This is a genomic window from Clostridium sp. (genome assembly GCF_036781005.1).
In the GTDB taxonomy this organism is placed as follows: Bacteria; Bacillota; Clostridia; order Clostridiales; family Clostridiaceae; genus Clostridium_B.
On record NZ_DAIQBT010000001.1, the window covers coordinates 115,343 to 173,013 of the forward strand.

The 57,671-nt window shown below is 30.1% G+C and carries 48 protein-coding genes, 1 pseudogene, 2 CRISPR repeat arrays, 2 riboswitches and 2 other annotated features (2 of these 55 running past the window's edge); of the genes and pseudogenes, 38 read left to right on the plus strand and 11 right to left on the minus strand.

Annotated elements, in window-relative coordinates; translation table 11 throughout:
- The 15 genes from V7Q02_RS00500 to V7Q02_RS00570 all read left to right on the plus strand — a co-directional run.
- Positions 1-1,060, plus strand: the 3' portion of a protein-coding gene (locus tag V7Q02_RS00500; protein WP_333858993.1) for a sensor histidine kinase. It extends 191 nt beyond the left edge of the window; 1,060 of the gene's 1,251 nt are visible here — the last part of the coding sequence; its start codon lies off the left edge, out of view; its stop codon occupies positions 1,058-1,060.
- Between the two features lie 193 nt (positions 1,061-1,253).
- Positions 1,254-1,598: a TcaA second domain-containing protein gene (locus V7Q02_RS00505; protein WP_333858994.1), complete on the plus strand. Its 345-nt coding sequence runs from the start codon at positions 1,254-1,256 to the stop codon at positions 1,596-1,598.
- Positions 1,599-1,648: 50 nt separating this feature from the next.
- Positions 1,649-2,140 carry a CRISPR-associated protein Cas4 gene (cas4, locus tag V7Q02_RS00510; protein ID WP_333858995.1) on the plus strand — a complete coding sequence of 164 codons (492 nt, stop codon included), beginning with the start codon at positions 1,649-1,651 and terminating at the stop codon, positions 2,138-2,140.
- Between the two features lie 20 nt (positions 2,141-2,160).
- Positions 2,161-3,153, plus strand: a complete 993-nt coding sequence (gene cas1b / locus V7Q02_RS00515; RefSeq protein ID WP_333858996.1) for a type I-B CRISPR-associated endonuclease Cas1b — start codon at positions 2,161-2,163, stop codon at positions 3,151-3,153.
- 2 nt (positions 3,154-3,155) lie between these two features.
- Positions 3,156-3,419, plus strand: coding sequence for a CRISPR-associated endonuclease Cas2 (cas2, locus tag V7Q02_RS00520; protein ID WP_333858997.1), 264 nt, complete (start codon positions 3,156-3,158; stop codon positions 3,417-3,419).
- A gap of 23 nt (positions 3,420-3,442) precedes the next feature.
- Positions 3,443-4,183, plus strand: a complete 741-nt coding sequence (gene cas6 / locus V7Q02_RS00525) for a CRISPR-associated endoribonuclease Cas6 (protein ID WP_333858998.1) — start codon at positions 3,443-3,445, stop codon at positions 4,181-4,183.
- Positions 4,184-4,261: 78 nt separating this feature from the next.
- Entirely contained in the window at positions 4,262-5,020 is a 759-nt protein-coding gene (locus V7Q02_RS00530) for a Fic family protein (protein ID WP_333858999.1), read from the plus strand.
- 167 nt (positions 5,021-5,187) lie between these two features.
- Positions 5,188-7,637: direct repeats of the CRISPR family, unit length 30 nt; unit sequence GATTTTAGATTACCTATAAGGAATTGAAAC.
- A 143-nt stretch (positions 7,638-7,780) separates the two neighbouring features.
- Positions 7,781-8,632, plus strand: coding sequence for an Rpn family recombination-promoting nuclease/putative transposase (locus V7Q02_RS00535; protein WP_333859000.1), 852 nt, complete (start codon positions 7,781-7,783; stop codon positions 8,630-8,632).
- 252 nt (positions 8,633-8,884) lie between these two features.
- On the plus strand, positions 8,885-10,879 hold the full coding sequence (locus tag V7Q02_RS00540; protein WP_333859001.1) for a TIGR02556 family CRISPR-associated protein: 1,995 nt from the start codon (positions 8,885-8,887) through the stop codon (positions 10,877-10,879).
- Positions 10,866-11,741: a type I-B CRISPR-associated protein Cas7/Csh2 gene (gene cas7b, locus V7Q02_RS00545; protein WP_333859002.1), complete on the plus strand. Its 876-nt coding sequence runs from the start codon at positions 10,866-10,868 to the stop codon at positions 11,739-11,741. The genes V7Q02_RS00540 and cas7b overlap by 14 nt, the downstream gene beginning before the upstream one ends.
- A 9-nt stretch (positions 11,742-11,750) precedes the next feature.
- On the plus strand, positions 11,751-12,482 hold the full coding sequence (cas5b, locus tag V7Q02_RS00550; protein ID WP_333859003.1) for a type I-B CRISPR-associated protein Cas5b: 732 nt from the start codon (positions 11,751-11,753) through the stop codon (positions 12,480-12,482).
- Positions 12,483-12,494: 12 nt separating this feature from the next.
- Positions 12,495-14,822 carry a CRISPR-associated helicase Cas3' gene (gene cas3 / locus V7Q02_RS00555; protein WP_333859004.1) on the plus strand — a complete coding sequence of 776 codons (2,328 nt, stop codon included), beginning with the start codon at positions 12,495-12,497 and terminating at the stop codon, positions 14,820-14,822.
- Positions 14,823-14,974: 152 nt separating this feature from the next.
- Positions 14,975-16,002: direct repeats of the CRISPR family, unit length 30 nt; unit sequence GATTTTAGATTACCTATGAGGAATTGAAAC.
- Between the two features lie 173 nt (positions 16,003-16,175).
- On the plus strand, positions 16,176-16,313 hold the full coding sequence (locus tag V7Q02_RS00560) for a hypothetical protein (protein WP_333859005.1): 138 nt from the start codon (positions 16,176-16,178) through the stop codon (positions 16,311-16,313).
- 264 nt (positions 16,314-16,577) lie between these two features.
- The gene (locus tag V7Q02_RS00565; protein WP_333859006.1) at positions 16,578-17,705 is read left to right on the plus strand and encodes a hypothetical protein; all 1,128 of its coding nucleotides are present in this window, start codon (positions 16,578-16,580) and stop codon (positions 17,703-17,705) included.
- A gap of 416 nt (positions 17,706-18,121) precedes the next feature.
- Complete coding sequence (locus V7Q02_RS00570; RefSeq protein ID WP_333859007.1) at positions 18,122-18,568, plus strand: peptidoglycan-binding domain-containing protein; 447 nt, start codon at positions 18,122-18,124, stop codon at positions 18,566-18,568.
- 160 nt (positions 18,569-18,728) lie between these two features.
- Here the strand turns inward: V7Q02_RS00570 and V7Q02_RS00575 are convergent, their stop codons facing one another.
- The 4 genes from V7Q02_RS00575 to V7Q02_RS00590 all read right to left on the minus strand — a co-directional run bounded on the left by V7Q02_RS00575 (position 18,729) and on the right by V7Q02_RS00590 (position 26,205).
- Entirely contained in the window at positions 18,729-19,487 is a 759-nt protein-coding gene (locus V7Q02_RS00575; RefSeq protein WP_333859008.1) for a CAP domain-containing protein, read from the minus strand.
- Positions 19,488-20,139: 652 nt separating this feature from the next.
- A riboswitch (SAM riboswitch) is annotated at positions 20,140-20,253 on the plus strand.
- Positions 20,254-20,619: 366 nt separating this feature from the next.
- A complete protein-coding gene (gene metA, locus V7Q02_RS00580; RefSeq protein ID WP_333859009.1) occupies positions 20,620-21,534 on the minus strand; it encodes a homoserine O-acetyltransferase MetA in 915 nt (304 codons plus the stop codon).
- A 129-nt stretch (positions 21,535-21,663) separates the two neighbouring features.
- Positions 21,664-21,769: riboswitch (SAM riboswitch) on the minus strand.
- Positions 21,770-21,847: 78 nt separating this feature from the next.
- Positions 21,848-24,013: a YhgE/Pip domain-containing protein gene (locus V7Q02_RS00585; RefSeq protein WP_333859010.1), complete on the minus strand. Its 2,166-nt coding sequence runs from the start codon at positions 24,011-24,013 to the stop codon at positions 21,848-21,850.
- Between the two features lie 23 nt (positions 24,014-24,036).
- Entirely contained in the window at positions 24,037-26,205 is a 2,169-nt protein-coding gene (locus tag V7Q02_RS00590; protein WP_333859011.1) for a YhgE/Pip domain-containing protein, read from the minus strand.
- Positions 26,206-26,604: 399 nt separating this feature from the next.
- On the opposite strand from V7Q02_RS00590, the gene V7Q02_RS00595 reads away from it, so the two are divergent.
- From V7Q02_RS00595 to ndk, 5 genes are all read left to right on the plus strand, one after another.
- A complete protein-coding gene (locus V7Q02_RS00595; protein ID WP_333859012.1) occupies positions 26,605-26,730 on the plus strand; it encodes a hypothetical protein in 126 nt (41 codons plus the stop codon).
- Between the two features lie 161 nt (positions 26,731-26,891).
- A complete protein-coding gene (locus tag V7Q02_RS00600; RefSeq protein WP_333859013.1) occupies positions 26,892-27,398 on the plus strand; it encodes a hypothetical protein in 507 nt (168 codons plus the stop codon).
- Between the two features lie 150 nt (positions 27,399-27,548).
- Positions 27,549-27,941 carry a hypothetical protein gene (locus V7Q02_RS00605; RefSeq protein WP_333859014.1) on the plus strand — a complete coding sequence of 131 codons (393 nt, stop codon included), beginning with the start codon at positions 27,549-27,551 and terminating at the stop codon, positions 27,939-27,941.
- A 134-nt stretch (positions 27,942-28,075) separates the two neighbouring features.
- Positions 28,076-28,321: a hypothetical protein gene (locus tag V7Q02_RS00610; RefSeq protein WP_333859015.1), complete on the plus strand. Its 246-nt coding sequence runs from the start codon at positions 28,076-28,078 to the stop codon at positions 28,319-28,321.
- Positions 28,322-28,452: 131 nt separating this feature from the next.
- Positions 28,453-28,860: a nucleoside-diphosphate kinase gene (gene ndk / locus V7Q02_RS00615; RefSeq protein ID WP_333859016.1), complete on the plus strand. Its 408-nt coding sequence runs from the start codon at positions 28,453-28,455 to the stop codon at positions 28,858-28,860.
- Between the two features lie 24 nt (positions 28,861-28,884).
- On the opposite strand, the gene V7Q02_RS00620 is transcribed toward ndk, so the two are convergent.
- Complete coding sequence (locus V7Q02_RS00620; RefSeq protein WP_333859017.1) at positions 28,885-29,676, minus strand: GDSL-type esterase/lipase family protein; 792 nt, start codon at positions 29,674-29,676, stop codon at positions 28,885-28,887.
- Positions 29,677-29,939: 263 nt separating this feature from the next.
- Between V7Q02_RS00620 and panD the strand changes: the two genes are divergently transcribed.
- Positions 29,940-30,323: an aspartate 1-decarboxylase gene (gene panD / locus V7Q02_RS00625; protein WP_333859018.1), complete on the plus strand. Its 384-nt coding sequence runs from the start codon at positions 29,940-29,942 to the stop codon at positions 30,321-30,323.
- 68 nt (positions 30,324-30,391) lie between these two features.
- Here the strand turns inward: panD and V7Q02_RS00630 are convergent, their stop codons facing one another.
- Both V7Q02_RS00630 and V7Q02_RS00635 read right to left on the minus strand, forming a co-directional pair.
- Positions 30,392-30,970, minus strand: coding sequence for a TIGR00730 family Rossman fold protein (locus V7Q02_RS00630; RefSeq protein WP_333859019.1), 579 nt, complete (start codon positions 30,968-30,970; stop codon positions 30,392-30,394).
- 106 nt (positions 30,971-31,076) lie between these two features.
- Entirely contained in the window at positions 31,077-31,574 is a 498-nt protein-coding gene (locus tag V7Q02_RS00635; protein ID WP_333859020.1) for a hypothetical protein, read from the minus strand.
- Positions 31,575-32,207: 633 nt separating this feature from the next.
- On the opposite strand from V7Q02_RS00635, the gene gltB reads away from it, so the two are divergent.
- The 4 genes from gltB to ilvN all read left to right on the plus strand — a co-directional run bounded on the left by gltB (position 32,208) and on the right by ilvN (position 41,135).
- On the plus strand, positions 32,208-36,737 hold the full coding sequence (gene gltB, locus V7Q02_RS00640; RefSeq protein WP_333859021.1) for a glutamate synthase large subunit: 4,530 nt from the start codon (positions 32,208-32,210) through the stop codon (positions 36,735-36,737).
- Between the two features lie 10 nt (positions 36,738-36,747).
- The gene (locus tag V7Q02_RS00645; RefSeq protein ID WP_333859022.1) at positions 36,748-38,181 is read left to right on the plus strand and encodes a glutamate synthase subunit beta; all 1,434 of its coding nucleotides are present in this window, start codon (positions 36,748-36,750) and stop codon (positions 38,179-38,181) included.
- Positions 38,182-38,440: 259 nt separating this feature from the next.
- Positions 38,441-38,638, plus strand: a binding site (T-box leader).
- A 79-nt stretch (positions 38,639-38,717) separates the two neighbouring features.
- Positions 38,718-38,913, plus strand: a binding site (T-box leader).
- Positions 38,914-39,023: 110 nt separating this feature from the next.
- Positions 39,024-40,634 (plus strand): biosynthetic-type acetolactate synthase large subunit, encoded by a 1,611-nt coding sequence (ilvB, locus tag V7Q02_RS00650; protein WP_333859023.1) that lies wholly within the window; start codon positions 39,024-39,026, stop codon positions 40,632-40,634.
- Positions 40,635-40,649: 15 nt separating this feature from the next.
- Positions 40,650-41,135, plus strand: a complete 486-nt coding sequence (ilvN, locus tag V7Q02_RS00655; RefSeq protein ID WP_333859048.1) for an acetolactate synthase small subunit — start codon at positions 40,650-40,652, stop codon at positions 41,133-41,135.
- 57 nt (positions 41,136-41,192) lie between these two features.
- Here the strand turns inward: ilvN and V7Q02_RS00660 are convergent, their stop codons facing one another.
- Both V7Q02_RS00660 and V7Q02_RS00665 read right to left on the minus strand, forming a co-directional pair.
- Entirely contained in the window at positions 41,193-42,974 is a 1,782-nt protein-coding gene (locus V7Q02_RS00660; RefSeq protein WP_333859024.1) for a M56 and phosphodiester glycosidase domain-containing protein, read from the minus strand.
- A gap of 13 nt (positions 42,975-42,987) precedes the next feature.
- Positions 42,988-43,371, minus strand: a complete 384-nt coding sequence (locus tag V7Q02_RS00665) for a BlaI/MecI/CopY family transcriptional regulator (protein WP_333859025.1) — start codon at positions 43,369-43,371, stop codon at positions 42,988-42,990.
- Between the two features lie 1,066 nt (positions 43,372-44,437).
- Here V7Q02_RS00665 and metA (V7Q02_RS00670) point away from each other — a divergent pair.
- Both metA (V7Q02_RS00670) and V7Q02_RS00675 read left to right on the plus strand, forming a co-directional pair.
- Complete coding sequence (gene metA / locus V7Q02_RS00670) at positions 44,438-45,364, plus strand: homoserine O-acetyltransferase MetA (protein ID WP_333859026.1); 927 nt, start codon at positions 44,438-44,440, stop codon at positions 45,362-45,364.
- A 34-nt stretch (positions 45,365-45,398) separates the two neighbouring features.
- Positions 45,399-46,217, plus strand: a complete 819-nt coding sequence (locus tag V7Q02_RS00675) for a purine-nucleoside phosphorylase (protein WP_333859027.1) — start codon at positions 45,399-45,401, stop codon at positions 46,215-46,217.
- A gap of 61 nt (positions 46,218-46,278) precedes the next feature.
- Here the strand turns inward: V7Q02_RS00675 and V7Q02_RS00680 are convergent, their stop codons facing one another.
- Positions 46,279-46,956, minus strand: a complete 678-nt coding sequence (locus V7Q02_RS00680; protein ID WP_333859028.1) for a helix-turn-helix domain-containing protein — start codon at positions 46,954-46,956, stop codon at positions 46,279-46,281.
- Positions 46,957-47,182: 226 nt separating this feature from the next.
- Here V7Q02_RS00680 and V7Q02_RS00685 point away from each other — a divergent pair, with 226 nt between their 5' ends.
- From V7Q02_RS00685 to V7Q02_RS00725, 9 genes and pseudogenes are all read left to right on the plus strand, one after another.
- Complete coding sequence (locus V7Q02_RS00685; RefSeq protein WP_333859029.1) at positions 47,183-48,496, plus strand: NRAMP family divalent metal transporter; 1,314 nt, start codon at positions 47,183-47,185, stop codon at positions 48,494-48,496.
- A 554-nt stretch (positions 48,497-49,050) separates the two neighbouring features.
- Positions 49,051-49,563: a translation initiation factor IF-3 gene (infC, locus tag V7Q02_RS00690; RefSeq protein WP_333859030.1), complete on the plus strand. Its 513-nt coding sequence runs from the start codon at positions 49,051-49,053 to the stop codon at positions 49,561-49,563.
- 284 nt (positions 49,564-49,847) lie between these two features.
- Positions 49,848-50,063, plus strand: coding sequence for a FeoA family protein (locus tag V7Q02_RS00695; RefSeq protein WP_333859031.1), 216 nt, complete (start codon positions 49,848-49,850; stop codon positions 50,061-50,063).
- A gap of 27 nt (positions 50,064-50,090) precedes the next feature.
- Entirely contained in the window at positions 50,091-50,312 is a 222-nt protein-coding gene (locus tag V7Q02_RS00700) for a FeoA family protein (RefSeq protein ID WP_333859032.1), read from the plus strand.
- 61 nt (positions 50,313-50,373) lie between these two features.
- Entirely contained in the window at positions 50,374-52,521 is a 2,148-nt protein-coding gene (feoB, locus tag V7Q02_RS00705; protein ID WP_333859033.1) for a ferrous iron transport protein B, read from the plus strand.
- Between the two features lies 1 nt (position 52,522).
- A complete protein-coding gene (locus V7Q02_RS00710) occupies positions 52,523-52,660 on the plus strand; it encodes a FeoB-associated Cys-rich membrane protein (protein WP_333859034.1) in 138 nt (45 codons plus the stop codon).
- Between the two features lie 185 nt (positions 52,661-52,845).
- Positions 52,846-53,067, plus strand: coding sequence for a FeoA family protein (locus V7Q02_RS00715; protein WP_333859035.1), 222 nt, complete (start codon positions 52,846-52,848; stop codon positions 53,065-53,067).
- A 158-nt stretch (positions 53,068-53,225) separates the two neighbouring features.
- Positions 53,226-54,927, plus strand: a pseudogene (locus V7Q02_RS00720) (alpha-glucosidase).
- Positions 54,909-55,868: an ROK family protein gene (locus V7Q02_RS00725; protein ID WP_333859036.1), complete on the plus strand. Its 960-nt coding sequence runs from the start codon at positions 54,909-54,911 to the stop codon at positions 55,866-55,868. Before V7Q02_RS00720 ends, V7Q02_RS00725 begins: the two are co-directional and overlap by 19 nt.
- A gap of 3 nt (positions 55,869-55,871) precedes the next feature.
- Here the strand turns inward: V7Q02_RS00725 and V7Q02_RS00730 are convergent, their stop codons facing one another.
- Positions 55,872-56,267 carry a hypothetical protein gene (locus V7Q02_RS00730; RefSeq protein ID WP_333859037.1) on the minus strand — a complete coding sequence of 132 codons (396 nt, stop codon included), beginning with the start codon at positions 56,265-56,267 and terminating at the stop codon, positions 55,872-55,874.
- Between the two features lie 119 nt (positions 56,268-56,386).
- Here V7Q02_RS00730 and V7Q02_RS00735 point away from each other — a divergent pair, with 119 nt between their 5' ends.
- Positions 56,387-57,307, plus strand: a complete 921-nt coding sequence (locus V7Q02_RS00735; protein ID WP_333859038.1) for a patatin-like phospholipase family protein — start codon at positions 56,387-56,389, stop codon at positions 57,305-57,307.
- A gap of 137 nt (positions 57,308-57,444) precedes the next feature.
- On the plus strand, positions 57,445-57,671 hold the 5' portion of the coding sequence (locus tag V7Q02_RS00740; protein WP_333859039.1) for a metal-iron-binding protein. 337 nt of this gene lie beyond the right edge of the window; 227 of the gene's 564 nt are visible here — the first part of the coding sequence; it begins with the start codon at positions 57,445-57,447; its stop codon lies off the right edge, out of view.

Here is a 57,671-nt window from a genome sequence, read left to right on the forward strand (position 1 = left end):
AGTGGTGCCTGTAATAACAAAGGAAAGCAGTTCAGAAGATGTTGGGTTTGGAAAAAAAGTACTAAGTAAGTATGGGTACGAAGAAAATTTAAATATAAACTTATTGCCTAAGTTAAGAGAAGATTATAGCAATTTGAGCAAGTCTATGATTTTTTCTATGATATGCTTTTTTATAATTGTATTTTTAATAAATAGAGCAGAATATGTAAACATATATAGAAAACTGGAGAATCTTATGGCTGCAGCAAAAAATGTAATTGATTACAATTTTAATATAGGTATTTATGAAAATACCGAAGGTATATTTGCAAAGCTCGCCTATACTTTTAACAATATGAGAGTTATATTGAAAAACAATTTAGTTCAAATTCAAAAAGAAAAAACTTTTCTAGTAAATACCCTGTCGGATATATCCCATCAGATAAAAACTCCTATTTCTTCTCTCATAATATATAATGATATACTTTTAAATAGAAAAGTAAATGAAGAAAAGAAAATTGAGTTTTTAAGGATTAGTCAGAATCAGTTAAATAGAATTCAATGGCTTATAAAAAGTTTGCTCCAGCTTGCAAGACTTGATGTAGGGGCAGTAAAATTTGAAATGAAAAGTAATGATATAAATAAAACTGCAGAAGCATCTATAGAATCTTTGAAAATTAAGTCACAAAATGCAAGAGTGAGAGTTGAATTTTATCCTGGAGAAAATGAAATTATGGTGAACCATGATTCTAACTGGGTAAGTGAAGCTATTATAAATATAATTAAAAATGCCATTGAACATAGTGAGCCTGGTGGAAAGGTTAAGGTGTTTACAGAAAAATCTCAAGTGTGTGTGAGAGTAATAATTAAGGACAATGGCAGTGGAATAGATAAAGATGAAATTAGGCATATATTCGAAAGATTTTATAAGGGAAAGACAAATAAAAATACAGAATCTGTTGGAATTGGACTGGCACTTTCAAAATCTATAATTGAAGGAAATCAGGGAATGATTAATGTAAAAAGTAACATGGGAATAGGAACTGATTTTGAAATTACTTTTTTGAATGGAATATACTAAATTAATAGACATATCTTAAGCTATTTATAATACATAGTGTATTATATTTTATCCAAAGGCCAACAATGATATAATTCATAATTTTAATGAATTGTAAAATATAAGAAGGAATTCGTAACTTTTTGTAGAATATTTATAAAAAATGAACTTTATGATAATAAATTCATGGAATGTTTAATAAAATTTTAGAAATATGATGAACAATAGTTCTTATTTATTCACATATTTTAAGGACAATCCATCATATCTTAACAAAACAATAGATAATATGAATAAACAGATTAAAAATATTAACTTAATTAAAGATATAAATGCTGGTTCACAGAATAATTTTAGTATTGTTGCTATTGGAAGAACATTATTATTTTTTCCAAAATACAAGATAAATATAATACCCACTTTTATAAATGTTCAAACAAGTATAAAGGATGTAGAATTATCTTTAGATAGTAATAAGATTGGAAAAAGCGACACCAATGATTTTACTAAAGAATTTGGGCCCTTTATTCCAGGAAAGTATAAATTATATGCTATGTAAATAAAGTATTGCAGTTCATAAAAATATAATTTGTGGAAAGGAGAATCTTATTGGATATAAATGGTGTGTTTCTATGGTATTATAATATTTGCAAAAGAGAACTGTGGCTTATGTCAAGAAAAATTATACCAGATCAACGGGATGAAAATGTAGATGTAGGAAGATTTATACATAAAAATACATACAAAAGAAATAAAAAGGAAATAAGTTTTGGTAACGTAAAATTTGATATAGTATTTAGTTCAAAAAACAAATTGGTAATAGGGGAAACCAAAAAATCATCTAAATATAAAGAGGCATCTAAGTGGCAGTTGATGTTTTATCTAAAGACTTTAAAAGATGCAGGAATACATGCTAGTGGGCAGCTTTTTTATCCTGAAGAGAGAAAAAGGGAAGAAGTTATATTAGATGATATCTCAAGCAGAAAATTGGGTGAAATGATCTCTGATATAGAATATATATGTAGTTTGGACAAGCCTCCTAGTGTAAAAAAGATTCCCTATTGCAAAAATTGTGCTTATAGAGAATATTGTTTTGCATGATTAAATTGGAGGTGTGTAAAATGAAAAAGGATATTTATATATTTAATAACGGGGAATTAAAGAGAAAAGAGAATACAATATGTTTTGAAAGTGAAGATAACAAAAAACACATACCTGTAGAAGAAATAGATACTATATGGATATTTGGAGAAGTGACGTTGAATAAAAGGTTCTTGGATTTTGCATCTCAAAAAGAAATATGTCTGCATTTCTTTAATTATTATGGTTATTATACAGGAAGCTTCTATCCAAGAGAACATTATAATTCAGGATATGTCATATTAAAGCAGTGTGAATTTTATTTGGATTTTGATAAAAGAATGAATATTGCAAGGAAAATCATACAAACTGCCGTGGAAAATATAATGGTAGTGCTTAAATACTATAAAAGCAGGGGAATTCAACTGGAAAACGAAATAGCAGATATTTTTAATAAATCAAAAACTATGGAAGGTACAGAAAGTATTGAACAGCTTATGGCAGTGGAAGGAAACATAAGGGAAAAATATTATACTTGTTTTAATAAAATAATTAAAGCTGAAGAATTTAAATTTAGGGGAAGAAGCAAAAGACCACCTAAAGATAATATAAATGCACTTATAAGCTTTGGAAATTCGGTTATGTATTCTACAGTACTTGGAGAAATATATCAGACACATCTGGATCCAAGAATAGGATATTTACATTCTACAAATATGAGAAGATTTACTTTGAATTTGGATATAGCTGAAATATTTAAGCCTATACTTGTGGATAGATGTATATTTTCACTTTTAAATAAAAATATAATTACAGTAAAGGATTTTCAAGAACAATTTAATGGTATATTGTTATCTGAAAATGGGAAAAAGAAATTTTTGCAGGAATATAATAACAAACTCTACACTACCATAAAACATCCTAATCTCAATAAACCAGTTAGTTACAAGAGATTAATCCGAATGGAACTTTATAAAATACAAAAGCATATTACTCAAGATGAAGAATATGTTGGATTTATAGCGAGGTGGTAATAATGTTTGTCATTCTAGTTTATGATTTTGGAGAAAAGAGAGTGGGAAAAGCCTTGAAATTATGTAGAAAATATTTGACCTGGGTTCAAAATTCCGTATTTGAGGGAGAACTTGGCATGGCTAATCTTAAAAAATTAAAAATAGAATTAGAGAATATTATGGATAAGAAAGAGGATTCCGTTATAATCTATAAGTTTAACAGCACAAAATACTCAAAAAGAGAACAAATGGGATTGGTAAAAAATTCTCAGGAACTTTTTATATAATTTAATAATTGGAGCTGATTGGTATGAGATTGAATATAAATTTAAAGTTTAAAGATTGTTTGAATTTACCCATACAGTATAATAATATACTGCAGGCAGTAATATTAAACTGGCTTGACAATGAAAACTATCAAAAATTCATACATGATTGTGGATTTAAATTTGAAAATAGAAAATATAAACTTTTTACATTTTCAAAAATATATGGCAAGTTTAAAATATACAGGGATAAGAAAATTATAAGTTTTTTTGATAAGGCCAATTTCACTGTTTCCTCCCTTGAAGACAGGTTTTTAAATTATCTTGTATTAAATGTGATATCAAAGGATAATTTTAAGTTTGGAAACAACATAGTAGGTATTGAGGGCATTGAAAGTGCATATAGTAAACTTTCTGAAAAAGAAATAGTGTATACAAAATCTCCTATAGTTGTTTATAGCACATTTGAAAATTACCAGGGCAACAAGACTTACTATTATAATCCTTTAGAGAGTGAGTTCAGTGAACTTATAAGGAGAAATCTGATACATAAATATGAAGCATATTATGGGGCTGAACCTTCAGATAAATATTTTTCAATAACTCCTTTGTATAGGGAAAAGTTAAAGCAGAGAATTGTAATGTATAAGGGATATGTTATAAAGGGATGGGATGGAGAATTTTTGATTCAGGGTTCAAAGGAACTTATGGATATAGCCTACAATGCCGGAATTGGCTCAAAAAATTCTCAAGGATTTGGATGCATTGAAATAAAAAGAAAGTAGAAACCTAGAAATAATGTTATAATACTTGTGGCTTATATTTTAGGTATAAATCAGAAGATATTTAGGAGGAACAACTTAATGTCTTATAAAGATTGTATTAAAATTTGGAGAGAAGGTATAAGTGAAGAATTGTTAGATAGATTTTTTTTAAAATTTACGTATTCTTCGAATAAAATAGAAAATAACGAGACAAGATTGAGAGATGTTGAAACCATCTTTAAGGGTAAAAAAGTTAAAGATTTTAAAGGAAATAAGAAAACGCTGGTGGAGATAGAGAACCACAGGGAGTTATGCAAAAATATTTTTAAATTATGTAAAGAATACAATTCTAAAGTATCTACTGACCTGGTAAGGAAGATGCATTATTCATTAATGAAGAACTGTTTTTCGGAGCAATTATTATTAAAAGGTGAAAGTCCAGGGGAATTTAAAAAAGGCGATTATATAGTTGGCTTACATGATGTTGGAGTAAGTCCTGATGAAGTAGAAGAAAATTTAAATTCTTTGTTTGAAGAAATTAATGAAGTAAAAATAAATGATAATAATGTTTTGACAGTAATTTCATATTTACACTGCTGGTTTGAGAGTATACACCCTTTTGCTGATGGAAATGGAAGAACAGGCAGGGTATTGATGAATTATCTTCTTATAGGCAATAATTTTCCGCCAATAGTTTTGTTTGGGAATGACAGGGAACAGTATTACCTTGCACTAGAATATTTCAATGAAACGCAGGAAATATCTAAAATGGTTAATTTTCTGGAAGATCAGGCTTATAAGACATGGATTAAAGACTATAATGTCAAACTTAAAAATTTAAAGGACTTTTTGGATTAGATGATAAAAGTATACCAATAATTTTTTCGTCGACCCTAAGTAGCGTAAAAAACTCCGGAGTTCGATAAATTGAGAAAATAAGATATTATAAGGGTTTGGGAATTTTGTTAACATTTCATTAACATATTGATATTTTCACAAACCCTGTTATAATAATATATAAATGGGATTTTAGATTACCTATAAGGAATTGAAACAAACGATAACCAATATAATTACACTATAAATATAAAACGATTTTAGATTACCTATAAGGAATTGAAACTTGTTTCCATATATAGTTACCTCCTTTAATAAATTACTGGATTTTAGATTACCTATAAGGAATTGAAACCACGTTGTTTAGGAATTGCTAAATTTCCATAATGCCAGATTTTAGATTACCTATAAGGAATTGAAACAAATTTCAGTTCTAATTGTTTCGGCCCATCTAACTTGGATTTTAGATTACCTATAAGGAATTGAAACCTCTTTAATAATCCATACAAAAATAATCTTCCTGCTTGGATTTTAGATTACCTATAAGGAATTGAAACAATATATTCCAACAGGAGCCAAGAATATAAGCATCAACGATTTTAGATTACCTATAAGGAATTGAAACTTTCCTCTTCCTTGTAAAACTCTTTGTCGAATAATTCAGATTTTAGATTACCTATAAGGAATTGAAACTTTGTATAGCCACAAGACACCTTGTCCTGGCTCTGTGATTTTAGATTACCTATAAGGAATTGAAACCAAATATAGATATAAGTAGCGAAAACGGCAACAAACAAGATTTTAGATTACCTATAAGGAATTGAAACAGAATATAGGCCATGTTTCTTTACCTATAACGCCATCGATTTTAGATTACCTATAAGGAATTGAAACCAGAAGTGTAGAGTTGAACTCCAGAATGGGAAATTAAAGATTTTAGATTACCTATAAGGAATTGAAACCTGTAAACCAGAATATAAGTTCTGTCATGGTTTATTCTGATTTTAGATTACCTATAAGGAATTGAAACGTAAGAATCCCAGGGCTATAATTGCTACCCATAATTCGATTTTAGATTACCTATAAGGAATTGAAACCTTAGTAGGTATGACAAAAATATAAAGTGTTCACCTAGATTTTAGATTACCTATAAGGAATTGAAACTAGTGTACAGTATATAAAACACTATACACTATTATGATTTTAGATTACCTATAAGGAATTGAAACCTGACTATATCCAAACAGAAATTAATAACAGGGGATGGATTTTAGATTACCTATAAGGAATTGAAACCAAATAATAAAGGATGATTCAGTATTTTACAAAGCTAAGATTTTAGATTACCTATAAGGAATTGAAACTGTGAAATATCCGAAGCAGAAGAAATATCAGAAGAACGATTTTAGATTACCTATAAGGAATTGAAACAAATATACAGTATACCAGATATAGCTGGAATACTGCCCGATTTTAGATTACCTATAAGGAATTGAAACATCGTATTGATGTAGATGTATCAAGTAGTAGTGAATTCGATTTTAGATTACCTATAAGGAATTGAAACCCATAAACTTATAGTATAATTAAATAAAGATTAAATGATTTTAGATTACCTATAAGGAATTGAAACCTTAAACATAATTGATCAGCTAACCAATTTTGTTTAAGATTTTAGATTACCTATAAGGAATTGAAACATTTTTGTTTCGACTCTGTAAAAGCTACTCATTCACCGATTTTAGATTACCTATAAGGAATTGAAACTTATTATTAAACTTATAAGGTGGTGTAAATTCTACCTTGATTTTAGATTACCTATAAGGAATTGAAACATTATATCTTGTATATTAGCTAAATCACTTTGTACAGGATTTTAGATTACCTATAAGGAATTGAAACCAATATAATTTAAATCAATTATACGACAGTGGCCTTGATTTTAGATTACCTATAAGGAATTGAAACATGGCAAACTCCAAAGTAAACACTGTTATCTTCTTTGATTTTAGATTACCTATAAGGAATTGAAACTTAATTAACTTTTCGTTATTTTCCCACATAGTAAAACAGATTTTAGATTACCTATAAGGAATTGAAACTAGACTGACCTGTACATGTTCTTCCCCACCATGTTTCAGATTTTAGATTACCTATAAGGAATTGAAACTAGTGTACCTGCCTTTCATGCGGGAGGTACAACAATGATTTTAGATTACCTATAAGGAATTGAAACCATATATTTGCAATGGTTACATTTCCAATTTCGAATAGATTTTAGATTACCTATAAGGAATTGAAACATATTTTTTTGGAAAGTGACTTGTTTTCTGTTATGGCGATTTTAGATTACCTATAAGGAATTGAAACGCCTTTTCTACTGCTTCATCTGTAGTTGCCGCTTCGTGATTTTAGATTACCTATAAGGAATTGAAACAAAGTATCATACTCTATCTCGTTAGTATCATATAAAAGATTTTAGATTACCTATAAGGAATTGAAACCCAACAAGTTGAGCATTATCATAACCCTCAGCTAACTGATTTTAGATTACCTATAAGGAATTGAAACATTTGAAAAAGTTCACGCAAAAATACTTTGGTATAAAGATTTTAGATTACCTATAAGGAATACTTTTTTACATCTGAACCTTGCTTATCCCCAACTTTCAATAAGATGGGGGATGTTAGTAACGGTGATTTTAAGTGGTGGTATACTATGCAGTGTGTTAAAATATAAAAAAGAATGGGCGAAAACCATATAAAAGGAGGTGGATCTGTAATGTGCAGGTTGAATCCTAAAGTAGATTTTGCATTTAAGAAATTATTTGGAAGTCCTGAGAATAAGGACATATTAATTTCATTTATAAATTCCGTACTTCCGGAAATTGAACAGGTAAAAGATATAGAATTAAAGAATCCCTATAACATAGCAAATTATAGGAAAGGTAAAATGACCATACTGGATATAAAAGCTGTGGATGAAAGAGGAACCTGGTATGATATCGAAATGCAGCTGGCAGAGCAGGGATATTATGATAAGAGGGCATTTTATTATTGGGCAAAGGTGTATTCAGACCAGATAGAAAGTGGAGATGATTTTGACCTTTTAAGAAAAACTATAGCAATAAACATACTTGATTTTGATTATTTGGATGAAAAGGATTTTCACAATGTATATAAGGTATACAATGAAAAGAGCAAGAGGGAATTCTCTAATTTATTTCAAATGCATTTTATAGAGTTAAATAAATTTCAAAAGGAATTTGTGGATTTAAAGACATCCTTAGATAGGTGGGCAGCTTTTTTAAATAGAGCCTATGAAATAGATAAGGACAAAATACCAGAAAAACTGGCAGAAGACAGTGCAGTGAAAAAGGCAATAGAAAAGCTTGATATTATGTACCTGGATAAAGAAGAAAGAGAAATATATGAAAATGATTTAAAAAGACTCCGTATTCAAAAAGCAGAAATTAAGGCTGCAGGAGCTAGAGGCAGAGAAGAAGGTAGAAGAGAAGGAGAAAATAAAAAAGCTATTGAAATAGCTAAAAGTCTCTTAGACGTATTAGATATTGAAATTATAGCATCTAAAACAAAATTATCTGTAGATATAATAAAAAAATTAAAAGATTAAAAGGCTTAATTGGGTTAAGTCTTTTAATCTTTTAATTTTCCGAAAGGATTTATATTATGGAGAGAATAAAATTTTTGTTATTTAGATTCTCTTGAAGTCCAGGTTCTTGACGTGTCCAAAACTCAGCCAGGAGATGTCATTATGACTGAATAGTTACATTATAAATCAGTATATGTTAAATAAAGAAATAATGTATAAATTTATAGTACAAAAAGAAGGAAATTGGAACTATTTATAGAATTATAATACAATATGAAAGAAGGTGAGAAAGTGCAGGAAGGTATATTGCAGATAGGAAATGCAGTATTGTCTGAAGGAGACATGCTCCGCAGTTTGGTTCAGGAACTCAAAACTACCAGAAAAAATAAACAGCTTTATGTGATGAAATTAAATTTTAATACTAAGATAAATACTTTAAATATTGATGTAACTGAAGAAATGGGTGAAAAAACTGCATTAAAATATCTATTTTTAGGAAAATCAGGAGGACCTGCTTCCCCTCAATGGTTTTCTTCCAGTACCACTATAAGTTATTTTTTAACGGAAACTTTTTTTAACTTAAAAAATAAAGACTTTGGTGAAGAGTTAAATAGTAAAATAAACCAGGTATTTAATGATTGTTATGTAGATTTAGGAGAAAATGTAAAAAATAAATACAGATATATTCTGGATCTTAAAAAGTTTGGTATGAGTGAGGAAAGTGTGCAGGATATATACTTAAAATTAAAAAATGAAAATCAGGAAGATAAAAAAATTACAGACAGGCTGGGAAAAGTATTAGAACAATATATCAAAGATAAATATGAATTGAAGTTTACTGAAATAGGCCTTTTCACCATACTTATAGATGACATTCCACTGTGTGATTTTAAAGATTATAGAGAGAAGGTGGAATGTGAAAAGTTAAAAGTTAAAGATAAAAAAATCAATAAAAAGAATAATCAATATTGTTCTATGTGTGGCAGTGACAGGGATCTTACGGAAGATTTAACAGCCATGCAAATAAAGTTTTATACCACAAATCAAGTAATATTCAGCAGCAATCTAAATAGAAAAAATTATTCTAAGAATATGATATTGTGCCAGAACTGTTTAAATAAATTATTGGCAGGAGAATCCTATATAAAAAATAATCTCAGCACAAGCTTTGCAGGGTTCAGTGTATATCTTGTACCTCATTTTGTATATGGAGAGCCTCTTTCAAAGGAAGGACTGGATTATATATCCCAAAGTATACAGAATTCTTTTAACACTGTAAAAAGTTTCGATGGTATAAGGGAAATGAGAATGAATACTCAAAATGCTATTCTTCTTGGGGAAGAAGATAGCTTTTACCTACTTAATCTTATATTTTACAAAAGTGCCCAAGCATCTACAAAAGTACAGAAGTTAATAAAAGACGTTAACCCTTCTATATTTGACGAGATTAATTACAATTCCACAAGAATCTATGAACTTGCAAAATCTATATTAGGCGATAAATGGAAAATATCAGTAAATCTTGGAAGCATATATTATCTCATTCCTATAAGAATGACAAGAGGAGAACCCAGGCAGTATAAAAACCTACTTTCTTTGTATGATGCACTTTTTACCAGAAGGAATATACAGAAAAATTTTATAATAGAAAATATTATAAAGGCAGTTAATATCATATATTTTGAAAAGGAAGGATTTAATATAAATTCAAAATACAATTCTATATACAGCACAATTTTAAACGGAAATTTCTGTATTGAATTTATGAGGCTTATGGGATGCATGAAGGAGGAAATAGCTATGGATACAGCGGAATTAAAATTAAAGGATAGTGTGAAAGATTATATAGAAAAAATGAAATATAATGAACAGGAAACAGCTATGTTTTTACTGGGATATCTTATAGGTGAGGTTGGAAATGCACAGTATAAAAGGCTTCATAAAAATTTAGGGGAAGGTAATACCACAAGTTCAACGGATTCAAAAAAACCCATATTGAATAAATTGAACTACAGCGGCATAGATAAAAATAAAATTATAAGACTTACCACAGAAGTTTTTGGGAAGATGAATCAGGAGAGTATAAGACACTATAACGAAGTGACCTTTAATGAACTTAAAAGACTTTTAGATGTAAATATTAAAAATTGGAAAATGAACAAGCAGGAGAATTTATTTTATATATTATCAGGTTATGGTTATAATACGGCAAGGGCGATGTTAAGTAGTAAAAAGAAAGAGGGGGTAGTTTCAAATGAACAACAGTGAAATATTATATCTTTATGATGCAAAGCTTTCAAATCCAAATGGAGATCCAGATGAAGAAAATAGACCGAGAATGGACTATGAAAGGGATATAAATCTGGTATCAGATTTAAGGCTTAAAAGATACATAAGAAACTATTTAATGGACATGGGTTATGATATATTTGTAAGGAAACTTGAGGATAAAACGGTGACCCCAGAGAAAATAATAGCAAGTTTAAAAAACAATGATGTCGATACTATACTTGATGAGCTCATAGATATAAGATTATTTGGTGCCACTATACCTATAAAAAACGATAATAAAGCTTTTATAGGTCCTGTCCAATTTAATTGGGGGTATTCCCTAAATAAAGTAGAACTTATGGAATCCAGTATAACTTCCCATTTTTCCTCTGATAGTTCAAATTCTCAGGGAGCTATAGGAAAGGATTATAGAGTAAAATACTCATTTTTAGCTTTTTCAGGAGTTATATCGGGTAAAAGGGCAGAAAAAACCAAACTGAAAGAGGAAGATATTGTATTACTTGATCAGGCTATGAAATATGCTATACCCCAGCTTGCTACCAGAAGTAAAATAGGACAGTATCCAAGACTTTATGTGAGAGTGGAATATAAAGACAGTAAGACTGTGCTTGGAGATTTTAGAGATTATATAAAGTTAGAGGATAAGACTGAAAATTTAAGAGCAATAAATGAATGTTGTATTCATGTAGAAGAACTTTTTGAATTTTTAAACAATTATAATGATAGGATATTTAAAATTCACTATTTTCAGGATAAAAATCTTCAAATAATGAATGGAGAAAGTGAATGTGAATTTAAGGAGGTATTTAAAGGTTTTCATTTAGAAGAAGTTAAATAGGAGGCAGAAATGGATATATTGATTTTTGATTTAAAAGGTAAATTTGCTCACTTTAGAAAATTTTATACGAATTCTTCCTCTTTATCTTACTCAATTCCCACAAGAACTGTAATTGAAGGTATAATAGGGGCCGCTTTGGGCATGGAAAGAGACAGCTATTATGAAATATTATCTAAAAATATGTGTAATATTGCACTTAGAAAACTCTGCAGTACCTATAAAATAATGCAGACTGTAAACTATATTAAAGCCACCAGTGAAAAATATTTGATAGAGCCAAAAGAACATACACAAATACCTTTTGAAATAGTTACATCTGAATATAATCTTGTGTACAGGATTTATATAAATTTACATGATATAAATATTATGGATAAGCTTCGACAGAGTATAAAAAATAAAAATTTTGAATATATACCTTATTTTGGTTCAGCTCCTTTTAATTGCAGTCTTCATTTTGTGGCCAGTATACATGGGAAAGAAACAGATTGTAATAGCTGGCAAGAGATAAGCTCTGTTGTGAATTCACAATATATATGCAGAGAAGGTATTGATATAAGTAAAAAGAATTTGTTTTTAGTAAAGGAAAAAATGCCTTCGGATTTTACAACTGAAAGGATAATAGGTGAAGTTAATTCCTATATATATGATGAAAATGGACAGAGTATAAAAGTTAAATTAAACTGTAAAGCTGTAAATGTAAAGTATGATAGTGTAGATGAAAATATAGTTTTTATGTAATGGAGGGTTCTTATGGAATTTTATTCCCACGATAATCCTGAGAAAAAAATGATAGAACATCTAAGAGAAGTTAAATCTCTAAGTGAAGATTTTCTGCCAGGGGATTTAAAACAAATAAATGAAATAATAAGTTTTACTCACGATTTTGGAAAATACACTACTTATTTTCAAAATTATCTTATGAAAAAGGATAAAAGCTCTGGGGAATTGAAGAATCATGGATTTATATCTGCCATTCTTGCAGCATATATTTGTTTTCAAGTATTTGAATCAAAGAACAAATATCCCCTTATTGCATATAGCTGTGTACTGCATCACCATGGAAATCTTCAAAATGTAGATTTGAATCTTCCAAAACAACTAAGTGGTGTAGATAGACATAAGGATGACAAGTTTTTTGTGGAAAAACTAGATAATTGCTTAGAACAACTGAAAGATTTAAATAACAATAAAAAATGGATAATAAAAGAGTATGATAACTTAGGATATGGAAAGTATATAGAGAAGTTTTTGAGTTTGAATTCTTTTCAGGATATACTTTTAGCTCTTAAAAAGATAAGTTTAAAAATAGATATGACAGGTAAAAGTGAAGATATATATTTTCTCCATCAAATGTTATATTCTGCTCTTATATCAGGAGATAAATTAAGTGCTTCAAATACCTCTTTACCCCAAGTTAAATTTGGAAGTTATGAAATGTTGGATAAGGTGAGAAAAGAGAAGTGTAGTGATAATACAGAGGACATAAATATAATAAGAAGTAACATATTTAATGAAGTCATGTTAAACATAGAAAAAAATTATTTAAGTAATGATATATTTTCCATAACTGCACCTACTGGAACAGGTAAGACCTATACAGGTTTTTTTACTGGATTAAAGCTTAATAAATTGTTAGGTGGCAACAGGAGGATAATTTATTCTCTGCCTTTTACATCTATAATTGATCAAAATTATGATGTAATTTATAAATTGTTTAAGTATATAAAAGACTTTGAAAGAGAGGACAACAGTTATATAATTAAACATCATAATCTGTCTTATGTAAGTTATAATTCCAAAGATGAGGATTACACCATAGATCAGGCGGAACTTTTAATCGAGAACTGGAATAGCGGAGTAGTTGTTACTACTTTTGTACAATTGTTACAAACTTTAATTGGCACCAGGAATAGAATGCTCAAAAAATTTGATGCAATAAGAAATTCAATTATTCTCCTGGATGAAATTCAGGCACTTGATATTAAATATTATAATCTAATAGATACTGTATTAAAATGGTGCTGCACATATTTAAACTGCAAAGTTATATTCATGACTGCCACAAAACCTATAATTTTAAAGAATGCGTCAGAACTTTTGGAAAACAGCAGAAGGTATTTTGATCATTTTAATAGAACCAAATTGGTACTTAAATTAAACCCTGTAACAGTGGAAGAATTTTTAGAAGGATTCAATGACAACATTAAAGATGAATCTTATTTGATAGTGTGTAATACGATTTCACAATCTTTAAATATATATAATAATTTAAATTTTCCACGTAAGAAGGTGTATTATTTGTCTACTAATCTGCTTCCTGTACATAGAAGGACTATAATTAAAGAAGTGGAGGAAAGACTTAAAAACGGGGAAAAAATAATACTTGTATCCACTCAGGTAGTGGAGGCAGGAGTGGATTTTGATTTTGACAATGTTATAAGAGACATTGGCCCTCTTGATTCCATAATTCAATGTGCTGGCAGGGGAAATAGAAATGGACAAAAAGGTATGTGTAATGTCTATGTTTACTTTATGGTAAATGAAAGTGGCAGTTCTTTTGGCTCTATGGTATATGGCAAGGGCATTATTAATATAACCAAAGAAATTTTGGAGGGTTCAGATATTATTCAGGAAAAAGATTATTTTGATTTAATAGAAAAATACTTTAAAAAAGTAGAGGATAATGTGAATATGGATGATGTATCTCAGGGGTTTTTGAAGTCTATGAAAAAATTATATTTTAAAAAGGAAGACTATGACTATAGTTTGGATAATTTTTCGCTGATTAAAGATAACCCTGATTATTTTGATGTGTTCTTTAGAATTAATGATGAAGCAGAGGAAATCTACAGAAAATTCTTAAAGATGATTGAAGAAAAACATATAAAAAAGAGAAAAATTATGTACCTTGAAATAAAAAACAAACTTAAAGATTATACTTTGTCTCTCCCCAGCAAAGAGGTATCAAATTTTCAGGGCAAATTTATGTTGAATGTTCCCAAGGAATCTTGTGATTATTATTACCATAAAAATACTGGATACAGACGGGAGAATAATGATAGTTTTATGATATTTTAGGTGTAATTTTTTCGTCGACCCTAAGTAGCGTAAAAAACCCCGGAGTTCGATAAATTGAGAAAATAAGATATTATAAGGGTTTGGAAATTTTGTTAACATTTCATTAACATATTGATATTTTCACAAACCCTGTTATAATAATATATGAATGGGATTTTAGATTACCTATGAGGAATTGAAACTTAAATCTGGTAATGTTATACCTTTCTTGTCTGCCATGATTTTAGATTACCTATGAGGAATTGAAACATTTCTTTGCTATTGCTGCGCTAATAATGCCATCCAAGATTTTAGATTACCTATGAGGAATTGAAACTTTCTTCTTTTGGCGGTTTTGGCATTTCTGCCAACTTGATTTTAGATTACCTATGAGGAATTGAAACATACCATAGGTGCATTATCTTCAGATGCTAGTGCTGGATTTTAGATTACCTATGAGGAATTGAAACTATTTTAATCTATTCATATAAGATATGTTTTTACTCGATTTTAGATTACCTATGAGGAATTGAAACTCTTTTCCTCCGCTAATAGAAACATTTATATTCTCAAGATTTTAGATTACCTATGAGGAATTGAAACATTAAATACTTAGCACATACGATACCCTTAATTTCGGATTTTAGATTACCTATGAGGAATTGAAACTCATAACAAGTGCGAAGCATCGGGTATTCACTACAAAGATTTTAGATTACCTATGAGGAATTGAAACTTTATATAACCACAGGACACCTTGACCTTGTCCTGGATTTTAGATTACCTATGAGGAATTGAAACTATCTATCTTCATTCCAATAATCGCATTTGCCCTCGTGATTTTAGATTACCTATGAGGAATTGAAACACACATTGCAAACGGATGTAACGAACTTGCAACAAGATTTTAGATTACCTATGAGGAATTGAAACCTGGGGAGAATTACAATGGAGTGCAGGTAAAGCCATAGGATTTTAGATTACCTATGAGGAATTGAAACTTAATTATAAAGCTTTTATTTACGATATCCTCACAGGATTTTAGATTACCTATGAGGAATTGAAACCTTTTGTAATCCAACGCTTCATCAAAAGTATCAAATCGATTTTAGATTACCTATGAGGAATTGAAACTTTTTGACGCTCTTTCTAGCATATCAGATGTTACATGGATTTTAGATTACCTATGAGGAATTGAAACCCGTAAAATTTAATGCTGATAGTGTTCCAGATGAAATTTTAGATTCTGACCGTGGAAGAGTGCTAATTATAATTTGGAATACCTTTAAATTAGAAAATACATGATAAATTGAAACCTCCTTTCCAAAATTCCATTGAATAGAACAGATATAAATATAAGAAGGAGGAGTGACTGTGAAATGCCTCATTTGTGATAATTGCGGTTGGCAAAATAATGTACCTAATGAAAAAGGATCTGATTTATGTGTTTCTAATAGAATGTCATTAAAACAAGCTAAATTAGTTTATAAAAACGGTGAAAAGACAAATTAAAAGTATTTGTTAGGATTTCAGATTAACTTATAAGGAACCTAAATAGATTTAGTAAATATTTAGAATAAATATTCTCAATTACAGCTTTTAAATACAATATGATTACCCCTTTAAAATTAAGGAAATTTTAAGAAATGGCTGATAAACTTTAATTGCATGATAAATGTTTTATAATAGGTATAAGTATAATGAAAATTAGATACCTGAAAAGCGAAAAATATCAGCTATATTTTTGCCATTTTTAAAATTAAAGGGGTGATATTCATGAATACTGTAAGTAATGATCAAAGTACAATCAATTGGTATAATCAAAGTATTCAAAAAATTTTAAGTTCACAAGTTCAAACTTCTACAAATGAGGACAAAAATAAAACAGAAGGTTCTGTTGGAAGTATAGGACAAGCATACCAAAGTTCTATTTTTGCTGGTGGCACATCAAACATAATTAATCCTCTGGATAATTTAGTATCTAATGGGACTATTACTGAGGATCAAGAAACTATCATACAAAATGCTTTTAAAGCTGCTTTTAAATCAAACCAAACAAATTCAGGAACATATAATAAAGTGTCTAACCCGCTAGATAATCTGGTATCTAGTGGAATTATTACTCAAGAACAAAAAACTGCAGTAGAAAGTAATTTTAAACCTGCTTTTAAACCAGGTGAAACAAAAGAAAACAATAATGTAAATCCATTGGATACTCTTGTATCTAACGGTACTATTACCCAAGAACAAGAAGACGCTGTACAATCGGCTCTTAAAAGTGTTTTTTCAGAAAATGAAACACAGCAAAAAAGTGATAATGGCTTAACTTCAATTTTAGATAACCTGGTATCTGATGGTACTATTACTCAGGATCAGGAAGATGCTATAAAATCTACCTTTGAAAGTGTCTTTGCCCAGAATCACATGCAGGGAAGAAGAGATAATGGAGTGGAGTCTGTTTTAGATAACTTGGTATCTGAAGGAACTATTACACAAGAACAAAAAACTGCAATACAAGAAAGTTTTAAATCTGCTTTTAAGTCAGGTGAATCAGAAGAAAATAATAATATAAATCCATTAGATAGTCTAGTATCTAGCGGAATTATTACTCAAGAGCAAGAAAATGCTATACAATTTGCATTTGAAAATGCTCGTACGAAAAATGAATCACAAGAAAAAGGTAATGATATGTTAACTTCCGTTTTAGATAATTTAGTATCTGATGATACTATTAGTCAGGAACAGGAGGATGCTATACAATCTGCTTTTGAAAGTATCTTTGATGAAAGAAAAAAGCAAGGAAATAGCAGGATAGATTCTATTTTAGACAATATGGTATCTGCTGGAACCATTACTCAGGAACAGGAAGAAGCCATACAAAGTATATTTCAATCTAATATTTAATCTTAAATTTACTAAAAGTAAGTATATATTAAATATACATAATTTTGAATAGAATTATATGAGCATTTTAAATTGATAGGGGCTGCCATCATAAAATATATTTAAGTGATGGCAGTTTTTTAAGGTTGCCCAATTTTCTAAACAAATTATGGAATGAATCTGCAGGTCAGCTGCTGTAAAATCTCAATCTATCTGCTATATAGTATACAAAGAAAATGGATTCTTTTTTACATAATTACTATATATGGTTATTTTACTACTTCAAAGTATATTTTTATTCAATTTTTTATACAAAAAACAATTTTCTTCAATAAATTTAAAAATATGGCGCTGAAATATATTGTAATATGGCGGTATTTATTGTAATATAATAGTAAGATTTATAACTTGAAGAATTTAAATTAAGAGGTGATAAAATGAAACTTAATAAAATTAAATTTAATAAGTTAATGTGTCTTGTAATTACTACATCAATAATTGGTACAAGCATTTTGACCCTTGGTTTTAATGCTGAGGCTGCAGATCCAGTTACAAGCACTATTTCTACAGGAACTACAACAGGAACTACAACAGGAACTACTACTGATACTGGTAATAGTAATGTACAAAATATTACTAATTTGCCTACATTAAAATATAGTTCTACAGGACAGTACGTTTATTTACTTCAGAGTTATTTTAATATTATAAAGGTATGTAATCCTCAATTGCCGTCTACTTTTTCTCAATTGGAAGTAGATGGAGTATTTGGAGCTAAAACTCTAAATAATGTAAAAGTTTATCAAGAATATAAAAACTTAACTGTAGATGGTGTAGTAGGTCAGCAAACATGGAATGCACTGCATAAAGATATAGGTTATTAAGTTTGACTGGAATAATATTAAGTAGTATTTAAATGTATAAAGATAAAAATAAAATTTTTAAAAATTAAAATCGTTATAAATTATAGTAAGATCGCTAAATCTCAATTTAGCGATCTTATGTGGTATATATTAAAAAATAATTTGGGCGTGTTTTTTAAGTCTATTTTCCAGGATTTATAAACATCTGAACCCAATACGGAGTGCCGTTTTTATCTTTGGCAACTCCAACTCCAATTTCAGTGAAATTAGAATTCAATATGTTTGCTCTATGTCCTGAAGAATTCATCCAGGAATCCATTACTTCTGCTGCATCTTTTTGTCCATAAGCTATGTTTTCTCCTGCTGCCGTGTAAGTAATACCGAATTTTGTCATCATATCAAAAGGCGAGCCGTAAGTAGGTGAAGTATGGCTGAAGTAACCTTTATCAATCATGTCTTGAGCTTTTGCTGTAGCTACTTTGGATAATTCAGCATTGGCTTTAAGAGGAGACAATCCATTTTTACTTCTTTCTACATTAACTAATCTAATTACTTCATTTGCTTCTGCACTTATAGTAGAAGTTTGTCCACTATTTTCTGTTGGCTTAGTAGCTTGTCCGGCATTTCCGGTATTTGCTGTACTACCAGTGTTTTCTGTTGGTTTAGTAGTATTGGTTCCTGTGTTGTCAGCTGATGGTTTAGTAGTAGAAGTATTATTTTTGTAGATATTTTTATAAGCATTTTTTGAAGTAATAACTGTGCAGTTTTTAAGACAATTCTTAATATTAGAATAGTTATTTAGATCACATTTTAATGAAATTTGATGTACTGATGGACTGCTGCAGGTATTTGCTGCGGCTTTTGCCATAGTAGGCATAATAGTTGGTATGCCTGATGCAATAATTAATGATGCAATTAACAGTTTGATTTTTTTATTCATAAAGTAAACCCCCTAAATTTTCGTGAAATCATATAAATTTCACCTTAAGTTTTTGCATATTTATTAAAAACTTATTTTAGAGTATAAATAATAAATATGAATAAATTAATGCTATTTCGTGAATGAATTACAAATATTTTTAAAAATCATCAGAATATTATGGTATAAAAATTATATTTTTCATTCATATGTAAAATTATGAATAAAATAAGTAATTTTTTTGTTTATATGGATATTATAATAAAATAATAAAATTATACAGAATATATTTATTGTATAATACATTTTTTCTTTTTTTAAGTATAATATTTTAATTTTTTCTATTATATATGACGAATTAGTTTTATAAAATGAAGTGAAATTAATAATGAATATATCTTTTTAAATATTTCAATATTCTTAATAATTATATTATAGATTTTTTTTATGTATTAATAAAAATAAATAACTTATTAAGATTAATTATGATTGTTATATTTTTTATAAAAGATTATATATCAGAATATTTTTTATATGTATTTTGTGGCAAGTATATGAATATTTAATGTATAATTGTATAGTGTACTTTAAAGAAATTTAAATTTCATATTGACAAAAAAATTAAACACATTATAGTATATTTAAATCAAAAATGAGTTAATTAAATATAGATTTTTTATCAAGAGAGACGGAGGGACTGGCCCTATGATGTCCGGCAACCAGAAATTTTGTATTTCATGGTGCTAATTCCAGCAGGTATTAATATGAAAAGCCTGATAGATAAGAGACGGTTAGGATATGAGCTTTCTGAAGTTTCTTCAAGGAAGTTTTTTATTTTAGCAGTAAATCTAAAATCTCATAAGATAATGAAAAATATATAGAATTGACTGGCTATTTTATATTGAGTAATGAATTGGAGGGAAAAATATAAAATGAGTGATAACAATAACTTCGATTTTATAACAAAATGCGTTCATATAGGAAACGGAATTGAGAAGGAAACAGGAGCTATAAGACGGCCCGTAACTATGGCATAGAAGCAGCTCTTGTAGATACTTCCAATTTGGAAGAAATAAAGAAGGCAATAAGGCCAACCAGGAGCAGATTTAATTTTTATATAAATCTTGCTCCTGGTTATTATAATGACATATTATTAGAGTTTATCCAGATCATAAGGTGTTTCTTGATATACATAATAATTAAGCCAGTTTAAAAATAGCAGATTAGAATGGCTTTTCCAATTTGATAAAGGTGTTTTATCTGGATTATTATCTGGAAAATAATTTTTGGGTATATCTATAGGTAAATTTAGTGCAGTGTCTCTTTCATATTCTGATTTTAATGTTAAAGTATCATATTCAGGATGTCCTGTAACAAAGATCTGACGTCCTCCTTTTGTGGTCACTATATAAACACCTGCTTCCTTTGACTGGGATAGTATTTCTACTTCGGGAACTTTTTCTATATCTTCTTTTTTTACAAAAGTATGCCTAGAATGTGGCACATAAAATACATCATCGAATCCTCTGAAAAGTTCAATATTAGGCTTGTTTATAGTGTGGGAGAAAATACCGGATATTTTTTTGTCTAAGGTATACTTTGGAATTTTAAAGTGGTGATAAAGTCCTGCCTGAGCTCCCCAGCATATATGTAATGTTGAGTAAACATTTTTAGTACTCCAGTCCATAATTTCAGTTAATTCTTCCCAGTAGTCTACATCTTCAAATTCAAGTTTTTCTACAGGTGCACCTGTTATTATCATGCCATCAAATTTTCTGTTTTTTATTTGTTTAAAGGTTTCATAATATTTAATTAAATACTCTGCAGGAGTATTTTTTGAAGTATGAGATTTTAAATACATTAAAGATATATCAACTTGTATAGGTGAATTACTTAGCAATCTTAAAAATTGTATTTCTGTAACAGTCTTAAGTGGCATTAAATTTAATATAACTATATTAAGGGGTCTTATATCTTGGATTACTGCATGATTTTCATTCATAACAAATATATTCTCAGCTTTTAATACTTTAGAAGCTGGAAGATTGTTAGGTATGTTTATTGGCATAAAATTCCTCCTTGTTAATGGTTTTGCTATAATCAAATAAAATCTTATTAAACATTCCAATTTAAAATAAAAAAAGTTATTTTCCTGTAAGAAAAATAACTTTTATAATAGATTGTTTTAAAACTATTTTCCTTATCTCTCAGAAATAATCTGCTGGAATTAACACCATACATTCTAACAAAATGTTGGTTGTCGGGTTTCATAGGGCCAGTCCCTCCACCGCTCTTGATAAGATTTAATTTGATTTTATATTACATATTATACTAAAAGTTTATTTTTGTCAATAATTTGTTTTAAATGAAAAGCAATTCATTTAAAGTCCTGATTCCCTGAACTTGTGTTCCGAAATTTCTGTTAAGTTATGTAAAGGCCTTTTTAAAAGAGATAAGAGTAAAAACACACAGGAAAAACCACCCATTGCTATAAAATCTTTATATACATTTTCCCATAAAGGGCCCCCAATGGCTTCTCTAAATCCCATTATAGCATAGGTGAAGGGCCAAAAGGGTGCAAGTGTACTAAATATTTTAGGGAGAGTTTCTATAGGGTAAATCCCTCCAGCTCCTGCAATTTGAAAAACCATAATTATTACTGCAACTGCTTTTCCTATATTCCCCAATATTGATGCCAGCGTATATATGATAATAGTAAATGTAACACTGCAAGCCAATGATACCAATAACATAAGTCCTATACTTTGAGGATGAACTTTTAATAGATAGACATCTCCCAGTATAATAATAATAGTTTGTATAAAAGATAATATTAAAAACAGGATTAATTTTCCAAAATAGTTATGTGATAGGGTTATTTTTCGACCATCTTCAAAATTTTTGCAGTGAAAAGATAATATAGAAGATAATAATAGTACTCCTACCCATATTGCCAGTGTAGTATAAAAGGGAGTCACTGCATAGCCGAATAATCCTGAATTATAAACTTCAATATTTTTTATATTTATAGGAGATGAAAGCAAGGTTGAGAGTTCATCCGGGTTTTTCTCCATAAAATCTATTATTTCATTTAGGTTTTCTTCATTTAAATTTTCCATTTTAGAACTTAATTCATTTAGTTTGACCTGAATATCTTCTAATTTTTTATTTAAACTATTAGTTTGGCTCACTGAAGCTTTACTGCTTAATATTCCAGAGTTAGCTAGGGTATTTAATTGGGGAACAAGAACTTTTGTGGATTCTAATATGGAATCTATACTATTTAAGCCATTTGTCAGATTATCTGTTATAATGTTTACTGCTTGATAGGTGTCTAGATAAAAAGCATTAGATGCAGAGACAATATTCATGGATATTTGATTGCTTAAATTAGATAGTTCATTTATAACTGAAGTAATGTTATCTTTAGAGGCATTACTGTTAATTAAAGATTTCAATTTATTCAAATAGTTTTTTTCAGTTTGTACTGAATCTTTTAGTGTATTAAGTGAAGCTATAAGTTTACTTGCCCCCTTATTAGGCAGAAAATCATTAATAAAATCCAGAATTTTTAAAGTATCGTTAATTTTTTTAATGAGGGAGTCATCCAGATTAATTAATTGATTTATTACAGTGATATTTAAATCCGAACCAATATCTGTTCTATTTATATTATTTAAATTTATCAAAAGACTCTGTATTTGATCATTTAAAGATTGAATTTCATTTATGTCATTATTTAAGTTGTTTTCTGTTGAATTCAAGGTCTGTTTGGTGGACAGAACCAATAATTTGCTTTGTGCTAAAATATTTTGGACACTATTTATTTGCTGTAACAATTTGGGGAAATCAGATTTTTGAGTATTTAAATATTTTTGCAGTTCCTCTGAATTAGTATTTATTTCTGATATGTATTTTTTTATGTCATTAATACTAGAAACAGTTTCAGGAATAGTGTCTTTTAATTGTATAATTTGAGGTTTATCTGTTTCTAAATCCTTTCCCAGAGAGTTTAACTCCCTAAAAACCTCCTGGCTGGCTGTTTTTATAAAATTACTTTTTATTTTGTTTATTAAATTTGTCTTTGCAGAGTCTGTAATTTTAGTAGCTACAGCATTTAGCTTTTCATTAGATCGATATATTATATTAGGTTTTTCAGGACTTTGAGTTGTTACAGTGAGCATTTTGCTGGAAAAATTCTCTGGTATTTCAATCAATGCATAATATTTTCCTGTATTCAATCCGTAGTTTCCCTGCCACTCATCTATGAATACCCAATCAAGGGCTGTATTCTTTTTTAACTCTTTAACAACTTCTTTACCTATGTTTATATTTTTATTATTGAAGGTGCTTCCGTTGTCATTGTTAACTACAGCTATGGGAAGTCTTCTTGTGTTCATTTCCCCATAGGGATTCCAAGAAGCTTTTATGTTAATCCATGCATAGAGAGAGGGTAAAATGCAAAATCCTAAAATTATCATAAATACCGAGGGATTCTTTATTATATTAGTTAAATCTCTTTTTAAAATTTTAAATATAATCTTCATATACGATTACCTCCAAAGCTAACCTATTCTCCTATGCCTGAATCTTTAAATTTAACTTGAAATTTATGGATTTTATTATGCAGCGGTTCCTTGAGAAATAAACCGATTAATATAAATGACACTGAAATTAAAATCAATGCGGAAAAATCTAAAACTACAGTGGATATAAGTGGACCTGCCACAGCTTCTCTAAAACCACTGACAGAATAAGTAAATGGGAATAGGGGCTGAAGTATCCTGAATATCAATGTCTGAAGTTGTATAGGATAAGTGGCACCACTTCCTGCTATCTGTATTATGAGAAGAATAATAGAAATAGCCCTCCCGAAATTACCAAGTATGGATACCAGTGTATATACTATTACTGCAAATGTAACGGATGATACAAATGCAACCATTATCATAAGAAAAACATTTACCATTTGAACATGTAATAAAAATTTGTCTCCCAGGATGACAATAATGCCTTGTATTGCTGCCAGAGCTGTAAAAGTAAGTAATTTTCCTAGATATTTTTCCTTCAAAGTGAGATTTTCACTTCCCTGGAAAGGGCATACGTCCACTCTTAATAAGGTTACAAGCATAATGGAACCTACCCACATGGCAAGAGCGGTATACATGGGAGCCATAGAGGAACCAAAGTTAGAAACGGTATATATATTTTCTTCTTTTACATCAAAGGGACTTGATATAAAATCTCCCATTAATTCAGGATTGTTTTGCAGTATAGTGATTATTTGTATTATATCGTTGTTTGTGACCAATTTTAACTCATTGCTCAATTTATTTATATTATCTTTAAATTGGAACAGTTTATTGTTTAATTTGCCAGATTGTTCAGTTACCAGTTGACTTCCTTGAATTAAAGTATCCATGGCATTATCGCCCTGCTTGTTAAAATCTTGAATAGATTTTAGTATGGAAGAAGTATTATCTGTATAGTCAGTAATTTCTTTGGCTATTGAGTTTAAGGCACTTCGTGTATTATTGTTGTAATCACTTTCAGCATCTATTAACTGGGCTTTTAAATTTGTTATATTATGTAACATGGAATTCAGTATATCTTCATTGACTTCATTAGTATTAGTAAGTTCTTTTTTTAGCTCTTTTATACTGTTTTTTTCATTTTTTAAGGATTTTTGTATATTATTTAGAGACCTTAACAGATTAGATATTTTGTCAGTGCTTTTAAAATTACTCATTTTTTCTAAAAAGTCAACAATTGGATCAATTTCATTAATTAATATATCAATTTCATAACCAATTTTATCTGCAGTGGAGTTTATACTTGAAGAATTTGCCTCTGAAATTAAGGAATTTAAATTTTCAAGTAAATCTTCAGTTCTATAGATATCACTCTTGGCATTTTCAAGATTTATGGCAATATTGTCAAAGGTATTGTTTAGTGAAGGCTGGATGGAGTTTATAAAGTCTCTGTTGCCTTCATTGTTTGATGATAAAATATTTATGCCTGAATTCATTAGAGGAAAACTGGTTTTTATTTCATTTAATATGGGAGTTAAGTTGCTGGAATTATTTTTTATATTTCCGAGAACATAGGTTATAAGTTCCATATTGTCATTTAATTTTATAATATTATCTTTTAATTTTATAATATCGTTTTTGTTTTTATCTGCATTTTCTCCTAGGATATTCAAAAATGAAAAAATAGTTTTATTCACAGAGTATATGAAGTTGGATTTTACTGAATCTAGTAAAGTATCTTTAGCAGAATTAGTTATTTTTGATATAAGGGGACTGTTCTTTGTATCTACTTTGTAAATAATTTCTGGTTTTTTGGGATTATCGGAAGTTATACTTACAAGACGAGAAGAAAAATCTTCCGGGATCTCTATCATGGCGTAATAAGTCCCGTTTAAAATACCTATACTGGCTTTTTTAGAATTGACAAATTTCCATCCAATTTTATGGTTGTTTTTTAAATTATCAACAATATTATTTCCGGCATTTATATTTTCACCTCTAAAACTTGTACCATTATCCTTATTCACTACAGCTATAGGGATATTTTGAGTTCTTATTTCTGCATAGGGATCCCAGACAGCTTTTATGTTAATCCATGCATATAGGGAGGGTATAATGCACACTCCTGTAATAATGAAAAGTGCCATTGGATTTTTTATTATACTTTTCATATCCTTTTTAAATATTTTTATAATGTTTCGTATCATATTTAAACACTCCTGTAAATCTTAAGTAATTCATATTTCAGATGGAGTTTGATATAAGTTATAATTTTCTCCTTATGAAATATTAAAAGATGAAATATTAAAAGAATTTCTGTAATATTATATGGCATTTAATTATATTACTGACTAGTCAGTAATATAATTAAACATCTTTTTTGTACAGGTGTCAATAAATTAAACTATGATATTTAATGACTGGACTATTTAGCCTGTGAAAGTAAATTTAAACTTATGAATCACCTATATACTGTGATAGCAATATTTAAGTAAATTATATAAATTATTTCACTTAAAAGATAGCCTTTGAAGAAGTATATCTAAAAATTTAATAAATTTTTAGATATACTATATATAATAGTGATATTTTGTGTAAAGGAGGTTTTGATTATTACAAATTTATATAAAAAGAATGTGAATTTAGAGAAATCTATTGAAAGAATAATTGAAAAAGATGATATGTCAGATTCCTATCTTAGGGGATTTTATATAATTTATGGATTATTATGATATAATATAACAATAGGAGTTATTAAGTGAATTGTGTTAGTAGTTATAAATTGTTAACAATATTGACACATAAGTGTAATAACTATTTGGTAGTATGCAGTAATATTCATTATCATAAAATATTATAAAAGCCTTTTTAGGCGGAAATGGAGAAAATTATTATGAAATTTAAAAGTAAAGGTATATCTAAAAAACCAGGTAGGCTTTCCAGCTGCATTGTTTTTTATATTGCTGCTTTGGTAACAGCCCTCATGGGAATTGTTTTATTAGTAAACAATGTTATAATGTTTAGAAAAACTGTAAATCAATATGTGGCTCAGGGATACTCTGCAAATATTGTACTGGAGCAATTAGTTCCATCCCAATTATTACCTGGAATATTCCAGTGTATTGGCCTTTATGGAGGAATTACCTGTATCTTAATAGGCATAGGTATAATTAATAAAAAACTTTCAAAATTCTTTGGTCAGTTAGATAATGGCAATCATATTCCACAGGAGGATGTTGCAGCACAAGAAGTTATAGATATAAATGAAGTAGAAACTTTAGAAGACATAGAGAATAAAAATGATATGGAAGCAGAACATAAGAAAGAAAATACAGAAAAAGGTAATGAGAATGAAAACAATGATATAAAAGATGCAGAAGAAACAAATAAAGAAGGGTAATCATATAAAAATATTTGCTTTTTTAATCTTAAGTCAGTACATATTAGACATATAATATAAATGAGAAAAATAAATTATATTATTTTATTCCAATATTAAAAAAAAGATTATATAATTTAATTAAAACAAAAATATGGGGGATGTTTACTGATGGATTGGAAAGAAAAGTATATTTATGAATTATGCAGTAAAACTATTGATGGCGAAAAGGCATTAAATGCAATTAATAACTTTGCAACTGAAATGAAAGATGTACTAGATAAATATTCTATAAAAAATTCTACTATAGAAGTTAAGGAAAATGAAAATACTGTTAAAGTTTATGGCAATGTTATAAAATGGAATATTACTGGAGAAAAATTCGAATTAAGTTCTAATAATGGCAAAAGTATAAATATATCTGTTCATAAAAATAAATATAAAATTAGATATTGCGAAGGAAGTCATACTAAGAAATCAGGAGTGTACATTTTAAATAATAGTGATGCATACAATTGTTATGTAGATGAGGCTTTTCAATACTTACTAATGACGGATAATTAAAGTTAATCTTCTCTTATATTAAAATCGATATGTAAATTATATTACAGTATAAATAAAAAAGAATGGTGGCAATATATAAACGTAATTTTAAAATGTTAGACTAAAGATTTGCGATGTGGGAGGAGAATAGATATATGAATATTAATGATAAAAATTTACAGGAAGCCAGACAATTGAATAAGCAATCTAGAAATAAAAAAGGAACTGCATCAAATTCCATGGGTTCTCTATCAAATAATGCCTCAACTATTGAGGAAACCAGAAGATTAAATCAGCAGTCAAGAGAAAAGAATAGTTCTACAGGATTTACCAGTAATGTAAATAATTTAGAAGAAACTAAAAGGCTGAATGAAAAATCAAGACAAAATAAAGGCAAATAGATAACTGATTTTATCCTTGGAAGGTGTAGGAAGAATCCATCATATTATAATAACTTATTGTAAGTTGATAAGGTATTTAATGTGATGGATTTTAGTAAATATTTTGTAGAAATAGAAAGAAGTGATATATTATGGAAAAGACATTGGTACTTATAAAACCAGATGCCATGGAGAGAAAATTAATGGGTGAAATAATATCTGTTTATGAAAAAAAAGGACTGCATATAGCTGCTTTAAAGATAGTAAAACCTACTGTAGATATGGCCAAAAAGCATTATAGTGAACATAAAGATAAACCTTTTTTTCAGGAATTAATTAATTTTATTACACGAAGTGAAGTGTGTGCTTTAATTATAGAAGGACAAAATGCAGTGGAAGTAGTTAGAAAAATAAACGGGGCTACAGATCCCAAAGATGCAGAGGCAGGGACTATAAGAGGAAGATTTGCCATATCAAAATCTGAAAATGCAGTTCATTCCTCCGATAGTGTAGAAAGTGCAGTGCGTGAAATAGCATTATGGTTTCCTACTGGGGCATAATTTTAACGAAAAGCATTATAGGACTTATTTACAGTAATCTTTAACTGCATCCCTCCAAACTATATATCCTTTCCCATTTATATGCAGTCCATCTACTGTATAGTCTTTGTAAAGTTTATTTTCATTAGGCAGCGTAAATAGAGGATATAAGTCTATATATTTAATATCAAAATTTTTGGCCAGTTCTTTTAAAGAAGAATTTAGTTCTGTTATTTCTTTACTGGTTGTAGTAGTTTTAAATAAGTCCTTATTTATAGGTAATACGCTTTGGATGTATATGGTAGTGTCAGGAGAATTTTCTTTTATGCTTTCTAGTATTTTAGAGTAGTTGTTTATTATATTTCTTGGTGTCAGTCCTTTGCCTATATCATTTATTCCAAGCATAATAAAGATTTTGCTTGGCTTTAATCGTGTTATCTCACTTATTCTATTTAATGCACCAGAAGTTGTATCATAACTTATGCCCCGGTTTAATACATTGGGGTTGTTTAATAGTTCATTCCATTCAGCAATATCTGTCAAGCTGTCTCCAAGGAACACTATTTTTCCAGAGCCACTATATGTATTCATAAAGGTAGTTACTCTGTTTATATAATATTGTTGATAGATATCTGTACTTAAATTTATATTGGCCATTTCACCTATATCTTCCGGATTTGAAGAAGTAACAGTGTTATTTAGGTGACTGGAATTTGATTTTGAAGATGTGGAGCTGAAGGGTGTGTATATTTTATCAATATGTTCTTTGCAGTTTACTAAAATAATTAATAATATAAGGGTGACTATGGTTAATGTGGAAATTTTTTTAATTTTCATGTAGTATCTCTCCTTCTTCTAGTTTTAAATTTTATATATTTATTTTTTATGGAATGGAAATAAATATACCTCTATAAAGTTATTATATAACTAGAATAACATGTAATTGAAAAAATTGTGTAAAAATATATAAAAATTGTAGAAAAAATTATATGAAAAGGTTTATTGTATTTAAATATACTTTTGAATATACACTTTTTATGTGTTAAAATAGTCTGGGTAGTATCATATTTGAACTACACTTTGTTTTATGGAGGGAAATAATGCAGTTAAATATGCTAAAGTCTAAAATTCATAGAGCTACCGTTACGGAAGCAAATCTTAATTATGTAGGAAGTATAACAATTGATAGGGAATTTATGGAAAATGCCCGCATAATTGAATATGAAAAGATTCAAGTTGTAGATATAAATAATGGAAATAGACTTGAAACTTACGTCATAGCAGGAGAGCGTGGAAGCAGAGTGATCTGTTTAAATGGAGCTGCTGCAAGGTATGTACAGCCGGGAGACAAGGTTATTTTAATGACTTATTGTCAAATGGATGCGGAAGAGGCTAAAGCACATAAGCCTACAGTTCTTTTTCTAGGGGAAGGTAATTCTATTGTTGAAATAACTGATTGTGAAAAACATGGACAAGTAAAATGATAGTAACTATAATTTAAAAAAATTAAGCCAATTTTTTTAAGTAGGCTTAATTTTTTTGTCTAATAATTTTAAGATAACTCACACCATTTAGTTTTCATTATAGGGGGAGTATAGTTTTCCATTTTTTCTATTAATGAGAGAGGGTTGTCCGATATGGAAATAAGTTTTAAGCTGTATTGATCCATAAAACCTTCCTTATAAGTGGTGTTAAGCATAGCTATAAGAGGGTTAAAATAGTTTAATACATTTAATAATCCTATGGGTTTTTTGTGAATGCCAAGTCTGGCCCAGCTGAGAACTTCAAATAACTCTTCATAAGTTCCAAGTCCTCCTGGCAGAGCTATAAATCCATCGGACAAATCATACATAACTTTTTTTCTTTCATGCATATCTTTAACTTCAATAAGTTTAGTTAAATCCGCATGAACTGATTCGCCAGAGAAAAGTCCTCTTGGAATAACTCCTGTAACCTTTCCATTATTTTTTAAAACTTCATTTGATATTTCTCCCATAAGCCCTGAGCTTGAACCACCGTATATTAATTCTATTTTATTTTCAACTAATATTTTGCCAAGGAGTCGGGCGTTTCTCTGGTATTCTGGGTGTAAACCAGAATTAGAACCAGAATAAACACATATTGTTTTCATTTATATAAACCTCCTGAAATACATTTTTAAGTTATAATATACCTATTGTTTATTTATATTATATGAATAAGTCCCTAATAAACTTACAGAAGTTTTTATTAAATTATTATTTATTATCATATAAACTCATGTGTTTTATAATATCCTTATATTTCTGAGATACTTCAGGATAAACTGTGAGCATGGTATCAATAACATAATCAATATTTGTATCATCAATTTTTTTTGCACTGATTTCATTAAAAACTATTGCATTCTCGCTGTCTAAAGAATTGTATATCTCATTTACAATGGGAGATTGCATGATTTTATCGTTTTCTATGCATTTTTCTGAAAAATATAATATATCTTCAACTACAATAAGTTCACCATAGGTATATTCTTTTTGGCAAGGTTCCGAAGTAGAATCTTGGGTGCAGTCAAACATAGTGTGTTCAACATGTTTAAAGTCAAGGACATTCTCATATTCCTTCCGGGTCAATACACATCTTACATCTAGTTCCATCAGTCTTTTTTTCATATGTTCTGAAAAGTTTTTTCCAAATTCGGAAATAAACATTTTCATTGATATTGTTTTTTTCATTTTATAATTTTTTTTATACATATCATATCTCCTTTTTATTTATATATAAAAAACCACCTTTTAATGGCGGTATATCAATACATATTATATATTAAAGCTAGTTTTTCAGTTTATGGATTTTTATATAAATAACAAATAGTATATTAATCATTATTTGTTATTTTTAAAATGATTTTTAAGAGCAGAGAGATCACTATTTATTATTATAACATAAATATATGTATAATAGTAGAATAATAAAAACTTCTATGGAAATAAGTGATTTGAGGCACTAAATAATTTGTATAAAAAAGTGAAATTATAATTTCTGGAATTCGTAATTTGAACTACTATAGAAGATTCTTTAACGGAAGAATGCGGCTTCAAGACATTTTTATGTATAATATTTATGCAAAAATATATGAATATATAGTGTATATAGTGTATATCACGAATTGCAGTTATAATTTATAAAACTTGCATAGTATAAAAAAATGTGATAAAATCATTATTAAAATATTAATAGATTTATGATAGCTTTAGTATGAAGTAATTAAAATTTAAAGATATTATTGTGTTTATTGATAATTTAAAGAAGAATAGGTTTGGAATGCATTTCTGGGGCTTAGAGAAATGCATTTTTATTCAAAAGTTTTTTAGATAGGGGCTGACAATATGAATTATAGTTTGGGATTTCCTTCAAAGCAAGGACTTTATGATCCTAAATATGAGAAGGATTCTTGTGGAGTGGGTTTTATAGCCAGTATAAAAGGTGAAAAAACCCATGATATTGTAAAAAAAGGTATTCAAATTTTAGTTAATTTAACTCACAGAGGAGCTGTAGGTTCTGATACCAAGACTGGAGACGGGGCAGGCATACTTGTTCAAATTCCAGATGAATTTTTTAGAATAAGTTGTGATAATTTGGGAATGGAATTGCCAAAGTCTGGAGAATACGCTGTTGGAATGGTGTTCTTTCCCAAAGAAACCGCTTTAAGATTGCAGTGTGAAGGAATACTTGAAAGGGTGACAGAAGAAGAAGGACAAAAGGTATTAGGATGGAGAGATGTTCCAACTGATAACAGGAGTATAGGAGAAACGGCAAAGGGAACAGAACCTATTATAAGACAGATATTTATAGGAAAAAATTTGAAAGATCAAAATGCATTTGAAAGAAAATTATATGTAATTAGAAAGAGAGTGGAAAATGAAGTAGGAAGACTTCTTGGTGATACAGTAAAATCCTTTTATATATGCAGCCTTTCAAGTAGAACCATAGTTTATAAAGGATTATTACTGGCAGAACAGATAAAAAAGTTTTATATTGACTTAAATGATATAAATTTTAAGAGTGCCATTGCGCTTGTACATCAAAGGTATAGCACCAATACTTTTCCTACTTGGGATTTGGCTCAACCTTTTAGATATCTTGGCCATAATGGAGAGATAAACACTATAAGGGGAAATAGAAACTGGATGAAGGCCCGTGAGGGGGTACTTAAATCTGATACTTTTGGAAAAGATATACAAAAACTTTTTCCAATAGTGGATTCAGAGAGCAGTGACTCTGCTTCCCTGGATAATGCACTGGAATTATTATATCAGGATGGAAGATCTCTGCCACATGCACTTATGCTGCTTATACCTGAAGCATGGCTTGGTAACCAACATATGGAACAGTACAAAAAAGATTTTTATGAATATCATGGTTCATTAATAGAAGCTTGGGACGGACCTGCTGCAGTTTCTTTTTCCGATGGTATACAAGTGGGTGCTACTTTAGACAGAAATGGATTGAGGCCTGCAAGATATATAGTGACAAAAAGTGGACTGGTAGTTATGGCATCGGAAGTGGGAGTACTTGAATTTAAAGAAAGTGATATAGCTGAAAAAGGAAAGTTGAAACCAGGAGAAATGTTTGTGGTAGATACTAAAGAAGGGAAAATTATCAAGGATAAAGAATTAAAAGAAAAAATATGTAAAATGAAGCCTTATGGTGAAATATTGAAAAAGTTAAGGTTTACCCTTGATATGTTCAGCTCTGTTAAGGAAAAAGAAGAAATAACTCCTGAGGTATTAAAAGAAAAACAACAAGCCTTTGGATATACTATTGAAGATTTAAATAGAATAATAGAACCTATGTCAAAGGATGGTAAGGAGCCTATAGGCTCTATGGGAAATGATGCTCCTTTTGCAGTGCTTTCAAATAAAAGTCAGTTGTTATTTTCTTATTTCAAGCAACTTTTTGCACAGGTAACTAATCCGCCTATAGACCCTATGAGGGAACGACTTGTAATGTCACTTTTTAATTATATAGGTTCTACTCAGGCAAATGTATTAAATACTGAAGTTTCAATTGATCCCTTTATAGAAATATACGGTCCTACATTAACAGATGAAGAAATATTAAAGATAAAGAGCTTAAGGGATAAAAATTTCAAGACTACAACAGTACCTATTACTTTTAAATGTGATATGGGTATAGAAGGATTTAAAGAAGCTCTTAAAAAGATTTGTGAGAGAGCGTCAAAGAGGATAAAGGAAGGCTACAATATACTGGTGCTCAGTGATAAAAATGTAGATTCCTACGAAGCTGCTATACCAAGTCTTCTGGCAGTATCAGCAGTACAACATCATCTTATCAGGGAAAAGAGCCGTACTAAAGTTTCAATTATAGTAGAAACAGGAGAGGCGAGAGAAACCATGCATTTTGCACTACTTGTAGGTTGTGGTGCTTCTGCAGTTAACCCTTATCTGGCATATCAAACTATAGATCAGATGATAAAAGATGGCGACATAAAAGATGTTACACCAGAGGAGGCAAAGAAAAATTATATTAAAGCGGTAAATAACGGTATACTTAAAATTTTATCCAAAATGGGTATATCTCCCCTTCAAAGTTATCATGGAGCACAAATATTTGAAGCCATAGGACTGGACTCGGAGTTCATAGATAAATATTTTGAAGGTATACCTTCTAGAATAGGGGGAGTTGGCATTGATGTTATAGCACAGGAAGTACTTACAAGACATAACAATGCATTCAATAAAATAAGAAAACCTATTTCCCAGCTGGATGTAGGAGGCAATTATTCCTGGAGAAAGGGAGGGGAATTTCACCTTTTCAATCCTGATACCATATACAAGCTTCAGGTAGCATCTAGAACCAATAACTATGGGCTTTATAAGGAATATGCAGAGATAATAAATAATCAGGATGAGCATTTGTGTACAATAAGAGGATTATTTAAGCTTAAAAAGGGAAAGGAAATCCCAATAGAAGAAGTAGAACCAGTTAGTGAAATACTTAAAAGATTTTGTACTGGTGCCATGTCTTTTGGTTCCATTAGTAAGGAAGCTCATGAAACTATAGCTATAGCCATGAATAGAATAGGGGGAAGAAGCAATACAGGAGAAGGGGGAGAAGACCCTGAAAGGTATATACTTGAACCTAATGGGGACTCAAAAAGAAGTGCCATAAAACAAGTGGCTTCAGCACGTTTTGGAGTGACTACGGAATATTTGGTCAATGCAGATGAACTTCAAATTAAGATAGCTCAAGGGGCAAAACCAGGTGAAGGGGGACAGCTTCCAGGGAGAAAAGTGGATAAATATATTGCAAAGACAAGACACTCAACCCCGGGAATAGATCTTATTTCACCGCCTCCGCATCATGATATTTATTCAATAGAGGATCTGGCACAGCTCATATATGATTTAAAAAATGTAAATCCTGAAGCTATGGTAAGTGTTAAGTTGGTTTCAGAAGTAGGGGTAGGGACTATTGCTGCGGGAGTTGCAAAAGCCCATGCTGATTTAATATTAATAAGCGGCCATGACGGTGGTACTGGTGCATCACCTATTTCATCTATTAAACATGCGGGAATACCTTGGGAACTGGGTCTATCAGAAACCCAACAGGTACTTTTACTAAACAACTTAAGAAGCAGGGTAAGAATTCAAACTGATGGACAGCTAAAGACAGGAAGAGATGTTATTATTGCAGCTCTCCTTGGAGCCGAAGAATTTGGATTTGCAACTACAGCCCTTGTGGTAATGGGATGTACTATGCTTAGAAAATGTCATAAAAATACCTGTGACATGGGTATAGCTACCCAGGATCCCGAACTTAGAAAGAATTTTAAGGGTAAACCTGAATATATAATAAATTTCCTTACTTTCATTGCACAAGAAGTAAGAGAATATATGGCTAAACTTGGATTTAGAACAGTAAATGAAATGGTTGGAAGAGTAGATATGGTGGAAACAAAGGATGCCATCAGCCATTGGAAAGCCAAAGGATTGGATTTGTCTTCAATTTTATATAAACCATATATGCCAAAGAGAATTAAATCTTACTGTGTAATGCCACAGGATCATGGGCTCAGTGAAGCACTGGACTACAAACTTATTGAAATGTCAAAGAAGGCAATAGCAGATAAATCTAAAGTTAATATTAATATGGAGATAAAAAATGTAAATCGTTCAGTAGGCATAATGTTAAGCGGTACAATTGCCAAAAAGTATGGAAGCGTAGGATTACCAGAGGATACAATTACAATAAATTTTAAAGGTTCTGCAGGACAAAGTTTCGGTGCTTTTGGAGTTCGTGGACTTACATTAATACTGGAAGGTGATGCCAATGATTATGTGGGCAAAGGACTGTCAGGAGGTAAAGTCATTATAAAAACTCCAGAAGGGTCAACCTTTGTAGAGGAAAATAATATCATAGCGGGAAACACTATTTTATACGGAGCTACATCTGGAAAGCTGTTCTTAAATGGAAGTGTAGGGGAAAGATTTGCTGTAAGAAATAGTGGAGCTTTGTCAGTAGTGGAAGGTGTTGGAGAGCACGGTTGTGAATATATGACCGGAGGAGTAGTAGTTATTATAGGTAAAATGGGTAGAAATTTTGCAGCTGGTATGAGCGGCGGCATAGCTTACGTACTGGATGAAGATAATTCTTTCAATGATAAATGCAACATGGAAATGGTAGAAATTCAAGAAGATTTAGATGGGGACGATATGGAAATGATAGAGGGTCTGCTTAAGGAGCATTATAAATATACAGATAGTACAAAGGCTGAAAAAATTCTCAATCAGTGGAATACTTATAAAACCAAATTTAAGAAAGTAATACCTACTGCATATAAACTCATACTGGAACAACAAAAATCAGAAGCAGCTGCTGCTTCTAATATGTAGGAGGTGCGTTATGGGAAAATTAACTGGTTTTAAAGAATATAAAAGAGAAAATCCTAAAAAAAGGTCGGTAGAAGAGAGAATTAAAGATTATAAAGAAGTATATTGTAAATTTACAGAGGATAAATTGAAATTACAGGCAGCAAGATGTATGGATTGTGGTACTCCGTTTTGCAATTGGGCATGTCCTATTCAAAATTTAATTCCAGATTGGAATGATTTTATATACAAAGGTGAATGGAAAAAGGCTTTTGAAAGACTATCCCTTACAAATACTTTTCCGGAATTTACAGGAAGAATATGTCCTGCACTTTGTGAAGGTTCCTGTACCTTGGGAGTAAATAGAGAAGCTGTATCAGTAAGAGAAATAGAGCTTAATATAATAGAAAAAGCTTTTGAAAAAGGTTGGGTACAACCTGTCCTTCCCAAGGTAAGAACAGGGAAAAATATAGCTGTAATAGGTTCAGGACCTTCAGGGCTTGCTGCAGCTGCAGAACTTAACTCTGTAGGCCATAGAGTCACTGTATTTGAAAGAGATGATGAACCAGGAGGATTACTGAGGTATGGTATTCCTGATTTCAAACTGGAAAAGCATGTGGTAGCTAGAAGAATAAACATAATGAAAGAAGAGGGAATAGTTTTTAAAACTAATACTAATGTGGGAGTAGATTACCCTGCCTGTGAACTTGTGAAAAGTTTTGATGCAGTGGTTTTAACAGGAGGTTCCACTATTCCAAGGAATCTTAATATTGAAGGCAGAGAACTTGAAGGAGTATATTTTGCAGTGGATTTTTTAAAGCAGCAGAATAAAAGAGTATCAAAGAAATCCATTAAGGGGAAAAGTGTAACTGCAGAAGGGAAAGTAGTGGTGGTTATTGGTGGAGGAGATACAGGCTCGGATTGTATAGGTACTTCCGTAAGACAAGGAGCCAAAGCTGTTTATCAATATGAAGTTATGCCAAAGCCTCCAGTGGAGAGAAACGAGAAAATGCCTTGGCCTATATTTCCTAAAACTCTTAAAATAACAACTTCTCATGAGGAAGGATGTATTAGGAAATGGTGTGTAAGCACTAAAAAGTTTAAAGGAGAAAAGGGAGTATTAAAATCCCTTGAAGGGGTAAAGGTTCAATGGAAAAATGACAATGGAAGGATGATAATGGAAGAAGTTCCTGGTACAGAGTTTCAACAGTCAGTGGATATGGTTCTTTTGGCTATGGGATTTTTGCATCCTCAGCATGAAGGTTTATTGGAGGAGCTTGGAGTTAAATTTGATGCCCGGGGAAATGTAATAGCTGATGAAAATTATATGACTGAAAAAGAGGGCATATTTGTAGCAGGTGATATGAGACGGGGACAGTCTCTTGTAGTATGGGCATTAAATGATGGAAGAAAAGTAGCAAAAAGTGTGGACGAATATTTAATGGGAGAAACATCTTTAAGGGGATAGTGAATTAATTCACAATATATAATTCACGATTCACGATTCAGAATGCACAATTCACAATGTATAATTGATTTTAAAGTGTAGTGTTTTGTGGGTTTATACAGTTGTTTCAAGGAACTCACTTTATATAAGTTAAATACTATATGAAGTGAGTTTGCTGTTTTCTCCTTAATAATATTTTAATGTATAGAATTATATAAAAATTTAAAAAATCTATTGACATGTAAATTAATTTATATTATACTTAGTTTATATTTAAATAGTAAAAACTATGATAGGGAACAGTAGATATAGAGAGTGTCTCAAAGAGAATGGGATTTGGTGGGAACCCATAGGCACGTTGTGTTGAACTCGCCTTTGAGTTGCAGGCTGAAATGATAGTAGGCTGTGCCGATGTAGATCGTTATTAAATTAAGTAATAAATTTGGGTGGTACCGCGAACAGACTTCTCGCCTCATAAGGAAGCCTGTTTTTTTATGTTTATTTAATAATAGAAAATGATTTATCATAATGAAATATTATATTTTAATATTAATTTTATAAAAGCTATGATAGGGATAAGTAGGTTTATAAGTATTTTAAAGAGAGTGGCAGCTGGTGAAAAAGCCATATATACTTTATGCTGAAGCTCACCCTTAAGCTGTAGACTGAAATTTAGTAAGTTGTGCCGGCATATGTCGTTATTTAATTGAGTAAAATTTGGGTGGTACCGCGGACAGACTTCTCGCCCCATGAAGAGGTCTGTTTTTTTGTACTTAAAAAGTATGCCAACTATAATCTGCTATAATTTTTCACTACATAGAATTTACTAAAATATCAAATTAAATTTACAAGGAGAGATGACCATGAAAGTTGCTGAAGCAGTTATCCAATGTTTAAAACAAGAAAATGTAAAAATGGTATTTGGGTATCCTGGTGCTACAGTGGTTCCTATATATGAAGCTTTTAGACAATCAGATATTGAACATGTACTTGTAAGACAAGAACAAGGTGCGGGACATTGTGCTAGTGGATATGCTAGGGCTACAGGAGAAGTTGGAGTTTGCATAGTTACCTCAGGTCCTGGTGCAACAAATGTTATTACAGCCATTGCTGCGGCATATATGGATTCTATTCCTCTTGTTATTATTACAGGTCAGGTTAAGTCCGTATTAATTGGAAAAGATGTATTTCAGGAAGTAGATATTACAGGTTCTACAGAATCTTTTACAAAGTATAATTTTCTTGTAAAAGATGCAAAATACGTACCTAAGACTATAAAAGAAGCCTTTTATATAGCAAATACTGGTAGAAAAGGGCCTGTGCTTATAGATATACCTACAGATATAATGGAAGAAGATATTGACTTTGAATATCCTGAAAGTGTCAATATAAGAGGATATAAACCTACTACTAAGGGACACTTTAGACAAATAAAGAAAGTAGTAGACAGACTTAAAACCAGTAAGAGGCCTGTTATCTGTGTGGGTGGAGGAGTTATACTGGGAAAAGCTGAAAAAGAACTGAAACAATTTGTGGAAAAATCACACATACCTGTTATCCACACTCTTATGGGAAAAGGTAGTATGGATGAAAATAGTGAGTATTATGTGGGTCTAATAGGAACTCATGGTTTTGCCTATGCCAATAAGGCCTCTGAAAACTCGGATGTTTTAATAATTGTTGGAGCTAGGGCTTCAGATAGAACTACCTTTGGTGTAAAAACTTTTGCCCAAAATGCAGATATAATTCATATAGATATTGATCCTGCGGAAATTGGTAAAAATCTGGATACGTATATTCCTATAGTTGGAGATTGTGCAAATATTCTAGCTGAGTTAGCAAGAGAAGTAGCACCTATAGAAACTGGCCTTTGGCTGGAGGAGATTAGAGAATGGAAAGAGAAACTAAAAGTAGTTAGAAAACCTACAGATAAGGTAAATCCTAAATATGTATTAGAAGTTGTATCTGATATGGTAGAAGAAGATGCTATTTTAACTGCAGATGTAGGTCAAAATCAACTTTGGTGTGCACGTAATTTTAAAATGACAGGAGATAGAAAACTTTTGACTTCCGGGGGACTTGGCACTATGGGATATTCTCTTCCCGCAGCTATTGGAGCCAAGCTCGCTTGTCCAAATAAAAGAGTTGTATCCTTTGCAGGGGATGGCGGATTTCAGATGAGTGTATTTGAACTAGGTACTGTTACTGAAGAAAATGTAAATCTAATTATAATAGTTTTTAATAATTCAGGACTTGGAATGGTTAGAGAAATTCAAAATAACAGATCCCTTGGGGAATTTGGGGTTAACTTTAGAACCAATCCAGACTTCATCAAACTGGCAGAAGCCTATGGATTACTGGCAAAAAGAGTATCAAATGATAATGAATTTGAGGAAGTTTTTAAAGAAGCTTTGAATTCAGACAAAGCGTTTTTAATAGAATGTATTGTTGATCCACATGAAAGAACTTTTTAGGAAGAGGTGAGTACCATAAAAAATCATATATTATCAGTATTGGTAGAAAATCATTCAGGTGTTTTAAGTAAAGTGGCTGGCCTGTTTAGTAGAAGAGGATATAATATTCACAGTCTTACAGTAGGAATTACAGAAGATCCTGAAATATCCAGGATAACTATTGTATCTATCGGAGATGACTATGCGGTTGAACAGATTAGCAAACAACTGAATAAATTAATTGAGGTTATAAAAGTAATAGATTTAACAGATATTCCTTCAGTGTATAGGGAACTTTCGCTAGTAAAGGTCACTGCAGAACCAAGTAATAAATTGATAATTATGGAGACTGTAAACACCTTTAGGGCTAATATAGTTGATATGAATGAAAAGAGTATGATGATTGAAATAACGGGGGATGAAGATAAAATATCTGCTTTTATTGAAATCATGAAACCTTATGGAATAAAGGAAATTATACGTACCGGACTTACAGCCCTTCAAAGAGGATGTAAAGCATAATTTAACAGTTCCCATAAAGTAAAAAGAGAAGCCAATAATACTTCTCTTTTTACTTTATTAATTACTTTTAATCATAAATATAGAAGATATAGGCCACTGTACTCCAGATGCTGGTTTATTTATAATATTGCCTTTATAGTACATTGTGGAAGAAATTCCTCCATCTAAGGCTGCTGCAGTATAAGCTCCATTTTCAAGTAAAATTTGCTGCAGGTCATACATGGAAGCACCTATAGAATCAACACTTCTTCCGTCAATTACAACCATTAAAACAGTGCCATCCTTTCTCTGGGCTATGGCAGTTCTTGGATTTATTCCAGTTGGTTGTTTACTTTCTAATAATGGCTTTCCATTTTTAATAAGTGGTATTTGGGAATTTACAACTTCAGTCACGTTCATTTTTTTCAGCTCCTCAATGGAATACTGTCCCGAGATCAATACATTTTTATCAGTAAATCCTGCTATATTATATTTTGTATCTTCAGAACTTTTGTATATCACATTGCCATTATGAATTATTATGCCTTCAGTTTCAGGAAGTGAGTATTTATTATTAATATCGACTTTAGTTGGAATATAATTTGCATTTATGGCACAGAGGGCTTTGTTTTCTTTTGCAAGTTCACCTGTAGTCTTATTCTTCTTTAAAAGTTTTTCAGTGTAACCTACTTCAACCTTGGACGGATTTTTTACTACAAGTATTTTCCCTTTAAAGGTTCTGGTGGATATACTTAATTCCTCTATGGTATTTAAGGATGATTTTTCAGTATTGTTTTTGTAAGCTGCTGTTATATTTTTGGGATTGGTTAAGGTTATACCTCCAATTAAAAGTAACAATACAATAGATAGTATAGTCCACTTTGGGGAAGTTTTTTTAAATAATGAAATCATGGTTATTCTCCTTTCAACTTCTCGTTTGTTATTTATTATGCAATCCAATCCATAGATATAATTAGAGTATTTATACACTTCTAAGAGCTTTATGATAGTATGGCCATATTTATTGCAGTTGCAATAATTTAATGCCATTTCATCACAAAGAAGTTCCTTGTCCTGATTCATTTTTATAAAGGCATATAGTATTATGGGATTAAACCAATGCATTATCTTTAACATGGAAACTATAAAATCTATAATTATGTCTTTTCTTTTTAGATGGGCTAATTCGTGAAAGATAATACAGGATAATTGTTCAGAGTCAACTACTTTGTTGATATTTAAAGGGAACAGTATTTTAGGATGGATAAATCCAAAAATTGCAGGGCTTTTTATAATAGGGGTATTTATGATTTCTATATACTTAGTTATATGCATTTTTTGTCTGCAGCTGTTTAATATTTTAATAAGGTTATAATCACCAGTTGTTTTTTCTTTTCGTAATTTAAGATAAAATGCGGTGATAGTTGTAAAAGTAGCAATAATTAAAATAATGCATACTGATATCCAAAGGACAGCAAGCACTTCAAGGCAAGATAGTTTATTTTCATAAGAACTGGCTGTATTAATATTTTTATTTTTTAAGGAGTCATAATTTATTGAACTCTCTGTTAAATGATCAGCTGTATTATTTGTGGAAAATGTATCTTGGAAATACTTGGTTATATTATTTTTCTGTATAATTTTAGCTTTACTTAAAGGATTTAAATTATATATGCTAAAACTGGTTTCAGGGGCATAGGGTATTAAAAGTCTGATTATAAAAAAAATCCACAGACAATTTAATAGTTTTAATTTTAGATTATTTTTAAATAAAGCTTTTAAAATAAGTATTAAAAGAGCAAATATACTGCCCATAATTGTAGAGTGTATTGTAAATTGAAACGAAGATAAAAGTAGCATTAGTATTTACCATTTAACCTTTCTTTTTCTTATCCAGAATTTGTTTTAATTTGTCAATTTCATCTTCTGATAATTTATTTTCATTTATAAAGTTTTCCAGCATTACATTTAAAGAACCATTGAATACCCGCTTCAGGAAGGATTCACTTTCTATTTTTATACACTTACTTTCGGAAACAAGGGCAAAATAGTGATATGTTTTATTGTCTTTCTCATCAATTGTATAATCTATAATTTTCTTTTTTAGAAGCCTATTTATTAATGTTCTTATGGTATTAGGCTGCCAATTTGTAATTTTTGATAGTTTATCTACTATTTCTTTTGCCGTACAATGTTTATGTGACCAGATTATTTTCATAACCTGCCACTCAGAATCAGATATTTTAGATGTACTCATAATTTAACCTCCTTCTATTACAGATGTAATATATTTATATATTACATCTGTAATAAGCATTTGTCAATGATTTTATCCAAAGGCTGCAATTGCTAATCCCACATCTTTTTCACAGTAGGGGACAAGCACTGCTGTGCTCTCGCATAAGGTCTTTACTCTAAAGAATACTTTTAAAGGTTCAAATTTTTCAACAATTTGTTGAATGTCCTTGGAAGAAGGATTTTTACTTAAATCAGATAGAAACTTTTTATACAGGACTTTATATTACACTATGACACAATGTTAGGGTCAACACATTTTTAAAAATTTTTTAAAATGTGTGTAACAAAATAGAATAACTAAAATTTACATAAAGAAAAAGTGAATTATTTTTTTATATCAGGGTATATTAAATAGTGTAAAGAGCATGAGAATTGAGCCGAAGCTTATATATGTTCTTATATTTAAGAATATATATAAGCTAGCCGGAAATTGTATATAGCTTTTTAGAAATTTAGTAGATACTTTTAAAAATACTTCTTAGTAAGTTTTTGTAATGTTCACGCTAAAAGTTAAAGAACGCAATATATACAATTAAGGGTGGATTTTATATGTCGGTGAAAGGTTTTATTATAGTTGAGTATATTGATTATAATAGGATCCCAAATTGTTGTATAAGGTTCAGCGAAGGTCATATAGGGTGTTGAGATGGTTATATACAGCTAAAGGGTTGTATGTGGCTGTGTAGGTATGTTATATGGTTGAACGAATCATCAATATAAGTGGCGAACTGTTTAATTATAGTTTTTAATTTATAGCAATATAATAAAGGATTATAATTGGATATTAAACTATTTATACTGGTGTAAGGTAAATTCTTGTGTTCTTTATATCTTTATATACAAATATACTTCTTCTATAATATATAGACCAAATAAAATAGATTTAAACCTTACTATAGTATGTAAAAATTATAGTGAGGTTTTTTTCTGTAAAATTTTAATTTTCAAATATAATTGGCTGTAATATTGTGATATAATGAAATTTAACGAAATTTAATACAATTAAGTTATTTAGAGGTGATGCTATGCCAATAAAAATAAGAGATGATTTACCTGCTGCTGAAATTTTAAATAGTGAAAATATATTTATAATGTCTGAAAATGTGGCCTTTCATCAAGATATAAGACCGCTTAAAATTGCTATTTTAAATCTTATGCCTGTTAAAATCACTACGGAGGTTCAATTGCTTAGACTTATAGGCAATACTGCGCTTCAGATTGAGATTGAATTACTCCATTTAAAAACCCATGTGTGTAAAAATACTTCAGAAGAGTATTTAACTAATTTTTACAAGACTTTTGATGACATAAAAAATGAAAAATTTGATGGGCTAATTATTACTGGAGCTCCCATAGAACATTTAGAATTTTCTAAGGTGAATTATTGGGAAGAGTTGAAGGAAATAATGGAGTGGAGCAAATATAACGTATATTCTACATTACATATATGTTGGGGTGCACAAGCGGGATTATACTATCATTATGGTATACCCAAATATATGTTAAAGGAAAAGTTATTTGGAGTATTTAAACATGAAGTTTTAGAAGAAAAAGAAAAACTTGTACGAGGATTTGATGATGAATTTTATGTGCCTCATTCTAGGTATACAGAAGTGAAAAGGGCTGACATTGAAAAAGTCAAGGAATTGACTATACTGGCACAATCTAAAGAAGCCGGAGTTTATTTAATTTTGGATGACAAGGGAAGAAGAATTTTTGTAACAGGACATTCAGAGTATGATCCTCTTACATTGAAAGAAGAATATATGAGAGATATTTCAAAGGGTAAAAATATAAAAATACCTATAAATTATTTTCCTGATGATAATCCAGATAGGAAACCTATAGTTAAGTGGAGAAGCCATGCGGATTTGTTATTTTCAAATTGGCTTAATTATTATGTTTATCAGGAAACACCTTATGATTTAACTAAAATACCTTCTTATTTATAATAGATATTTTTACATATTAGAAAGGAGATTGATTATGGATTTTGGTATGAAGATAAGAGAAACAGTGGAATATATAAATTATAATATAAAAAACATACCTAAAATAGGAATTATACTGGGTTCAGGATTAGGAGATATGGCAGAGGAAATTGAAGAAGCTAAGATTTATAATTACAATGAAATACCACATTTTCCTGTTTCCACAGTGGAAGGACATAAAAATAGATTTGTTATAGGAAATCTTGAAGGTAAATGTGTAATTGTTATGCAGGGAAGGTTTCATTATTATGAAGGATATTCTATGGAAGAGGTAACTTTTCCAATAAGGGTAATGAAAAGATTGGGAGTGGAAATACTTATAGTTACTAATGCCGCAGGGGGAGTAAATAAAAATTATAAAAGCGGTGAACTTATGCTTATAAACGACCATATAAATTTATCTGGACAAAATCCTCTTAGAGGACAAAACCTAGAGGACTTTGGAACCAGATTTCCAGATATGTCTGAAGCTTATAACAGGGATCTTATGAAAATAGCTAAAAATGCAGCCCTTCAATTAAATATACCACTGCAGCAGGGAGTATATGTATACATGAGTGGACCAAGTTACGAAACACCTGCAGAGATAAATATGCTAAGTATAATGGGAGGAGATGCAGTAGGTATGTCCACAGTTCCAGAGGTGATTGCAGCAAACCATAGTGGTATTAAAGTTATGGGAATATCCTGTATAACTAATATGGCAGCTGGAATACTAAGGCAGCCTCTAAATCACGAAGAGGTTATAAAAACCTCATCTGAGGTATCTGAAAATTTCAAATTACTTTTGAGAGAAATATTAAAGGAACTATAAAGTAAGGCACTAAATCTAAAGGTTTGGTGCCTTACTTTATAGTTTTGATAGAAATAAATATTTAAAGTATCTTATACATGTCTTTTTCATTTTTTTGTTTTACCTCTAGTATATTGTGGAGTACTAATTTTATAGCTATAATATCATCTAGATATCCTATTGGAAATATATAATCAGGTATAATATCCACAGAAAGTATAAAGTAGAGCAATCCACTTCCAAGTAGGGCATGAATTTCCTCTGGAATACTTTGGTCGCAGAATTTTTTGTACATTTCTTTTAATTCCTCAATAAAAAAACCATCTCCGTTTACAGCTTCTATTTTTTTATTGAAATCTTTATATATAATATTTTGCCCTTCTTCTGTAAGGGCATATATTTTATATTTTGATAGTTCTTCTTCTATTTTGGATAAATCACATTTGTAATTTAGTAAGTCGGGCAATTTTAATAGTTCATGGATATTTTTTATAAGAGAAGGTGAATCCATGGAATCCTCATCTAAAGAGGCCATATCATATCCGTCCGCTATTAATAATTTTTTTATGGGTACATTTAAATATTTAGAAAGAATCCGAAGATGGTTCATATTTGCATTTTGTTTTCCATTTACAATTCTTGAAATAGTAGCGGTGTCTATTCCACTTATAGAACTTAATTTGCGCATAGAAAGAGAATTCTCTTTTAGCAAAGTTCTAATCATAGAGCCTAATTGGGATTTTTTTTTGTTTTCATACACACTTATCTCACTCCTCAATCAATTAAAGGTATTTAAAAATCAATATAATTAGTTATATTAAAGTATATGCAGTGGGGTGTATGTTAGTATAATAGACTTTTATAATTTTGTTATGTTGAATTTATTTCAATGTTAATTTGAAAAATAAGAAACAATTTTTACATATAAGTATACTATGATATTAGATTCAGTTGGATATGTAATCTGTTTTGGAGGTAACAATAAAATGAATGGTTTAAATGAGAATAGATTAGAAGGATTTAATATAGGTAAATCAAAATTTTATAATATTATAGATAAAAAAGAAAAAAAATATTTAACCCGCAGTGCGTTATTTTGGACAGTTATAGGACCGGGACTTTTGGCTGCCATGGGAGACAATGATGCTGGAGGAGTGATATCTTACTGTATAACAGGTATGAAATTTGGTATAAGTCTATTCATACCTTTTTGTATTTTCCTTGTTATAATACCCTATACAGTTCAAGAAATGTCAATGCGAGTTGGAACTATGAGTGGGAAAAGTCTTATAAAGCTTATTGAAAAATATTATGGGAAGTATTGGATGAAGTATAATGTGGCTGTTTTAATTGTAGAAAATATTTTAATGCTTTCTACGGAATTTATAGGTATGACCGCAGGATTAATTGTTATTGGTATACCTATTTTGATAGGTACGGCTATAAGTTTAATACTTGTACTATCAATCATTATATTTGCAGGATATAAAAAGAAGGAAAAAATGGCACTTTTAATAGGCAGTTCTAATGTGTTATTTATTATTATTGCTTTTATTGTTCATCCAAGTGCAGTATTTATTCCACATAACTTTATATCTTTCAATTTGATTCATGGTAATAATGATTTATTGTGGTATATTGCAGCTGTTTGCGGCAATTCAATAGCACCCTGGATGGTATTTTTCCAAAGCAGTGCCTATATGGATAAAGGAGGTATAGGGGAAAGTCATATTCTAGCAAGACGTATGGATATTCGTATAGGCTGTATAGTCCAGGTAATAATAGCTATTTCCATACTTATTTTTGGAGCTGCATTATTTGGCCATGTACAGAATATAGAAAATGCAGGACCTGCTGAATTGATACTTGGTTTTACCAATTATTTTGGAAAAAGCATAGGTATATTATTTGCCCTTGGCATATTCAATGCAGGTCTGTTAGCATCAATTACAATATCACTATCTTCTTCCTGGTGTGTAGCAGATGCTTTTAATTGGCCCCATAGTTTAAATAATAAGATAAAAGAAGCCCGTAAATTTTATACCGTATATGTAGGAAGTGTAGTTATAGCAGCACTGATTATTTTAATACCTAATCTTTCCTTGAATTTTATGGCACTTATTACTCAGATAATAAGTGGAATTATAATGATTCCTATTATAATTTTTATTATATTGCTTTCAAATAAGAAAGAGGTTATGGGCAAATACAAAAACAGCTTATTTTTAAATATAAGAGCGTATATGATTGCAGCGGTTTTTATAGGAACAAGTATGCTTTTTTTATGGAGTCTTTTATAATTAAATTATAAAAGTAAATACTTGTACCTTAAAAGTTTTCATGATACCATGGTACAGTATGAAATAACCTATTTAATATAAAGGATTATATTTATTTGGCATGTTTAAATTCAGGAAGAAGGTTTCAGGGTGAAAAATTATAATATTTCTGCTTTTTATAGAACATTTATTTTAACTTTTACACTTGTATGTATTATAATGTGTTTAGTTTTTAATATATGTTTATTTTATGGATTGTTTATATAGTTTATTTATATATGGGTAGAAATTATATTATAGCAGAATATGCACTAGGTAATTTCCAGAAGTTCATTGGAAAGAATTATATCATGATGCACTATTGTATTATATTCTACCTACAATTACTTTATGTTTAGGTATTTTTACAAGAAACATTTCAAAAAGGAAATTCATGAATTGCAAAAAGCTTAGAGTTTAAATTTTTGTTTTAGGTGAGTGAATATTGGAATAATACAATAAATAAGTATATTTATAGTTGCAGAAGGGTAAATCCTTATATATAATAATAAATAGGTAAATTTAAAATTGCGGAGGTGTATATTATTAATAAAGTTAATAACTTAAATGAAGAAATTAGAGTAGAGAAAGTTAGATTGGTAGGAGAAAAAGATAGTGTTATTATAAATACCAAAGAGGCTCTAGATATGGCAAAAGAAAAGGGTATGGATTTGGTGATGGTTTCACCACAGGCTAAACCGCCGGTATGTAAAATAATGAATTATAGTAAATTTGTCTATGAACAGTCCAAAAAGGCAAAGCTTGCTAAAAAAAATCAAAAAATTGTTGAGTTGAAAGAGATTAGACTGAGTGCTACTATTGAGCAAAATGATATAGAGATTAAAGCTAATAATGCAAGAAAGTTTTTAGCTAAAGGTAATAAGGTCAAAGTGTCTATAAGGTTTAGAGGGAGACAAAATAATTATACCAATTTAGGCAGAAATGTTTTAAATGTATTTTTAGGTAAAGTTGGAGAGGAAGCATCTGTAGAGAGAGCTCCTAGATTAGAAGGGAATAATATGTTTATGATTTTAGCTCCTAAAAAGTAGTAGGTCTAATAAAAATATAAAAAGTTCTATCAGGGCTTGACGAATTAAAGTCCTGATTTTATTTTTTTGCAAAAAATACAACAATTTTGCATACTCTGTTTACAAAAAAAAATTAGTGTATTATAATAAATAATATGCAGTGAATGATATTGAATTTCATTATCGCAAATTTAATTAGAATATAATTAATTATTATATACATAATGTTTTTTAAAATTAAGTAATGTTTTGAAATAAATTTATATCACGGTCTTTATAGAATTTGTAGAAGAGGAGGAAGTATTATGATACCAATTACAATGGTAAAGGTAGGAGAGACAGGTAGTGTTAAGAATATTTTAGGTAACGATGAGGTTCGCCGTCATTTGGAGCATCTTGGATTTGTTCTTGGACAGGACATAACTGTGGTAGCTGAGATATCTGGAGATTTGATTTTGCATGTGAAAGATGCCCGGATTGCTTTAAATAAATCTATGGCAAAGAGAATTATGGTACAGTAAATTTATAACAGGAAGGAGATTAATTATATGAAAACATTAAAAGACATCAAATGTGGTGAAACAGTTACTATTGTTAAGGTACATGGAAAAGGAGCCATAAAAAGACGGTTTATGGATATGGGATTAACTAAAGGAACCGAAGTTTATGTCCGTAAAGTAGCTCCTTTTGGAGATCCTGTAGAAATCAATGTAAAAGGCTATGAACTTAGTCTCAGGAAAGAAGAAGCTTTAATAGTAGAGGTAAGTTAAATTAATACTTCATTAAAAGTTATAAAATTTTAATAATTGATACTAATTAGGAGGGATGCAAATGTCAATTAAAATTGCTCTTGCTGGTAATCCAAATAGCGGTAAGACAACTATGTTCAATAATTTAACAGGCAGTTCCCAGTATGTGGGCAACTGGCCTGGTGTTACTGTTGAAAAGAAAGAAGGTAAACTTAAAGGCCATAAGGATGTTATTATCCAAGATTTACCTGGAATCTATTCTCTTTCTCCATATACACTGGAGGAAGTTGTCTCAAGGAATTATTTAATTAATGAAAAGCCAGACTGTATTATTAATATTGTGGATGGTACCAATATTGAAAGAAATTTATATCTTACCACACAACTTATGGAAATTGGCGTACCTGTGGTTATGGCTGTAAATATGATTGATATGGTTCGTAAAAATGGAGATACCATAGATACAAAGAAATTGGGAGAAGCTATTGGCTGTGAAGTTTTTGAGACATCTGCATTAAAAGGCATTGGCTCTAAGGAAATAGCTGAAAAAGCAATAGAACTTGCTAAAATGAAGGGTAGTTCTTCTCCAAAGCATACTTTTTCAAAGGGAGTGGAAAGTGCTCTTTCACAGATTGAAGATGTCATTAAATATAATTTAAATGGACTAAATTCTCGTTGGCTTTCTATAAAATTATTTGAACGGGATGAAAAAGTTGAAGAACAGATAACTTTACCAAATGATATAAAAGAACGTATAGAGGACATTATAGATGAATGTGAGACAAAATTTGATGATGATAGTGAAAGTATCATTACAGATGAGAGATATTCTTATATAAGCAAAGTTGTAAAACAAGCTGTTCATAAGAAAAATAGAAATAAGTTAACAGTTTCTGATAGGATTGACAAGATTGTAACCAATCGTATTTTAGCAATACCTATTTTTGCAGTTGTTATGTTCCTTGTATATTATCTTTCTATTTCAACAATAGGAGTATGGATAACGGATTGGGTAAATGATGTTTTATTTACTGATATTGTACCTAATGCAGTAGAAGGTTTTCTAACAGCTATAGGTACTGCTCATTGGCTAAATTCTCTTATTTTAGATGGTATTGTTGCTGGTGTAGGTGCTGTACTTGGTTTTGTGCCTCAAATGATGGTATTATTTTTATGTCTTGCTTTACTTGAGGATTGTGGCTATATGGCACGTATTGCATTTATTATGGATAGATTGTTCAGAAAATTTGGGCTGTCAGGTAAGTCTTTTATCCCAATTCTTGTGGGAACAGGTTGTGGTGTTCCTGGCATCATGGCAAGTAGAACTATTGAAAATGAGCTTGATAGAAGAATGACAATTATGGTTACCACCTTTATACCTTGTGGAGCTAAGCTTCCTATTATTGCTTTAATTGCAGGGGCTTTGTTTCCGGGATCTATTTGGATTGCACCTTCTGCATATTTCTTGGGAATTGCTGCTATTATAGTTTCAGGTATTATTTTAAAGAAAACAAAGGTTTTTGCAGGAGATCCGGCTCCCTTTGTAATGGAACTTCCGGTTTATCATGTACCAGGTGTTAAAGGTGTTCTTATTCATACATGGGAGCGTTCAAAATCATTTATTAAAAAGGCAGGAACCGTAATACTTCTTGCTACCATAGGTGTTTGGCTGTTAAGTTCATTTAGTTGGACTTTTAAAATGGTAGATATAGAACAGTCCATACTTGCTAGTATTGGACATGTAATTGCACCACTATTTGCTCCACTTGGATGGGGTGACTGGAAAGCTTCTGTAGCTTCAATAACTGGATTAATAGCTAAGGAGAATGTTGTAGGAACTTTTGGTATTCTCTATGGCTTTGCTGAAGTAGCTGAAGATGGTGCACAGGTTTGGGGAAGTCTCCAGGCTGCATTTACTCCTCTTTCAGCATATACATTCCTTATATTTAATCTTTTATGTGCTCCTTGTTTTGCAGCTATTGGTGCAGTTCGTAATGAAATGGCTTCAGCAAAATGGACATGGGCTACCATAGGTTATCAGACTGGATTTGCATATGTTATTGCACTTATTGTGTATCAATTGGGCACATTATTTACAGGTGGAAGTTTTGGTATAGGTACAATTGTAGCTATTGCTTTAGTTTGTGTATTCATTTATCTCTTGTTTAGAAAACCTGTTAAGATTAATAATAAAGTTAGTGAGTCTGAAAAAGAGAAAGTGGTGGTATAATATGTCTACTGTAATAGTTGGAGTAGTTCTACTTGGCATAATAGCTTTTGCGGGATATAAGACTTATAAATCCCACAAAGGTGGCAGCTGTGGCTGCGGTTGCTCTGGCTGTAGTAAATCTGAAAAGCGTGAACATTAAAATATAAAAAAGACTGGAATTTTCTTTCCAATCTTTTTTATATTTTAAGATTGTAATTTAGATTATAAATAAAAATGGCATATCAGAGGGACAAGCACTTATCATAGACAAATTCCACCTGAACTTCTGAATTACTGAGTACATAAGATAGATGTTTAAATGTAAATAAGGAGGAGGTGTTATATATGATGCCATTAAATGGGGTATCAATAGGAAGGTATGCTGAGGTTAATGATATACAAGGCAGTGAGCGTATATGTAAGAAAATAATGGAAATGGGGCTGAATAAAGGAATGGTTATACAAATGGTTAGAAATGATGAAGGGCCTTTAATTATAAAAATAGGAGAAACCAGACTTGCACTGGGAAGAGGAATGGCTCAAAAAGTCATAGTTAAGGAAGTATAGAATAGTTATTTAATAAACGCACTTTTTTATAAATATATTAATGATAATCAAATTCAATATCATTTTGTAATGCTATTATTTTTTAAAGTTAATTTGTATATACTAAAGGAGGAATTGTAATATAATTTAAGTAATATAATGTACGTGAGGTGTCTGGAATGAAACAATTTTGGTGGAAAGAAGCAATATTCTACGAGATATATGTAAAAAGTTTTATGGATTCTACAGGAGATGGTATAGGTGATTTAAGAGGTATAATTACAAAGTTGGATTATTTGAAGGATTTAGGTATAGATGCAATATGGATTTCTCCTATCTATAAATCCCCTAATTGTGATAATGGATATGATATTAGTGATTATAGAGATATTTCACCAGATTTTGGAACCTTAGATGATTTTTATGAGCTCTTAAAACAAGTCCATATGCGTGATATGAAACTTATGATTGATTTAGTTATAAATCACACCAGTGATTTACATCCCTGGTTTATTGAATCCAAAAGCAGTAAATACAATTCAAAGAGGAATTTTTATATATGGAAGCAGGGGAGTAAAGAGAATGAACCTAATAACTGGAGGGGTATATTTGGAGGGTCTGTCTGGGAGTATGATATAAATACTAAAGAATATTATTTTCATTTATTTTCTAAAAATCAGCCGGACTTAAACTGGGAAAACATAAAAATGCGTGAGGAAATATATGCTATGATAAATTGGTGTCTTGAAAAAGGTGTAGATGGATTTAGAATAGATGCCATAAGTCATATAAAAAAGGATGTACTGGATAAAAAAATGCCATCTATAAAAGGAGAAAAGTATGCAGATGCATTTGAAAGATATACTAATGTCTGTGGGATTTTTAATTATTTAAAGGAACTTAAAGAAAAAGCACTTAATAAAGGCAATATTGTCACTGTAGGAGAGGCAAATGGGGTTACTGTGGAGGAGGCACCTCTTTGGATAAATGAAAAATACGGTATACTTAATATGATATTTCAGTTTGAACTTTTAAGATTGTTCGAATCAAAATTATACAGTAATATAAATATATTGGATGTAAAAGAAATCCTTTCAAAATGGCAGAATGGGTTGGATAATAAAGGATGGAATGCACTATTTGTAGAAAATCATGATGTGCCTCGTATTGTTTCTGTTTTTGGAGACTATAATTATTTAAGGGAAAGTGCTACCTGTATTGCAGCTATGTATTTTATGATGCAAGGTACTCCTTTTATATATCAGGGTCAGGAAATTGGTATGACCAACATAGAGTTAAAAAATATTGAAGAATATAAGGATATAAAAAGCAAGGAATTTTATTATAATAAGATAGAGGATGGAATGTCTAAAGAGGAAATAATAAAAATATTAAAGCTATCTTCAAGAGATAATGCAAGAAGTCCTATGCAATGGAATGATAAAAGAAATGCAGGTTTCACTGAGGGTATTCCCTGGTTTTATATAAATAAAAATTATAAGAAAGTTAATGTGGAAAATCAATTAAAGGATTCCAAGTCCGTACTTAATTTTTATAAGAAACTAATTGGTATCAGAAAAAAAAATAAAGTTTTTATTTATGGAAATTATGAGATGATTTTAAAAGAACATAGCAGTATATTTGCATATGTTAGAAACTTTAAGGATAAAAAGGCTATTGTTATATGTAATTTTAGTTCAAGTAATGTATTATATAGATATGACACAATAGAATTGAAGTATTCAAATTTTCTATTAGGTAATTATCCTATAGAGAAGGATGAAGGTATTACAGAATGTACATTAAGGCCTTACGAAACTAGGATTTATAAATTAAATTAATTGTTTGGAGGAAAATTTGGAGTGGAAGAAAAATATGTAATAGGAGTGGATTTAGGAGGTACTAAAATAGCTGCTGCTTTAGTGAACTTTAAAGGAGCAATAATAAATAAATGTACTTTGCCTACTGAAGCAGATAAAGGGGAAAAATATATATTAGAGAATATAATAAAAATCACAGAAAAAGTAATTGAGTTCCAGGAAATAGACAGTAAAGAAATAAAGTGTATTGGAGTAGGAGCTCCAGGTCCTCTTGATATTGATAAGGGAGAGATTATATGTACTCCAAATTTACCTTTTAAAAATTTTAATATTGTAGCTCCTTTAAAAAAACATTTTAAAATGCCTGTGTTTCTAGATAATGATGGTAATGCTGCAACCATGGGAGAATATATGTTTGGAGCAGGAAAGGGAACTGAGAATATGGTGTTTATAACTGTTTCTACAGGGATAGGAGGAGGAGCCATATTGAATGGACACATATATAGGGGTAATACAAAAAATGCCCTGGAAATAGGCCATATGACTTTAGAACCACAAGGTCCTCTCTGTAATTGTGGCAATCTTGGCTGTGCGGAAGTAATGGCTTCTGGAACAGCTATAGCAAGAGAGGCAAAAAAAGCGGTGGATATGGGGTGTAATACCACTCTTACAATGTATGAAAATATAACCTCAAAAGAGGTCTTTAAAGAAGCTCAATTAGGAGATAATGTATCACAAAATATATTGAATACGGCTTTAGATTATCTGGGTATATGTGTAGCTAATATAATTACTTGCTTAGATCCTGAAGTTGTAATTATAGGCGGGGGAGTTTCAAGAGGAGGAAAAATAATCTTTGATAAAATAAATGAAGTAGTAAAAAAAAGATGCTTTGATGTAGTGAGTAAAAACACAAAGATACTCCCGGCACTTTTAAAAGCAGATGCAGGCGTCATAGGGGCTGCAGCACTTGCATTTATGGCGGAAGAAGAAAAATATTAAAATTTAAGAAATAATATGATTTTCATCTGTATCATATATATCTGAAACTGAGGGAAGAGGTGTTCTAATTTCTCCACCAGTTTCTTTTATAATTTTATTTAATTTATTTATATCATCATCTGTAATGAAATCTAAGTTTACTATTACTTTATAACAGGTATTTTCTATTTCTCTAAAACTACCAAAGCCTCCCATTATAGGACTTCCAGGAGGAGAACTGTATAGGGAATTTCTATAATTTATTATGTTTAAAAAGTTCATTTCTGAATCTGAGGTCATAGTGTTTATGTCTATATAATTATCATTTAAATCGAGAGCTGTGCTAAATCCATTTAAACTGAGTTCTTCCACTGCAATATTTGCATTTTTTGTTCCCCTATAATCAATTTCAATTCTCATTTCTACCATCCTCCTTGTAAAATATATAATCTATTTTTCCACTTATTTTAAATAATATTCAATTTTTTAAAGTAGCCTATTTTTGATCACTTACATAGTTATATATGGAGGTGATTTTATTGATAGTAGATGCTGTATTTGAAGGTGGAGGAATGAAAGGAATAGGGCTTATAGGGGCGGTATGTTATTTTGAAAAAATGGGATATAAATGGAACAGGTTTGCAGGAACTTCTGCAGGAGCAGTAATAGCTGCTCTCTTGGCAGTAGGATATACAGGAGAAGAATTAAAGGATATAATGATGAATTTGGATGAAAAAATGTTTTTTAAAAGGAAAAAAATATGGAAACTTTCTTTGATAAAAAAATCCATCTCATTTTTTAAAGATAAAGGTATATATTCTTCAGATGCTGTAGAAAAGTATATAAGACAATTACTGATTAAAAAAGGCAAGATAACTTTTGGCGATATAAGTGTAGATGGAAAATCCCCTCTTAAAATAATAGCTTCGGATATAACAAAAAAAACCATGTTGATATTGCCAGATGATTTAAAAAACTATGGAATAGACCCCATGAAGTTTGAAATATCCGAAGCAGTAAGAATGAGTATAAGTATACCTTTGTATTTTAAACCGGTAAAATTTTATTATAAAGAAGGCTGCAGTTATATAGTTGATGGAGGGATACTTAGCAATTTCCCTATTTGGATATTCGATACGGAAAAGGTTCCAGCCTGGCCTACTATAGGATTTAAATTGGTAGAAAACAGTGTGAATTATAAGGAATCTAAAAAAACTGATTTTATTTCATATCTGTTTGATATAATGGAAACTATGCTGGATAAAAATGAAGAAATATATGTAAAAGATAAGTATGCAGTAAGAACTGTTTTTATTCCAACTCTTGGAGTTAAAGCCACTGAGTTTAACATTTCTAAAGAAATGAGATTAAAATTATTTAAATCAGGTTATAATAGTGCAGAGCGTTTCCTGCATCTATGGGATTTTCAAAATTATATAAGGGATTATGTAATTAAATAAAAAATTATACCATGTATTTTAAAAATGAATTAATTTAAAATAGACTAGTGTAGAGTTTGCATTAGTCTTATTTTCATAGAAAATTACTTATTTTATGTTATACTAAAATCAAAAGCTATTTAGAAAGGAGTATTTATATGGCTAAAAAAATGACTTGTATTGTTTGTGGCATGAGAATAAATGAAAAGAATTATAATTTTAATAAAGAAGCATTTATAAATTCAAATAGTAAAGAAAAAATAATGTATTGCCCATTTTGTGGGGCACCAATTGAATATTTAATAGAAGATGGACAACAAATAAAATATGATAGAAATAAATTGAAGCAAAATGATTTGAAAATAATAGATCATGCAGTTAAATT

What these genes read in the sequence shown, in the direction of transcription:
- V7Q02_RS00505 (WP_333858994.1), top strand. Translation starts at nt 1,254, where the DNA reads ATGATGAACAATAGTTCTTATTTATTCACATATTTTAAGGACAATCCA.
- cas1b (WP_333858996.1), top strand. Translation starts at nt 2,161, where the DNA reads ATGAAAAAGGATATTTATATATTTAATAACGGGGAATTAAAGAGAAAA.
- cas2 (WP_333858997.1), top strand. Translation starts at nt 3,156, where the DNA reads ATGTTTGTCATTCTAGTTTATGATTTTGGAGAAAAGAGAGTGGGAAAA.
- cas6 (WP_333858998.1), top strand. Translation starts at nt 3,443, where the DNA reads ATGAGATTGAATATAAATTTAAAGTTTAAAGATTGTTTGAATTTACCC.
- V7Q02_RS00530 (WP_333858999.1), top strand. Translation starts at nt 4,262, where the DNA reads ATGTCTTATAAAGATTGTATTAAAATTTGGAGAGAAGGTATAAGTGAA.
- V7Q02_RS00535 (WP_333859000.1), top strand. Translation starts at nt 7,781, where the DNA reads ATGTGCAGGTTGAATCCTAAAGTAGATTTTGCATTTAAGAAATTATTT.
- V7Q02_RS00540 (WP_333859001.1), top strand. Translation starts at nt 8,885, where the DNA reads ATGAAAGAAGGTGAGAAAGTGCAGGAAGGTATATTGCAGATAGGAAAT.
- cas7b (WP_333859002.1), top strand. Translation starts at nt 10,866, where the DNA reads ATGAACAACAGTGAAATATTATATCTTTATGATGCAAAGCTTTCAAAT.
- cas5b (WP_333859003.1), top strand. Translation starts at nt 11,751, where the DNA reads ATGGATATATTGATTTTTGATTTAAAAGGTAAATTTGCTCACTTTAGA.
- cas3 (WP_333859004.1), top strand. Translation starts at nt 12,495, where the DNA reads ATGGAATTTTATTCCCACGATAATCCTGAGAAAAAAATGATAGAACAT.
- V7Q02_RS00565 (WP_333859006.1), top strand. Translation starts at nt 16,578, where the DNA reads ATGAATACTGTAAGTAATGATCAAAGTACAATCAATTGGTATAATCAA.
- V7Q02_RS00570 (WP_333859007.1), top strand. Translation starts at nt 18,122, where the DNA reads ATGAAACTTAATAAAATTAAATTTAATAAGTTAATGTGTCTTGTAATT.
- V7Q02_RS00575 (WP_333859008.1), bottom strand. Translation starts at nt 19,487, where the DNA reads ATGAATAAAAAAATCAAACTGTTAATTGCATCATTAATTATTGCATCA.
- metA (WP_333859009.1), bottom strand. Translation starts at nt 21,534, where the DNA reads ATGCCAATAAACATACCTAACAATCTTCCAGCTTCTAAAGTATTAAAA.
- V7Q02_RS00585 (WP_333859010.1), bottom strand. Translation starts at nt 24,013, where the DNA reads ATGAAGATTATATTTAAAATTTTAAAAAGAGATTTAACTAATATAATA.
- V7Q02_RS00590 (WP_333859011.1), bottom strand. Translation starts at nt 26,205, where the DNA reads ATGATACGAAACATTATAAAAATATTTAAAAAGGATATGAAAAGTATA.
- V7Q02_RS00600 (WP_333859013.1), top strand. Translation starts at nt 26,892, where the DNA reads ATGAAATTTAAAAGTAAAGGTATATCTAAAAAACCAGGTAGGCTTTCC.
- V7Q02_RS00605 (WP_333859014.1), top strand. Translation starts at nt 27,549, where the DNA reads ATGGATTGGAAAGAAAAGTATATTTATGAATTATGCAGTAAAACTATT.
- V7Q02_RS00610 (WP_333859015.1), top strand. Translation starts at nt 28,076, where the DNA reads ATGAATATTAATGATAAAAATTTACAGGAAGCCAGACAATTGAATAAG.
- ndk (WP_333859016.1), top strand. Translation starts at nt 28,453, where the DNA reads ATGGAAAAGACATTGGTACTTATAAAACCAGATGCCATGGAGAGAAAA.
- V7Q02_RS00620 (WP_333859017.1), bottom strand. Translation starts at nt 29,676, where the DNA reads ATGAAAATTAAAAAAATTTCCACATTAACCATAGTCACCCTTATATTA.
- panD (WP_333859018.1), top strand. Translation starts at nt 29,940, where the DNA reads ATGCAGTTAAATATGCTAAAGTCTAAAATTCATAGAGCTACCGTTACG.
- V7Q02_RS00630 (WP_333859019.1), bottom strand. Translation starts at nt 30,970, where the DNA reads ATGAAAACAATATGTGTTTATTCTGGTTCTAATTCTGGTTTACACCCA.
- V7Q02_RS00635 (WP_333859020.1), bottom strand. Translation starts at nt 31,574, where the DNA reads ATGTATAAAAAAAATTATAAAATGAAAAAAACAATATCAATGAAAATG.
- gltB (WP_333859021.1), top strand. Translation starts at nt 32,208, where the DNA reads ATGAATTATAGTTTGGGATTTCCTTCAAAGCAAGGACTTTATGATCCT.
- V7Q02_RS00645 (WP_333859022.1), top strand. Translation starts at nt 36,748, where the DNA reads ATGGGAAAATTAACTGGTTTTAAAGAATATAAAAGAGAAAATCCTAAA.
- ilvB (WP_333859023.1), top strand. Translation starts at nt 39,024, where the DNA reads ATGAAAGTTGCTGAAGCAGTTATCCAATGTTTAAAACAAGAAAATGTA.
- V7Q02_RS00660 (WP_333859024.1), bottom strand. Translation starts at nt 42,974, where the DNA reads ATGCTACTTTTATCTTCGTTTCAATTTACAATACACTCTACAATTATG.
- V7Q02_RS00665 (WP_333859025.1), bottom strand. Translation starts at nt 43,371, where the DNA reads ATGAGTACATCTAAAATATCTGATTCTGAGTGGCAGGTTATGAAAATA.
- metA (WP_333859026.1), top strand. Translation starts at nt 44,438, where the DNA reads ATGCCAATAAAAATAAGAGATGATTTACCTGCTGCTGAAATTTTAAAT.
- V7Q02_RS00675 (WP_333859027.1), top strand. Translation starts at nt 45,399, where the DNA reads ATGGATTTTGGTATGAAGATAAGAGAAACAGTGGAATATATAAATTAT.
- V7Q02_RS00685 (WP_333859029.1), top strand. Translation starts at nt 47,183, where the DNA reads ATGAATGGTTTAAATGAGAATAGATTAGAAGGATTTAATATAGGTAAA.
- V7Q02_RS00695 (WP_333859031.1), top strand. Translation starts at nt 49,848, where the DNA reads ATGATACCAATTACAATGGTAAAGGTAGGAGAGACAGGTAGTGTTAAG.
- V7Q02_RS00700 (WP_333859032.1), top strand. Translation starts at nt 50,091, where the DNA reads ATGAAAACATTAAAAGACATCAAATGTGGTGAAACAGTTACTATTGTT.
- feoB (WP_333859033.1), top strand. Translation starts at nt 50,374, where the DNA reads ATGTCAATTAAAATTGCTCTTGCTGGTAATCCAAATAGCGGTAAGACA.
- V7Q02_RS00710 (WP_333859034.1), top strand. Translation starts at nt 52,523, where the DNA reads ATGTCTACTGTAATAGTTGGAGTAGTTCTACTTGGCATAATAGCTTTT.
- V7Q02_RS00715 (WP_333859035.1), top strand. Translation starts at nt 52,846, where the DNA reads ATGATGCCATTAAATGGGGTATCAATAGGAAGGTATGCTGAGGTTAAT.
- V7Q02_RS00730 (WP_333859037.1), bottom strand. Translation starts at nt 56,267, where the DNA reads ATGAGAATTGAAATTGATTATAGGGGAACAAAAAATGCAAATATTGCA.